The organism is Arthrobacter sp. QXT-31 (assembly GCF_001969265.1).
GTDB lineage: Bacteria > Actinomycetota > Actinomycetes > Actinomycetales > Micrococcaceae > Arthrobacter.
On sequence record NZ_CP019304.1, the window covers coordinates 4611841 to 4668274 of the forward strand.

General features: G+C 65.9%; 52 protein-coding genes and 1 tRNA gene (2 of these 53 running past the window's edge). 30 read left to right on the plus strand and 23 right to left on the minus strand.

Features of this window, described 5'->3' with window-relative positions; all coding sequences use genetic code 11:
- Positions 1 to 634, minus strand: the 5' portion of a protein-coding gene (locus BWQ92_RS21075; RefSeq protein ID WP_172804320.1) for an HAD family hydrolase. Its footprint begins 95 nt before the window's first position; only the first 634 of its 729 coding nucleotides appear in the window; it begins with the start codon at positions 632 to 634; the stop codon falls past the left edge of the window.
- Between the two features lie 164 nt (positions 635 to 798).
- On the opposite strand from BWQ92_RS21075, the gene BWQ92_RS21080 reads away from it, so the two are divergent.
- Positions 799 to 1704 carry a PAC2 family protein gene (locus tag BWQ92_RS21080; RefSeq protein ID WP_003802259.1) on the plus strand — a complete coding sequence of 302 codons (906 nt, stop codon included), beginning with the start codon at positions 799 to 801 and terminating at the stop codon, positions 1702 to 1704.
- Positions 1705 to 1786: 82 nt separating this feature from the next.
- Here the strand turns inward: BWQ92_RS21080 and mshC are convergent, their stop codons facing one another.
- Positions 1787 to 3070, minus strand: a complete 1284-nt coding sequence (gene mshC, locus BWQ92_RS21085; RefSeq protein ID WP_076802945.1) for a cysteine--1-D-myo-inosityl 2-amino-2-deoxy-alpha-D-glucopyranoside ligase — start codon at positions 3068 to 3070, stop codon at positions 1787 to 1789.
- Positions 3071 to 3085: 15 nt separating this feature from the next.
- Entirely contained in the window at positions 3086 to 3919 is an 834-nt protein-coding gene (locus BWQ92_RS21090) for an undecaprenyl-diphosphate phosphatase (RefSeq protein WP_076802947.1), read from the minus strand.
- Positions 3920 to 3970: 51 nt separating this feature from the next.
- Here BWQ92_RS21090 and BWQ92_RS21095 point away from each other — a divergent pair, with 51 nt between their 5' ends.
- Complete coding sequence (locus BWQ92_RS21095) at positions 3971 to 4909, plus strand: aldo/keto reductase (RefSeq protein WP_076802949.1); 939 nt, start codon at positions 3971 to 3973, stop codon at positions 4907 to 4909.
- A gap of 5 nt (positions 4910 to 4914) precedes the next feature.
- Here the strand turns inward: BWQ92_RS21095 and BWQ92_RS21100 are convergent, their stop codons facing one another.
- Positions 4915 to 5178, minus strand: a complete 264-nt coding sequence (locus BWQ92_RS21100) for a hypothetical protein (protein ID WP_076802951.1) — start codon at positions 5176 to 5178, stop codon at positions 4915 to 4917.
- A gap of 39 nt (positions 5179 to 5217) precedes the next feature.
- Between BWQ92_RS21100 and BWQ92_RS21105 the strand changes: the two genes are divergently transcribed.
- Positions 5218 to 5451 carry a DUF5703 family protein gene (locus BWQ92_RS21105; RefSeq protein WP_003802269.1) on the plus strand — a complete coding sequence of 78 codons (234 nt, stop codon included), beginning with the start codon at positions 5218 to 5220 and terminating at the stop codon, positions 5449 to 5451.
- Positions 5452 to 5511: 60 nt separating this feature from the next.
- On the opposite strand, the gene BWQ92_RS21110 is transcribed toward BWQ92_RS21105, so the two are convergent.
- Together BWQ92_RS21110 and BWQ92_RS21115 are read right to left on the minus strand one after the other, a co-directional pair.
- Complete coding sequence (locus BWQ92_RS21110; protein WP_076802953.1) at positions 5512 to 6690, minus strand: acyl-CoA dehydrogenase family protein; 1179 nt, start codon at positions 6688 to 6690, stop codon at positions 5512 to 5514.
- Between the two features lie 8 nt (positions 6691 to 6698).
- A complete protein-coding gene (locus tag BWQ92_RS21115) occupies positions 6699 to 8003 on the minus strand; it encodes a M20/M25/M40 family metallo-hydrolase (protein WP_076802954.1) in 1305 nt (434 codons plus the stop codon).
- Positions 8004 to 8197: 194 nt separating this feature from the next.
- Here BWQ92_RS21115 and BWQ92_RS21120 point away from each other — a divergent pair.
- The 5 genes from BWQ92_RS21120 to BWQ92_RS21140 all read left to right on the plus strand — a co-directional run bounded on the left by BWQ92_RS21120 (position 8198) and on the right by BWQ92_RS21140 (position 10731).
- A tRNA-Leu gene (locus BWQ92_RS21120) sits at positions 8198 to 8280 on the plus strand.
- Between the two features lie 198 nt (positions 8281 to 8478).
- Entirely contained in the window at positions 8479 to 8961 is a 483-nt protein-coding gene (locus BWQ92_RS24765; RefSeq protein WP_076802956.1) for a nitrilase-related carbon-nitrogen hydrolase, read from the plus strand.
- Between the two features lie 234 nt (positions 8962 to 9195).
- A complete protein-coding gene (locus BWQ92_RS21130) occupies positions 9196 to 9669 on the plus strand; it encodes a hypothetical protein (protein WP_157365221.1) in 474 nt (157 codons plus the stop codon).
- Between the two features lie 26 nt (positions 9670 to 9695).
- Positions 9696 to 9884 (plus strand): hypothetical protein, encoded by a 189-nt coding sequence (locus BWQ92_RS21135; protein WP_076802960.1) that lies wholly within the window; start codon positions 9696 to 9698, stop codon positions 9882 to 9884.
- Positions 9885 to 10014: 130 nt separating this feature from the next.
- The gene (locus tag BWQ92_RS21140; RefSeq protein ID WP_076802962.1) at positions 10015 to 10731 is read left to right on the plus strand and encodes a hypothetical protein; all 717 of its coding nucleotides are present in this window, start codon (positions 10015 to 10017) and stop codon (positions 10729 to 10731) included.
- A 63-nt stretch (positions 10732 to 10794) separates the two neighbouring features.
- Here the strand turns inward: BWQ92_RS21140 and BWQ92_RS21145 are convergent, their stop codons facing one another.
- From BWQ92_RS21145 to BWQ92_RS21160, 4 genes are all read right to left on the minus strand, one after another.
- Entirely contained in the window at positions 10795 to 11280 is a 486-nt protein-coding gene (locus BWQ92_RS21145) for a DUF3592 domain-containing protein (protein WP_076803879.1), read from the minus strand.
- Positions 11281 to 11350: 70 nt separating this feature from the next.
- The gene (locus BWQ92_RS21150) at positions 11351 to 11680 is read right to left on the minus strand and encodes a hypothetical protein (RefSeq protein ID WP_076802964.1); all 330 of its coding nucleotides are present in this window, start codon (positions 11678 to 11680) and stop codon (positions 11351 to 11353) included.
- Positions 11680 to 17742, minus strand: coding sequence for an Ig-like domain-containing protein (locus BWQ92_RS21155; protein ID WP_157365222.1), 6063 nt, complete (start codon positions 17740 to 17742; stop codon positions 11680 to 11682). Before BWQ92_RS21155 ends, BWQ92_RS21150 begins: the two co-directional genes overlap by 1 nt.
- A 98-nt stretch (positions 17743 to 17840) precedes the next feature.
- On the minus strand, positions 17841 to 18356 hold the full coding sequence (locus BWQ92_RS21160; protein WP_076802967.1) for an OsmC family protein: 516 nt from the start codon (positions 18354 to 18356) through the stop codon (positions 17841 to 17843).
- A gap of 154 nt (positions 18357 to 18510) precedes the next feature.
- Here BWQ92_RS21160 and BWQ92_RS21165 point away from each other — a divergent pair, with 154 nt between their 5' ends.
- Positions 18511 to 19629 (plus strand): aminotransferase class V-fold PLP-dependent enzyme, encoded by a 1119-nt coding sequence (locus BWQ92_RS21165; protein ID WP_076802969.1) that lies wholly within the window; start codon positions 18511 to 18513, stop codon positions 19627 to 19629.
- Here BWQ92_RS21165 and BWQ92_RS21170 read toward each other — a convergent pair.
- Complete coding sequence (locus BWQ92_RS21170) at positions 19613 to 20080, minus strand: SRPBCC family protein (RefSeq protein WP_076802971.1); 468 nt, start codon at positions 20078 to 20080, stop codon at positions 19613 to 19615. The two genes, BWQ92_RS21165 and BWQ92_RS21170, sit on opposite strands and share 17 nt — an antisense overlap.
- A 134-nt stretch (positions 20081 to 20214) precedes the next feature.
- Here BWQ92_RS21170 and BWQ92_RS21175 point away from each other — a divergent pair, with 134 nt between their 5' ends.
- The 4 genes from BWQ92_RS21175 (at position 20215) to BWQ92_RS21190 (ending at position 25197) form a co-directional block, all read left to right on the plus strand.
- Positions 20215 to 21117 (plus strand): LysR family transcriptional regulator, encoded by a 903-nt coding sequence (locus tag BWQ92_RS21175; protein WP_076802973.1) that lies wholly within the window; start codon positions 20215 to 20217, stop codon positions 21115 to 21117.
- 161 nt (positions 21118 to 21278) lie between these two features.
- Positions 21279 to 22376: a tartrate dehydrogenase gene (locus tag BWQ92_RS21180; protein ID WP_076802975.1), complete on the plus strand. Its 1098-nt coding sequence runs from the start codon at positions 21279 to 21281 to the stop codon at positions 22374 to 22376.
- Between the two features lie 162 nt (positions 22377 to 22538).
- A complete protein-coding gene (dctA, locus tag BWQ92_RS21185) occupies positions 22539 to 24035 on the plus strand; it encodes a C4-dicarboxylate transporter DctA (RefSeq protein WP_076802977.1) in 1497 nt (498 codons plus the stop codon).
- Between the two features lies 1 nt (position 24036).
- Positions 24037 to 25197: a glycerate kinase gene (locus BWQ92_RS21190; RefSeq protein WP_172804322.1), complete on the plus strand. Its 1161-nt coding sequence runs from the start codon at positions 24037 to 24039 to the stop codon at positions 25195 to 25197.
- A gap of 52 nt (positions 25198 to 25249) precedes the next feature.
- Here the strand turns inward: BWQ92_RS21190 and BWQ92_RS21195 are convergent, their stop codons facing one another.
- Positions 25250 to 25441 (minus strand): hypothetical protein, encoded by a 192-nt coding sequence (locus BWQ92_RS21195; protein ID WP_076802978.1) that lies wholly within the window; start codon positions 25439 to 25441, stop codon positions 25250 to 25252.
- A gap of 63 nt (positions 25442 to 25504) precedes the next feature.
- Positions 25505 to 25969, minus strand: a complete 465-nt coding sequence (locus tag BWQ92_RS21200; RefSeq protein WP_076802980.1) for a GatB/YqeY domain-containing protein — start codon at positions 25967 to 25969, stop codon at positions 25505 to 25507.
- A 158-nt stretch (positions 25970 to 26127) separates the two neighbouring features.
- Here BWQ92_RS21200 and BWQ92_RS23685 point away from each other — a divergent pair, with 158 nt between their 5' ends.
- From BWQ92_RS23685 to BWQ92_RS21215, 4 genes are all read left to right on the plus strand, one after another.
- A complete protein-coding gene (locus tag BWQ92_RS23685) occupies positions 26128 to 26286 on the plus strand; it encodes a hypothetical protein (RefSeq protein ID WP_157365223.1) in 159 nt (52 codons plus the stop codon).
- Positions 26287 to 26326: 40 nt separating this feature from the next.
- On the plus strand, positions 26327 to 27091 hold the full coding sequence (locus tag BWQ92_RS21205) for a M50 family metallopeptidase (protein WP_076802982.1): 765 nt from the start codon (positions 26327 to 26329) through the stop codon (positions 27089 to 27091).
- A gap of 9 nt (positions 27092 to 27100) precedes the next feature.
- Positions 27101 to 28252, plus strand: coding sequence for a glutathione S-transferase family protein (locus BWQ92_RS21210; protein WP_236783020.1), 1152 nt, complete (start codon positions 27101 to 27103; stop codon positions 28250 to 28252).
- A 91-nt stretch (positions 28253 to 28343) separates the two neighbouring features.
- Positions 28344 to 29390, plus strand: coding sequence for an FUSC family protein (locus BWQ92_RS21215; protein ID WP_076803882.1), 1047 nt, complete (start codon positions 28344 to 28346; stop codon positions 29388 to 29390).
- Between the two features lie 3 nt (positions 29391 to 29393).
- Here the strand turns inward: BWQ92_RS21215 and BWQ92_RS21220 are convergent, their stop codons facing one another.
- From BWQ92_RS21220 to BWQ92_RS21230, 3 genes are read right to left on the minus strand one after another with little or no spacing between them, the layout of a single operon-like run.
- Positions 29394 to 30305 (minus strand): MaoC family dehydratase, encoded by a 912-nt coding sequence (locus tag BWQ92_RS21220; RefSeq protein ID WP_076802984.1) that lies wholly within the window; start codon positions 30303 to 30305, stop codon positions 29394 to 29396.
- Positions 30302 to 31636 (minus strand): 3-oxoacyl-ACP reductase, encoded by a 1335-nt coding sequence (locus tag BWQ92_RS21225; protein ID WP_076802986.1) that lies wholly within the window; start codon positions 31634 to 31636, stop codon positions 30302 to 30304. Before BWQ92_RS21225 ends, BWQ92_RS21220 begins: the two co-directional genes overlap by 4 nt.
- Positions 31629 to 32981 carry an acetyl-CoA C-acetyltransferase gene (locus BWQ92_RS21230; RefSeq protein ID WP_076802988.1) on the minus strand — a complete coding sequence of 451 codons (1353 nt, stop codon included), beginning with the start codon at positions 32979 to 32981 and terminating at the stop codon, positions 31629 to 31631. The genes BWQ92_RS21225 and BWQ92_RS21230 overlap by 8 nt, the downstream gene beginning before the upstream one ends.
- Positions 32982 to 33090: 109 nt before the next feature.
- On the opposite strand from BWQ92_RS21230, the gene BWQ92_RS21235 reads away from it, so the two are divergent.
- Positions 33091 to 33729 (plus strand): TetR/AcrR family transcriptional regulator, encoded by a 639-nt coding sequence (locus BWQ92_RS21235; RefSeq protein ID WP_172411861.1) that lies wholly within the window; start codon positions 33091 to 33093, stop codon positions 33727 to 33729.
- A 51-nt stretch (positions 33730 to 33780) separates the two neighbouring features.
- The gene (locus tag BWQ92_RS21240; RefSeq protein ID WP_076802990.1) at positions 33781 to 35877 is read left to right on the plus strand and encodes an acyl-CoA dehydrogenase family protein; all 2097 of its coding nucleotides are present in this window, start codon (positions 33781 to 33783) and stop codon (positions 35875 to 35877) included.
- Between the two features lie 70 nt (positions 35878 to 35947).
- On the opposite strand, the gene glgA is transcribed toward BWQ92_RS21240, so the two are convergent.
- The gene (gene glgA / locus BWQ92_RS21245; protein WP_076802992.1) at positions 35948 to 37144 is read right to left on the minus strand and encodes a glycogen synthase; all 1197 of its coding nucleotides are present in this window, start codon (positions 37142 to 37144) and stop codon (positions 35948 to 35950) included.
- A 99-nt stretch (positions 37145 to 37243) separates the two neighbouring features.
- Between glgA and glgC the strand changes: the two genes are divergently transcribed.
- The 4 genes from glgC to BWQ92_RS21265 all read left to right on the plus strand — a co-directional run bounded on the left by glgC (position 37244) and on the right by BWQ92_RS21265 (position 41378).
- Complete coding sequence (gene glgC, locus BWQ92_RS21250) at positions 37244 to 38659, plus strand: glucose-1-phosphate adenylyltransferase (RefSeq protein ID WP_076802994.1); 1416 nt, start codon at positions 37244 to 37246, stop codon at positions 38657 to 38659.
- Positions 38660 to 38767: 108 nt separating this feature from the next.
- Complete coding sequence (locus BWQ92_RS21255) at positions 38768 to 40219, plus strand: SDR family NAD(P)-dependent oxidoreductase (RefSeq protein ID WP_076802996.1); 1452 nt, start codon at positions 38768 to 38770, stop codon at positions 40217 to 40219.
- A gap of 87 nt (positions 40220 to 40306) precedes the next feature.
- Positions 40307 to 40798: a pyridoxamine 5'-phosphate oxidase family protein gene (locus BWQ92_RS21260; protein ID WP_076802998.1), complete on the plus strand. Its 492-nt coding sequence runs from the start codon at positions 40307 to 40309 to the stop codon at positions 40796 to 40798.
- A gap of 97 nt (positions 40799 to 40895) precedes the next feature.
- The gene (locus BWQ92_RS21265) at positions 40896 to 41378 is read left to right on the plus strand and encodes a pyridoxamine 5'-phosphate oxidase family protein (RefSeq protein ID WP_076803000.1); all 483 of its coding nucleotides are present in this window, start codon (positions 40896 to 40898) and stop codon (positions 41376 to 41378) included.
- Between the two features lie 35 nt (positions 41379 to 41413).
- On the opposite strand, the gene BWQ92_RS21270 is transcribed toward BWQ92_RS21265, so the two are convergent.
- Genes BWQ92_RS21270 through BWQ92_RS21280 form a run of 3 tightly spaced genes read right to left on the minus strand, consistent with a single transcriptional unit; the run spans position 41414 to position 44776 of the window.
- On the minus strand, positions 41414 to 42265 hold the full coding sequence (locus tag BWQ92_RS21270) for a transglutaminase family protein (RefSeq protein ID WP_076803002.1): 852 nt from the start codon (positions 42263 to 42265) through the stop codon (positions 41414 to 41416).
- Positions 42262 to 43188 (minus strand): alpha-E domain-containing protein, encoded by a 927-nt coding sequence (locus BWQ92_RS21275; protein WP_076803004.1) that lies wholly within the window; start codon positions 43186 to 43188, stop codon positions 42262 to 42264. Before BWQ92_RS21275 ends, BWQ92_RS21270 begins: the two co-directional genes overlap by 4 nt.
- Complete coding sequence (locus BWQ92_RS21280) at positions 43181 to 44776, minus strand: circularly permuted type 2 ATP-grasp protein (protein WP_076803006.1); 1596 nt, start codon at positions 44774 to 44776, stop codon at positions 43181 to 43183. The genes BWQ92_RS21275 and BWQ92_RS21280 overlap by 8 nt, the downstream gene beginning before the upstream one ends.
- A 160-nt stretch (positions 44777 to 44936) precedes the next feature.
- Here BWQ92_RS21280 and BWQ92_RS21285 point away from each other — a divergent pair, with 160 nt between their 5' ends.
- Both BWQ92_RS21285 and pepN read left to right on the plus strand, forming a co-directional pair.
- Positions 44937 to 45959 (plus strand): YeiH family protein, encoded by a 1023-nt coding sequence (locus BWQ92_RS21285; RefSeq protein WP_076803884.1) that lies wholly within the window; start codon positions 44937 to 44939, stop codon positions 45957 to 45959.
- A 54-nt stretch (positions 45960 to 46013) separates the two neighbouring features.
- Positions 46014 to 48659 (plus strand): aminopeptidase N, encoded by a 2646-nt coding sequence (pepN, locus tag BWQ92_RS21290; protein ID WP_076803885.1) that lies wholly within the window; start codon positions 46014 to 46016, stop codon positions 48657 to 48659.
- A gap of 62 nt (positions 48660 to 48721) precedes the next feature.
- Here pepN and BWQ92_RS21295 read toward each other — a convergent pair whose 3' ends face one another.
- Positions 48722 to 49816 (minus strand): lipoate--protein ligase family protein, encoded by a 1095-nt coding sequence (locus BWQ92_RS21295; RefSeq protein ID WP_076803008.1) that lies wholly within the window; start codon positions 49814 to 49816, stop codon positions 48722 to 48724.
- A gap of 82 nt (positions 49817 to 49898) precedes the next feature.
- Positions 49899 to 50156, minus strand: coding sequence for a type B 50S ribosomal protein L31 (locus tag BWQ92_RS21300; protein ID WP_076803010.1), 258 nt, complete (start codon positions 50154 to 50156; stop codon positions 49899 to 49901).
- 413 nt (positions 50157 to 50569) lie between these two features.
- On the opposite strand from BWQ92_RS21300, the gene BWQ92_RS21305 reads away from it, so the two are divergent.
- The 5 genes from BWQ92_RS21305 (at position 50570) to BWQ92_RS21325 (ending at position 56075) form a co-directional block, all read left to right on the plus strand.
- The gene (locus tag BWQ92_RS21305; protein ID WP_236783021.1) at positions 50570 to 51064 is read left to right on the plus strand and encodes a haloacid dehalogenase type II; all 495 of its coding nucleotides are present in this window, start codon (positions 50570 to 50572) and stop codon (positions 51062 to 51064) included.
- Positions 51065 to 51299: 235 nt separating this feature from the next.
- The gene (locus BWQ92_RS21310; RefSeq protein WP_076803012.1) at positions 51300 to 52439 is read left to right on the plus strand and encodes a phosphotransferase; all 1140 of its coding nucleotides are present in this window, start codon (positions 51300 to 51302) and stop codon (positions 52437 to 52439) included.
- A gap of 29 nt (positions 52440 to 52468) precedes the next feature.
- Positions 52469 to 53824, plus strand: coding sequence for an aspartate aminotransferase family protein (locus BWQ92_RS21315; protein WP_076803014.1), 1356 nt, complete (start codon positions 52469 to 52471; stop codon positions 53822 to 53824).
- Between the two features lie 86 nt (positions 53825 to 53910).
- Positions 53911 to 54840, plus strand: coding sequence for an ABC transporter substrate-binding protein (locus BWQ92_RS21320; protein WP_076803016.1), 930 nt, complete (start codon positions 53911 to 53913; stop codon positions 54838 to 54840).
- An 83-nt stretch (positions 54841 to 54923) separates the two neighbouring features.
- Positions 54924 to 56075 carry an ROK family protein gene (locus BWQ92_RS21325; RefSeq protein WP_076803018.1) on the plus strand — a complete coding sequence of 384 codons (1152 nt, stop codon included), beginning with the start codon at positions 54924 to 54926 and terminating at the stop codon, positions 56073 to 56075.
- Between the two features lie 27 nt (positions 56076 to 56102).
- Here BWQ92_RS21325 and BWQ92_RS21330 read toward each other — a convergent pair whose 3' ends face one another.
- On the minus strand, positions 56103 to 56434 hold the final stretch of the coding sequence (locus BWQ92_RS21330; protein ID WP_076803020.1) for a TrmH family RNA methyltransferase. Its footprint extends 538 nt past the window's final position; the window shows 332 of its 870 coding nt (coding positions 539-870); its start codon lies beyond the right edge, outside the window; its stop codon occupies positions 56103 to 56105.

Sequence of the window (56434 nt, forward strand, 5' to 3'; positions counted from 1 at the left end):
AATCCCAGATGGCCCTGCGCGGATCGTCCGGCAGCGGCACGAGGTGCGGAACGGCCACGGTCACCGCGCCCGATGCCACGGCCGCGGCAACGCCCGGTGCCGAGTCCTCCAGCGCCACGCAGTGGTCGGCGGTGAGCCCGGGTTCCTGCTGTTTCAGCAGTTCCATGGCCTTGAGGTACGCCTCCGGGTGCGGCTTGCCCTTGGTTACGGTGTCGCCGGTAACGATGAACTCAAAGTAGGGACGGGGAAGGCTCGCCACAATCTCGCGGGCCAGTGGTGCCTCTGACATGGTCACAAGGGCACAACGGACGCCCGCGCTGAAAAGTTCGTCCAGCAGTTCCCGGGCGCCCGGACGCCACGGCACGTTCTCCCGGACGCGGCTGATGACCTGGGCAGTGAGGGTATCGATGATTTCGCGGATCTCCAGGCGCACGCCCGCGCGCTGGAGGATTCCGGCGGAATGGACAAGTGACTGCCCCACGAGCTGCATGGCCTGTTCGTGCGACCACGTCCCGCCGTAGGCCTCGACAAGCTTGTGTTCGGCTTCGATCCAGTACGGTTCCGTGTCGACGATGGTGCCGTCCATGTCCCATAAAACGGCTTTGAGCAAGGGCTGAGCGGCGGCAGATTCCATGCTTTCCACTCTACCGGGCCGCCCGGCGGTGCCCTTCCGCACGTCCCCGGCGTACGCCGTCGGCGAATATCCGCTCCCCCGCATGGCGGCGATGAAGGGTTTTGTTCGGAACTGCGGCGGTTCGCACTATGCAACAGCAACGCTTGTGGACGTAGGGTGAAGGGATGAACAGCTTCGACGGAGACACCAACGAACCGGGCACCGCGCCTGAGACGGAGCAGCTGCTGCAGCCTGTTCCGGAGGGCCAGCGTATAACTGTGATGCTGGCTGCGTTCGAGGGCTGGAATGACGCGGGGGAAGCCGCCAGTGATGCGCTCCGTTACCTCAATAAACTGTGGGGCGGGAAGAAGGTCGCGTCCATAGACGCCGACGAGTATTACGACTTCCAGTTCACCCGGCCCACGGTCCGCCGCACGGCATCCGGCGAACGCAAGATCAAGTGGCCGTCCACGCGGATCTACAAGGCCAGTGCTCCCGGCACCAACGTGGATGTGATTTTCATCCAGGGAACCGAGCCGTCCTACAAGTGGCGTGCCTATACGGCGGAACTGCTGGTCCACGCCGAGGCGCTGCACGTCGACTACGTGGTCCTGGTGGGCGCCCTGCTCGCGGATGTGCCGCATAGCCGCCCCATCCCCGTCAGCACGTCCACCGACGATGGTGCGCTGCGGGAGCGGCTGAACCTTGAAGCCTCGCAGTATGAAGGTCCCGTGGGGATCGTGGGCGTGCTGTCCGAGGTATCCCTGCTCGCCGGCATCCCCACCGTTTCGCTATGGGCGGCCGTGCCGCACTACGTGGCCCAGGCCCCGTCGCCCAAGGCGCAGCTGGCGCTCCTGCACCGGATCGAGGAACTGCTCCAGGTTCCACTGGACACGCACGAACTGGCCGAGGAGGCCGAGGCATGGGAGCGCGGCGTCAACGAACTGGCCACCGAGGATCCCGAAATCGCCGCCTATGTCAGGCAGCTGGAGGAAGCGAAAGACACGGCGGACCTGCCAGAGGCCAGCGGTGAATCCATTGCCCGCGAGTTTGAGCGCTACCTGAAGCGGCGCGGCAAGGACAAGCCTTAGCCGTTAGCGCCGCCGTTTCAACGGTTCCCTGCCCGCGCGACGTTGCGGAATGTCGTGCGGGCAGGAAACCGTCTGCGGGGTGTTAAAGTTCGACGCCGAGAAGTGCGTTGACTGCGTCGCGCACCAGGGTTCGGTCTGCTTCGGAGGTGGTGCTGCCGGCTGTGCCGCTAAGCGCGTCCTCAGCCCACCTGTCGACGGCGGCCAGCGCCGCGGGTGCGTCCAGATCGTCGGCCAGGGCCTCCCGCATCTGTGAAACCAGTTCCGTAGCCGTTCCAGCGGGTGCCGCGGCGAGGGCGGAACGCCACCGTTCGAGGCGCGCCTTGGCCTGCTCGAAGCCTTCGGCGGTCCATGACCAGTCGGAGCGGTAGTGGTGCGCCAGGATGGCCAGGCGGATGGCGGCCGGCTCTTCGCCGGCAGCGCGCAACTGGGAGACCAGAACCAGGTTGCCCTTGGACTTGGACATCTTTTCGCCGTCCAGTCCCACCATGCCGGCGTGGGCGAAGTGTTCGGCAAGCGGAACGCCGGAGAGCGAGTAGGCGTGTCCGGCACCCATCTCGTGGTGCGGGAAGACCAGGTCCGAGCCCCCGCCCTGCACGGTGAAGGGGGCGGGCAGGTACTTCTGGGCGATGACCGTGCACTCGATGTGCCAGCCGGGGCGGCCCTCCCCCAGCTCGCCGCCGGGCCAGCTGGGCTCACCGTCACGCGCCACGCGCCACAGCAGCGGGTCGAGGGCCTGGCGCTTGCCTGCCCGGCCGGGGTCGCCGCCCCGTTCGGCAAACAGTTCCAGCATCTCGGCTTCCGGCAGCCCGGAGATCGCTCCCAAGGTCCAGGCGTCGACGCCGACGGCGTGCTTGCCGGCGGCTTCGACGTCGTAATAAACGTCTCCGTCCGGCTCGCCTGCGGTGCCGTTGACCCGGTACGCCAGCCCCTGGTGGAGGAGCCGTTCAATCGCGGGCACGATCAGCGGCATGGCTTCGACGGCGCCCACGTAGTGGTCGGGGGCGATGACGTTGAGGGCTTCCATGTCGGTGCGGAAAAGTTCGATTTGGCTTTCTGCCAGCTCCCGCCAGTCAACGCCCGTGGCCTCGGCGCGCTCCAGCAGCGGGTCATCGACGTCGGTGACGTTCTGGACGTACGCAACCTTCTGGCCGCCGTCGCGCCAGGCACGGTTCAGCAGGTCGAACGCGACATAGCTGGCGGCATGGCCCATATGGGTCGCGTCATACGGGGTGATCCCGCAGACATACATCGACTTGTTGCCGTCGGCGTTGAGGGCTACGGCGCGGTCTTCGGTGGTGTCAAACAGCCGGAGCGCGGGCATTTCCCCGGGCAGGACAGGCACGGGGCGGGAGATCCAGGACTTCACAGACCAAGCCTAGTGCTAGGCGCTGATGACATTGAAACCGAGTAGCAGGTACAGGGCAAGGCCCAGGAAGATGCGGTACCAGACGAACAGCCGGTAGCTGCGCGTCGAGATGAACTTCAGGAACCAGCCGATGATGACGTATCCGATGACGAACGCGATGGCCGTTGCCAGGGCCGTCTCCCCCAGGCCGTAGGGGCCGCTGACCCCGTCCTTGGTTGCCACTTTGAACAGCTGGTAGAGGCCGCTGCCGAAGACTGCGGGGATGGCCAGCAGAAAGGAGTAGCGGGCGGCGGCCTCGCGGGTGTAGCCCATGAGGAGCCCGGCGGTGATGGTGCCGCCGGAGCGTGAAACACCCGGAATCAGTGCCATGGCCTGGGCGAAGCCGTAGAGAATGCCGTGCTTGTAGGTGAGCCTGGAAAGGTCCCGGTCCTGTTTGCCGACGGCGTCGGCCACGGCGAGGATCAGGCCGAAGACGATAAGCATCGTGGCCACGATCCACAGGCTGCGGAGGACGGATTCGATCTGGTCCTGGAACAGCAGGCCCAGGACGATGATGGGCAGGCTGCCCAGGATCACCAGCCAGCCCATGCGGGCGTCCGGGTCCTCGCGCGGGACCCGTCCGGTCAGTGAGCCGAACCAGGCCTTCACGATCCGGACGATGTCGCGCCAGAAGTAGACAATGACGGCGGTCTCCGTGCCGAGCTGCGTGATGGCAGTAAAGGCAGCACCGGGGTCCGCCGCATTAGGCAGGAAGGAGCCCACAATCCGGAGGTGGGCGCTTGATGAAATAGGTAGGAATTCGGTCAGTCCCTGCACAAGACCCAGCAGGGCCGCTTCAATCCAGTTCACGCTAACGACCCTACGTCATGGTGGGGGTGGTTTCCCCGTAAGCTAGCTGCTATGCAGCAGCGTTACATTGGCAACAGCGGCCTACGCGCCTCCTCCCTCTCCCTTGGCACCATGTCCTGGTCCCGCGAAACGGACGAGCAGGATGCCTCGGAGCTGCTGCGCACCTTCGTGGACGCCGGCGGGACCCTCGTGGACACCGCGGCCTCGTACGCTGACGGCCAGGCGGAAGCCATGCTCGGGTCGATGCTGGGCGACGTCGTCTCCCGCACGGAAGTGGTCATCTCCACTAAAGCCGGGGTGACGCCGTCGGACGGGCGGCAGCGCGTGGACGCATCACGGAACGCCATGCTGTCCGGCCTCGATGCAAGCCTCGCCCGGCTCGGCACCGACTACGTGGACCTCTGGCTCGCCCAGGCGTGGGACCCCAACGTGCCGCTCGAGGAGACGTTGTCCGCCCTTGACTTCGCAGTCCGCAGTGGACGGGCCCGCTATGCGGGAATCGCCAACTACAACGGCTGGCAGACCGCCAAAGCCGCCGCACTCGCCGGGTTTCCCCTCGTGGCCAACCAGTCCGAGTATTCGCTGCTGCGCCGCAGGCCGGAGGCCGAGCTGGTGCCGGCCATCGAAGACGCCGGCCTCGGGCTCATGGCGTGGGCGCCGCTGGGCCGCGGCGTCCTCACCGGCAAGTACCGCGGCCATGTGCCCTCCGATTCCCGGGCAGCCGGCACGCGGCTGGCCACGTACGTGGAGGCCTACCTTGAGCAGCCCTCGTCGCAGGTGGTGGAAGCTGTTGCCATGGCGGCCCGCGGACTCGGGCGGTCTTCCCTCGATGTCGCGCTGAGCTGGCTGCTGTCGCGGCATGGTGTGGCGACGGCCATCGTGGGCGCGCGCACTCCCGTCCAGCTGAAGGAAATCCTGGACGCCCAGCTCACGCCGCTGCCGGCTGAGATTGCCCGCGCCCTCGAGGATGTCTCCAGCACGCAGGTCTAGCCAAGCTACTCCTCGACGATCTCCAGATCCTCGTCGTCCGCTTCTTCGTCCTCGTCTTCGTCTTCTTCGTCATCGAAAACCTGGAGCGGCGTCACTTCGTTGTAGGCCTCATAGAGGGCGTCCTCATAGACTTCGAAGGCATCGGCCACTGCAAAAAATGCCGACTCCACTGAGGGGTCACCATCCCCGCGGCGGGCTGAGGCGGCTGCAAGGTGTTCTTCCAAGGCGGCGGTCAAGGACTGAAGCGCGACACGCGGATCGATGCTCATGCCTTCACGTTAGCGGGAAAAGGACGAAAATGGAGAGCAATGAAGGAACATTTTCTGACCAGCTCAGTCCTGCGGGAACGGGATTATGCACGGCAATACGAGTACCTCGTATTGACCGTTGGCCCTGACGATTCCCTGCCCGAAGCCCGGCGCCGGCTCGTGGAGCACTCCGAGTACGGCAAGTGGGAACTCGAGCGCAGCAGGCTGTATGTGGGCGGCGGCAGGCGCTTCTGGCTTCGCCGCCGCGTCACCCAGGTGCAGCGCACAGTCTAGGCCGCTCCGGCCCGGCGGGCGCGCACCGTGATGGTGTGCGCCCGCATCCCCGCTGTCCGGCTAATGCCCGGTTGAGCCCCGGTCTTCGAGCGGCCCCAGCCAGGCGTTGGCCACGGTGTTGTGCGCCGACTCGTCGTCCGAGGGGTGGAACATCCCGGCCAGGACGTCTCGGTACAGGCGCTCGAGCTCGGATCCCCTGAAGTAGCTGGAGCCGCCGGAGATCCGGATGGCGAGGTCCACCACCGTCCGGGCGGTTTCAGTCGCCCGCAGCTTGACGCCCACGAGCTTGGGAAACCACTGGCTGCCGTGGTCCGCCAAAGTGTCCACGTCCCTGGCCACCAGCGAAAGCTGGGGGTACAGGGCATCCATGGCAAGGGCAGCCTCGGCCACCTTCCAGCGGATATCCGGGTCCTGGGCGAGGCTCCGGCCCCCGTTCTTGAACGATGTCCGGCGCTTGGCGGCTTCCACGGCGAGCACGAGGGCGCGTTCCCCGATGCCGGCGTAGACGGCGGCCAGCAGGGTCTCAAAACACGCGAAGATCGCGAAGATCAGCGGATCCGCGTTGGGCCCCACCGGCAGCTTCCGGAAGATGCGTTCCCGCGGAACATTGGCGCCTTCCAGGACAGTGGTGTTCGACTGGCTGGCGCGCATGCCCAGGGTGTTCCAGTCCTCCAGGGTCCGGTAGCCGGCAGTGTCCCGCCGGATGAAGCCGTGCACCAGCTCGCCTTCACCGTCGCGTGCGGCAGCGTCCTTGCCGAAAATGCCCAGGCGGGTCCACGCCGGGGAAAGGCTCGTGAAGATCTTGGTGCCCTTGAATGAGTAGCTGCCGTCAGGCAGGGGGGTTGCCTCCGTCAGTGAGTCGAAAAGAACGGAGTCGTTTCCGGCCTCTGAGTTGCCGAACGCGAAGATCTCCCCCGCGGCCGCCTCCTGCAGCACGTAGTCCAGGGACGTGTCGCCGCGGTCTGCCAGGACGCGCGCCACCCCTGTCCAGACCAGATGCATGTTGACGGCCAGCGCGGTGGCCGGGGCCGCCGTCGCCAACCGCCGCTGACAGCGGACCGCGGCTTCCAGGCCAAGGCCCGCCCCGCCGTCGGACTCCGGCACGAAAAGCAACAGGTACCCGGCGGCGGAAAGTTCCTCAAGATCCTCGGTGAAAAAGCTGTTTTGCTCGTCGTACTCCGCAGCCCTCCCCCTGAGCCGCTCGAGCAGGCTGTCGGGCAGCAGCTGTTCGGGATCCACGGTGGGCCTCAGTAGTTGGTGAGCAGCGTGTTCAGGACGCGTGCGCCGAACTTCAGAGACTCCGCCGGGACCCGCTCATCCACGCCATGGAACATGCCGGTGAAGTCCAGGTCGTCCGGCAGCTGCAGGGGTGCGAAGCCGTAGCCGGTGATGCCGAGCTTGCTGAGGGCCTTATTGTCGGTTCCCCCGGACAGCGTGTACGGCAGGACCTTCGCGCCGGGGTCCTCCGCGTGCAGGGCATCAATCATGGAGTCCACGAGGTTGCCGGAGAAGGGCACCTCGAGGGAGACATCCTGGTGGACGTAGCTGACGTCCACGCCGCTGCCGGCCAGCTCCCGGACGATCTCCAGGACGTGCTCCTGCTGGCCGGGAAGGGTGCGGCAGTCCACGAGCGCCTCGGCGGATTCGGGAATGACGTTGTGCTTGTAGCCGCCCCTGAGGAGTGTCGGGTTGGAGGTGTTCTGCAGCGTGGCCCCGACGAAGCGGGACACCGTGCCCAGTTCCTTCAGGAGCCGCTCCGGATTGTCGGGGTCGAATTCGACGCCGGTCAGTTCTGTCACGCCGTCGAGGAACTGGCGGGTGGTGTCGGTCAGCTCGATGGGCCACTCGTACTCACCGATCCGGGTCACTGCGGCCGCGAGCCGGGTGATGGCGTTGTCGGTGCTGATCTGGGACCCGTGGCCGGCGCGGCCGTGGGCTACCAGCCGCAGCCAGGAGATGCCTTTCTCTGCGGTCTGGAGCAGGTAGGTGCGCTGGCCGCCGATGGTGGCAGAGAAACCGCCCACCTCGGAGATGGCCTCTGTGGCCCCATCGAAGAGTTCGGGCCGGTGCTTGACCGCGTACTGGGAGCCGTGGACTCCGCCGGCCTCTTCGTCTGCGAAGAAGGCAAAGATGATGTCCCGCTTGGGCTTGCGTCCGGTGCGGGCAAAGTCGCGCAGGACGGACAGGATCATGGCGTCCATGTCCTTCATGTCCACGGCGCCGCGGCCCCAGATCAACCCGTCCTTGAGTTCAGCGCCGAAGGGGTCCACGGACCACTGCTCGCGCAGGGCGGGAACCACGTCGAGGTGGCCATGGACCACCAGGGCGCTTGCCGAGGGGTCCTCCCCTGCCATCCGGGTGACGACGCTGGCCCGGCCTGGCCCAGACTCGAATATCTCGGCGTCCAGCCCCACCTCACTGATCAGGCCTGCTGTGTATTCGGCCGCCGCACGTTCTCCGGGACCCGAGCCGTCACCGTAGTTGGATGAATCGATGCGGATGAGCTCCTGGCAGATGGTGACGACTTCATCCTCTGGCCGAACGTGAGACATTGATCACTCCTTGATGCAGGGAAAACGCGGAATCATGCGGGTTTAGGTGGCTTTTGGCTGCCTGAACGTCCAGGTTCAGCCTACCCAGTCGACTCGATTCCATGTTTGCCGAAAGTTCGTGTTAGAGTTTTTCTCGCTGCTTCGGAGAGCGACGAACTGCTGAAAGGCGGAGAGAGACCTTCGAAATACCACCTGCGCGGGTGGCGGAATGGCAGACGCGCTAGCTTGAGGTGCTAGTCCTCGAAAGGGGGTGGGGGTTCAAGTCCCCCTCCGCGCACAAAGGGAGAACCCCGGGAATCCACTGGATTCCCGGGGTTTTGTCGTTTCTGCAGCCACGCTTCTGCGGCGCAGCGTCGGGGACCAGCCAGCCGTCTGTCGGAATGTGGCCCTGCGCGGGCATCTCCGGACTGTTATGGATCTGGAGCGGGCTGGCGGAGGAAAAGAAAGAACGCTTCCGTTACGTATTGCGTCCTGCATGCTCGGGGTGAACGAACGGGAATCGAACAAGCCCGGAAGTCTCTACAACACCATGGTCCTGCTGGGTCCTGACGGCATGCTCTGGAAGCATCGCAAGTTGATGCCCACGATGCATGAACGCCTCTTCCAATGGAATTGGTCACGGACAGGACCTGAAGGTCACCGAGACCTCCGTGGGCAAGGTTGGCGGCCTCATTGCTGGGAGAACCGCATGCCTCTCGCCCGGTACGCTCTGTATCGCCAAGGCGTGCAGATTTGGGCAGCCCCTACTGCCGATGACTCTGAGGGCTGGATTTCCACGATGGGCCTCATCGCTATCGAGTCCGGCGCCTTTGTGGTCTCGGTGCCGCCATACATCCCCCGCTCGGCGTTTCCCGATGACTTCCCCGTTCAGTTGCCAGGTGACGCTCAGGTGTTCGGGCGAGGTGGAGTTGCAATCTTCGAGCCACTTGACGGCCGTGCCATAGCAGGCCCGCTTTAGGACCAGGAAGGGATCGTCGCCGCGGATATTGACTTGGGCCGCACGCTCACGGCGAAGTGATACTTCGACGTGGTGGGTCATTACGGCCGTGAAGATGTCCTCTACCCGCATGCCCCGACCCTGCACCCCTGAAGCGGCAGCGGCCGCCGTTGACGGCGGAACTCGGCACCCCATAGGCTTCGGCCAGAGGTGCCGGGATGAGGTGCCCTAAAACAGGATTCGGGGGGAATCACCATGTTTGGTAAATCAACGCGCGTGGCAACGGCAGGATTGGGAGCAGCGGCGCTCCTGGTGGCGGCCGGTGCATTACCGGCCAACGCGGCCAGCACCGAAGGCAGGCAAACATTCACGTACGACAACTGCTTCATAGATGACGAGATGGGCCTGGTGTCCTGCTTCGAAGGCAGCCAGCGGAGCATCGAAGTTCGGACGCCGTCTGGCGTGGTCATCATCCAGGGCGAGAGCGAGTTCTCCGACACGACAACCCACCGCGGTGAGACCACCACGTCGACGGGGGCCCACAAGTTCGTCAGTGTCTTTGCCTCATATATAGACGGACTCTTCTTCGAGGCGAACGTCATCAAACTTGATGGGACAAGCACCACAACTTTCTCTGATGGAACCACGTGCATCTTCGAGACGGACTTCGTCTCCGGAACCGAAGATCTCAGGTATGACCACGGCACGTTGACCTGCACAGCGCCCTGATTGCCGCAGAGGGCCTGGGCAAGGTCTTGCACCAGGCTCAGGCCCTCGAACCTTACTCCCGCGGGGATCAGTGGCCGGACAGCTTCGCCGAGGCCCCCCGAACAGCAGACATCGCCTCCACGGCCGCCCTGTCCCGCGGCTGGAACTATACCCGCTACGTCGCCCGGATGGCGCAGGACCTGCGCACCAAGCACACAGAGCCGGCCGGAGCGTAACGAAACCGGCGGTCAGCTTCACGCTGGGCGCTGTACCGCACAATGGTGACGGGCAGGCCACGGTGGCCGTCCCGCCGGAAGTGCATCAGATGAACAACCAGCACTTCCGGACTACATCTATGGGGAAATCATGAGCAATCAATACCACCTAGCCGACGGCTCGCCACGCTACGGGCACCGGACCGAGGCATCACCTGCCGGCATTGCATCGCCGGCTACCGTCCGCGTCGAAGAAGCCGCAGAAGGCGCCGCTCGCCTGGGTCTGGACGACATGGCCGCCGCCATCGACCGCCGCCTGGGCAGTGCCTGGGCCGACACCCAGGCCCCGGCCCTGGCCGCCCTGCGGCAGGACAACCCGGAGGAGCTGGCGGCCGCCCGCGAGCTCGTCAAGCTTCACCTGGGCTCCCAGCGGCAGTGGCGGCTGAAGGCCCAGGCAGTCCGGGATCAGCAGCTGGCCGGCCTGGTAGCCCGGCGCAAGGCATCCGGCAGCGCCCGAGAAATCCTGGCCCTGCGCCTCGGGCTCCTGCTGGTACTGATCGCCCCACCGGCGTACATCGTGGCCACCGACCAGGAGAACTACGCGAAGCTCCTGATCGTCGGGATCATCTGCCTCGTGGCGGCCCTGGCCGGCGGGCATTTCCTGACGATCCGCGCCCGCGTCCCGGTGATGCCGGTCATCCGCGGGCCCTGGCTGAACGAACTGCGAGAGGACATTGTCAACGCGACCCTGGTGGCCATCCTGCAGAACAAGGGCGTCGCTCTGGACGCCCGGACTGTTGCGGCAGGCCGGTGCGGCTGGGAAAGCATCCAGGCAGCATCAAAGGCTGTGGCGGCACTCCACGGATAGCCGGTCCCAGAACATGAAGAAGCCCCGGCACGTTTTCATCGTGCCGGGGCTTCTCGTTGCCACTCAGGCGGTGCGCTGTTTCCGGCGCCTCCGGAACTGTTTGATGATGAGGATCACGCCCAGTGGGATGGTGAATACCAGCGTGAACAGAGCACCGATACCGCCGACGGAGACGCCGTCGCTTTCGTAGCCCACCACGACTGCCTTTCCAGGATTCGAATCGCTGTAGATCACGGTGACGTCGTCCCCGACCCTGGGGTGCTGCTCGTGATCCACATTTGCAAAGGTGCGGCGGATGACGCCGTCAGCCGACATATATTCCACCGTGATGTCCCGGTTCGACGCCTTCCGGACGTCGTCGAAGTCAACGATGGTGCCGGTGACCTGGGTCCCCGTGCGCGCGAGATCCTCATCCGAGTCGGTCATCGAGGATCCGATCCCGATCATCACGGGTCCGGTCAGGAGCAACAGCGCGACGAACGCGAAGCCTCCAAGGCTGGTCCAGAAGGTCTGAAATTTTCGGGGTACGGCGGTATCCGGGGAAGTCACGACGTCCATTCTTCCTGACCACGGGTGAGAGACCGGCCAGCGGGCCGGCCTCCCCCGGCTGTCACTCCGTTCAGAGCGGGCCATAGCTTGCGTTACCGTAGGATGCGCGCCAAGAGGCGAGGTCGTCTTCTACAGCCCTGCGGAGATCAGGGGTCGCACGGATGCGTTGCCGGAAGGACTGCCGCGCCCGGCCCATCACCACCGATGGGACCAGGATGCAGGCCACCAGGAGCGCCACTGTGAACAGGTAAATGCAGATCACGCCCGCGAGACTAGCGGCGCCCCGGGCACTGATTCCTGGCAAGGCCGGGGCCAATATCCCGCCCAGGATCGCGGCCAGCGCTGAAACCATCATGATGCCGCCACGGACCGAGGCGGGGAAGGGAACTGGTGTTGTCATCAGCAGGCCGGTACGCCCGAATCCACTGGCCCGTCCGTGGGGCGGATCCACAGGTCGTTGATCACCTTGTACCAGACGTTGCTGGTGGTCCCGGTGGGGCGGCCGGTCGCTCCGTCGTAGATGGTGTATGAGGCGCCGGTGGTCACGCACTGGACCTGCACCCTCGTGCCCTGCGCCACGAACGTTCCGCCGCCCGCGGCACAGTTAGCCGCCGTGTCCGGGGCGGAGGTGCTGTTCGTCGGCCATTCGCAGGTACCGGGACTCGCTGTGCCGTTGTCCACCACGAGATACTTCGCCGGGGCTGTCCTGCCGCTTGCCGAAACGGCTGTCCGCTGGCCCAGGTCATCCACCACCGTCACGGTGATGGAGATGGTCTGGTCGTACCCGTTGCCGGTGGTGACGGATCCTCCGCCGGCTCCCAGCGTGCCCGACTTCCCGTCCGATGACTGGTACTCGAGTGCCACCACGGGACGTCCGTTGTTGACGACAGCGCCGACGTCGAACCTCACTGTCGTGGTGACTGTCACCGGGTTGACGCTCGTGGCATGCGGTTTGCCGTAGGGTGCCACGGGGTTGGAATTGGTGACCGGCCCTTCATAGGTGGCACCATCCATGCTGTTCACGGCCCGCACCCCGATGGTGTAGTTGCCGTTGTTGGGCACGCCGGTCCGGATAACCTTGTCGGCCGGCACCGCCGTGAAGCCGCCTCCATTGACCTGGTACTGGTAGCTGGGGGTCGCCCCGTTGCCAGCGGCCTCACCAAAGGAAAGCTGCACCGCGTTGTCGAGCGGATCAGCGCGGACGCCGGGGACAGCTCCAGGGGTGCCGAAGGCACGGCGGGGGTCCGACGGCGGACTTGCCGCTGAAGTGCCGGCCTTGTTTTTGGCCACCACGGTGAAGGTGTAGTCCGTCGCGGAGTTGCCGACGGTCACGGGCACGCTCAGCTGGCTGCCGGAGACCGTGGTGCTCGCCACCGTGGATCCTCCCTGCATGGCGTTGACGGTGTACGTGTCAATCGAAGCACCGTTGTTCGCTGCCGCAGCCCACGACACCAGCATGATCGAATCCGCCCCGCCGGAGGTGGAACGCGTGGTGGCGGGTTTGCCGGGAGCCCCCGGGATGCCGGCAGGGATCATGCTGGCCGAATATGCGCTCCATTCTGAGGGGTCAGGCGCCTTGTTGGAGGCCTGGATCCGCACCTGGTAGGGGGTGCCGTTCTGCAGTCCCGTCCACCGGTAGGAAGTTCCCGTAACCCGGCTTGCCCGTGCGTTACCTCCCGGGGGTGCCGGTGAGATCTCCAGGTTGTAGCTCTCCACCGGCGAGCCCGGGCTCCTCGGCGCTACCCAGTTAACTGTGAGCGACTTGTCTCCGAAAACCAGCGTGGGTGCCGCCGGGGTGTCCGGTTTTGCATCCGGGCGTGCAGGTGCGGAAGCAGGTGATGGTGCCGAATCGCCCACCTCGTTGGTGGCAACCACGGTGAAGGTGTATTCCACGTTGTTGGTCAGGCCCGTCAGAGTGCAGGTGGTGGCGGGGCACTGCTGCGAGAATCCTCCGCTGCCGCTGACCTTGTAACCGGTGATCGCTGCTCCGTTGTTGGCGGGAGGGGACCAGTTGAGGACCACGGTGCGGTCGCGTACCTCTCCGACGGTCGGCGTGGACGGCGCATCCGGTTTGTCCTTGACCGTGAGCCGGATCCGGCCGTCGATTTCGCGCTCGGCGTCCTGGGTCTTGTCCTGGACCCGGTAGCGGACCACCATGGTGCCCACGAAATCCCCGGCGGGGGACACCGTGACCGTGTCACCTTCCACTGCCGCGGTGCCCGTCCCGGTTTCGACGGCGGCGCTGAGGACTTTCAGCGGTGTTTCCGGGAACGGGTTGACGTCATTGTCCAGCACCTGCACCCGCTGGGACTGGCCGGCGCGGGCGCTGGCGATGACGTCGTCGTTCGCTGCCGCCAGCGGACGGTTCGACGCGACCACGCGGACGTCCACGGCCCCCTTAACCGGTGCGCTGCGCCCGTCCGTGACGGTGACGGGCACGGTAATCCTGCTTCCCTTGGCCGCGCCGTCGACGGTGGCTTTGAAGACGCTGCCGTCCAGGGCGGCCCTGATCCCGGCGGGGATTTTTCCCTGCAGGGCAAAGGTGAGCCTGTCCTGGTCTGCTTCGTCCACGTCCGAAGCCACCTGGCGCAGGTCCAGCGTGGCTTCCTCGCCCACCGCAGCGTCGAGGCTGCCCGACGGGAACGTTGGAGGATGGTTCCGGGCAGGGTCGGGCAGGACGGTGATGCCGATCGTCAGTACCGCCTTACGCCCGTCGGGGTCGTCCGCGCTTGCGCCGTCCGTCACTTCCAGGGAAACTGCCGCCGGACCGGAGTAGTCGTCGGCAGACGTGAACACAATGGTGGCCGCATCCTTCACCAGCGGCGCTCCGTTGGAAGCTACCGCCTGGACCTTGGAATCCTGGGTGATCCGGGGGCTCTTGCCGGGACGGACCACCACGAGGTCCTGCAGGTTCATAGTGAGTTGCTGGCCGCTGACAACTTCCAGCGGCGCCGTGCTTTTCAGCGCGGGTGCCTGCCCGTCCAGGCCTGGTACCAGGATGAAGGCCGTTGAGCTGAGCTTGTCCATGTCCGTTACGGTGTACGCGACGATCTGGGGCTGGCTTTCCAGCCGCACGGTGACCTTTCCGGGAGCAGAGACGCTGGCGGTGGGTGCTGCCTGCGGGAAGGTGATCTTCAGCTCGGCGGCCACTCCGTCCGGGTCTTCGTCGTTTTTCAGCACGGGAACTTCGACCACCGTCTTACCCAGAGTTTCGGCAAAGGTCACGCGGTCGTCCCGGGCGATGGGGGCCAGGGTGGCGGCATCGCTGCGTACGTGGACTTTCAGGGTTCCGACGGCGGTGCCACCGCGGCGGTCGCTGATTTCGTAGCGGACAATCGCCGTGGCGGTTGGTCCGGAAGGCGTTGGCGCGGTGAGCTGCACCCGCCCGTCGATGACAGAGGCCTTCAACTCCGGTGCAGCTTCCAGCCGGTTGGCGGCGAGGGTGACATTGTCGCCGTCGGGATCGGAATCATTGGCCAGCACGTCCACTGACACGTGGCGGCCGGGGAGGACCGTGATGCTGTCCTCAACAGCCACAGGGCTCTGGTTGGACCCAGGGGCGGGTGCAACACCCACGCTCACCCGCGCTGTGGACCGCGCTCCGAAACGGTCCTCCACCACGTAAGAGAACGTGTCCTGTCCGGACGCGTTCGCCGGAGCCGTGTACTCCACATAGTGGGCTCCCACCACCGCAGTTCCCTTGCGGGGTGCCTGCTCCAGCCCCACCAGGGTGACGGAGTCGCCGTCGGGATCGATGCCGTCCAGGGGAATGACGATTCTCGTCGTGTTGCCGGCGACGACCCTGCCGGTGACGTGCTGCGGAAGCGGCCTCGAGTTCGCGCCCGCTGCCCGGATGTGGATGGTCACCTGCGCGGAGTCTTCCTGGCCGTCAGGGCCGGACACAGCGTAGATTGCGTGCACGGTTCCGCCGGCGTTCCCCGCCTTGAACCGCAGCACGTCCCCGGAGACGGCCAGGAAGCCCTGGGCGGAGTCGATTCCCTGCACCAGGACCGGCTTGAGCTTCAGCTTGGCGCCGTTGGGGTGGGAGTCGTTGGCGAGGACGGCGATGGTGGCCACATCGTTGGCGCGGACGGTGATTTCATCCGGGGCTGCGACGGGCGGGACCAGTTTGGCGGGCGCCGGAATGGGCAGGATGGTCACCTCGCCCGTTGAGCTGGCCACGCCGTTGGACACGGTGTAGGTCAGGCTGGTGGGCGCCGTCAGCCCGCGGACATCCGTGATGCGCAGGATCTGATGATTCACCACAGCGACGGCCACCGCTGAGTTCCGGGGAAGACCAACGGACTGGATGACGAGGACGCCTCCGGCCGGATCCGAGTCGTTGGCGAGCGCGTCCACGAGCACTTCGCCGCCGGCGGGAAGCAGCGCGACATCAGCGACGGCCACCGGTCCCCCGCTTCCGGCGGCGGCGGCTTTGACGTCCATCCGCACCAGCCCCTCGGAGCTGTGCGGCCCGTTGGTCACCAGATACGTGGCGTAATACGTGCCGGGATTGGCTGCACGGAAGGTGAACGTCCCGGTCCGGTAGTCGGGGGTGATCTCCTGCCCCGGGGGGCCTGCCACGCGTGTGAGCCGCAGCCCTTCCCCGGTGGGGTCGCTGTCGTTCTTCAGGGGAGAAACCAGGATGTCCTGGCCGGCGGTTCCCGCAACGTGGTCCGCGTTGGCTTTCGGCGGAAGGTCGCCCTTGGCCCGTACTTCCACCACCACGGTGCCCTCGACCTGGTCCCGTCCGTCAGAGACGATGATCGCTACGTCTTTTTTCCCAAGGGCGGATCCCACATCCTGGAACGTCAACAGGCCGTCCGCCCGGGTCCGCACCTGGTCGCCTTCCCGGGTAGAGCGGGCGCCCAGCAGCAGCAGGTCGTCGCCGTCGGGATCTCTCCAGTCCGTGAGGACGTTCTGGGAGATGCTCTTGCCCTGTTCCAGGATGATCGTGGGCACGCGCCTTTGTTTCGGCGGCTCGTTGCTGGCAGCATCCTTCACCGTCAGGCTGACCGTGGCTCCGGCCGTGCCGCCGCGGCCGTCACTGGCCTGGTACTGGAACCGCGACGTTCCGGTCGCATCTGCCGGCACTTTCACCTGCAGGCCGGTGCCGTTGTAGACCGACTGCACGGTTCCGGCGGCGGGGTTGTCGCCCTGGAGCTGGACGGTGAGGACGTCACCGTCCGGGTCCGAGTCGTTATCCAGGATGGGCAGGACGGTGGTCCTGCCGGGGCGCACGCCGAACTGGTCATCTACCGCCGAGGGCGGACGGTTCTCCTTCGTGCGGTCCGGGAGGGTGTCCACCGGGTTGTCATCGGCAGCTGGGTCGTCCTGGTCCTCGGTCTTGTCCGGCGGAGGAATGATCTCATCCCAGTTGGCTACGAGCCTCATGTTCTCGGTGACCAGCCAGACGTTGCCGGACGTGACGTCATTGAGGACCACGATGTCGCGGTTCACGCGGAAGACCAGCTGGGACCGGGCGCTTACGCCGGGAATGTCGGCGCGGCTGTTGTCTGCGGGGTTTGTGCATTCGCGCAGGTACTTGCCTTGCCCTGACCATGCGGCATAAACGCAGCCGTTGACGTGGACCGGAGTGGCGGGGGTTCCGGTCGTTCCAGCGTCTACAACCGTCGCGGCGGAGCCGTCCAGTGGCTGCCTGATGAGGCCCTTCTCGGTGGCGGCGGCGACAAAGTCTGAGGCGGGGCCGCTTTGCTGCAGCTGCGCCCCTGCCGCGTCCGGCACCTGCGTCACCCGGCCTCCGGGAAGATGAAGGGATCCGCCTTCGGCGTCGAACACGACCGGCTTGTCCCCGACGGCGGCCACCTGGAGGTTTTCTTTGTTGCGGATCTGTGCGTACTGGACGCTGTCGCGGGAGTCCACTCCCCCGGTCGCATCCACACGCAGGGTGGTCACCTCCCCGCGTGCCGGATCCGCTGCGTGCACGACGTCGTCAACTCCTACCGTTGCGACGATCCCCTGGGCGTCGCTGACGGCGGGTTCCTGTGAAGCGAAGTCGATGGAGCCGAGCATGCTGCTCTCGGTCACCCAGAGACTGCCCGACGCCGGATCAGCCACGGCGACGGCCTTTTCCCCGAAAGCCGGGACGGCGGCTCCCGGCAACTGCTGGGGAGGTTCAAGGGTGACGGTGGAGACCCTGACCCTGCCCAGGGATGCATTGCCGCGGTCCGCGACGAGCACACTGCTGCTGTGCTGGAGGATGTCGAAGTCAGAACTGGCGGCCATGAGGCCACCGTCCAGAGTTTTCGACTGGAAGTTCAGGTGGCCTACCAGGTTCAGCTCGGAATTGGTTACCCACACGCCGCCGTCGTTGAGGTCGACGTGCGTTTCCTTAAACCCTGGGTGGATAGCCGCTGCCGCAACCAGCAGTCCTACTGCCGAAAACGTGGTTGCCGACGCCAGCGCCCGTTGTTTTGCATGCGTCCATAAACGAAGCGGCATCCGTCCCCCAGTTTCGCGATTAGCCCGAAGCTAATATACGCGGGCTGGCGGGCAGTCCAGACCAACGTTGGAGTGACCGCGGGCTTTGCTTCCGGAATTCAGCCGGCCTGGATAATCAGCTCAACCGGCACTGAGCGGCGGATCGCGTCGTCGACGGGTGAGTGTTCGTCCGCCCAGCGAACCATGTCCTCAAGAACCGCCGCGTCGGTATCGTCCGCGGCAAGGTGGACGGCCGTCCGCAGGCGCAGGGGGCCCGCGGGAACGCCGTCCGTGAGGGCAAGGAGGCCGCGCTCATCGGACTCGCTGTCGACTTCGACCACGAGGCGTGAAAGTGCTATTCCCTGCTCTGCAGCCCGCATGGCGATGAGCGAGGCGAGGCAGGAAGCGGCTGCCGAGCGCAGCAACCAGCCGGGAGTAGGACCAGCACCCTTGCCGCCGACCCCGGCGCCCATATCGGTGACCAGGGACCAGCCGTGTGGCCCTTCCACCCGTACGGACAGTCCGTCTCCCAACACCGCGGTGGCCCTCGAATCGCGGGAGCGAGCCTTGTCCGGCTGCTCGGTAAGGTATTCCCGCGACGTCGTGATGGCTCGGGCGATCTCTGACTGCGCCATGGTGGCTCCCGCTTTCCGGTGTGCTCCTTGCAGGGCGCCAACACTACCGCTCGTCACCGGCACTGGAAAGAAGGCAACCGCGGTGACTGGCCGCGGCGGTGAACGGATAATAATCCGCAGGGGGCGGCCATCGTGTGAAAGGCGGCGGGAGCAAATGAACCTCTCTGACATCAGCGGGCTTTTCCCCGGGCTCAAAGACACCATCTACCTCAACACCGCCACCACCTGCGTCGGCTGCACCCCTGCCAGGGAAGCGTATGAGCGGGCAGCCGAACGCTGGTCGACGGGGCGCTTCGACTGGATGGAAGCAGAGCAGGCGGGCGAGGAGGCCCGCCGCATGTTCGCAGAGATCATCGGGGCCAATGCGGCGGACATTGCCATCGTCCCCGCCGTCAGCACCGCCGCAGGGATCGTGGCCGCCAACCTGCCGCCCGCCAAAAGGGGCGAGAACATCGTGGTGGCAGAAAACGAATTCGCGTCCAACTACTACCCCTGGCTCCTGCTCAGGGAACGGGGTTACGACGTGCGCACTGTCGCTGCGGAAGAGGATATCGTGCCGGCTGAGGCCCTCGCCAGGGCAGCCGACGGCGGAACGCGCCTGATCGCGGTAAGCGCGGTTCACCCCGTCACCGGGTTCCGTGCCGACCTGGCCTCGATCAGCCGTATTGCAGCCGGCTCAGGCGCCTGGTTCTTTGTTGACGCCTGCCAGGCGGCCGGCGCGGTCCCCCTTGACGTAGTGCGCGACAGCGTGGACTTCCTGGCCACCGCCAGCCATAAATTCCTGCTCGGGTCGCGGGGCATGGGCTACCTCTACGTCCGGCCCGGGCTCATCGATCGCCTCCAACCGGTCCTGGCAGGGTGGAAGGCTGCCCGCGAGCCGTTCGAGAGCTTCCTGGGCCCGGCCATGGAACTGTCCTCTACCGCGTCAAAGCTGGATGCGTCCCTGGCGTGGTTTCCGGCCCTCGCTGACCGGGCCGCGCTCGCTGTCATCCACGGATTGGGCATCGGCGCGATCCTCGAGCGCAACGCACAACTTGCCCGCCATCTGCAGAGCGCACTTGAGGCCGAGGGCGTCAGCTACCGGTTCTTCCCTGAGAAGCACCGCTCCACCATCATCTCGGTTCCGGTCAGCGATGCGGATGCCGTCATGGCCCGGTTGCGGCGGGCGAACGTGGTGGTGTCCGTCCGTGCTGGCCGGATCCGGCTGGCACCACATTTTTACAACCGCGAGGAAGAACTGCTCCGGGCCGCGGAACTCATCGCGGGCCGGTGAGCGGAGTGCGGATTCCCGTCAGGTGCCGGTTGCGGGTTTCGATAAGCCCTTGGAGATAGCGCGCCAGGAAGAGTTTCTCCGCCACTCGTCCCAGGATTCCGAACGGCGCGGCAAAATCAATGCGGTCCACCATCACGGTTCCGGCCGGTTCCTCGCTGAACTCGTGGACGTGCCTGAAGCGAAGGAACGGCCCCCGGACCTGCTCATCAACGAAGTAGTGCGGTGCCTGCATCTCGGTAATCCGGCTGGTCATGCTTATCGGCAGCCCGAAGTGCCAGGCGCGCCAGGTCACCTCCTCGCCCAAAGAGATGAGCCCGGAGGTGACGCCTGCAACGGCTTTCTCCCGGGAACGGGCCATCGAGTCCCTGTGCGCGTCGATGCTCCGGGACAGGTCAAACAGCTCCGTCACGCCCAGGGTTGTCCGTGAGGTGCATTCGAAGGTGACGGCCATGGTCCGAGTATGCCAGCGGATCAACCGAAGGCACTGATAGGCGTACGCTATCAGTGCCCCGGAGACCAGACCCCCTGAAGCCTTGCAGGACCGTGCCCGGGGCGACGAGGAACCGTACCGGTAAAGGAGCCAGCGTGGACACGCGGAAGCTGAAGTATTTTCTGGCCGTGGTGGACCACGACGGATTCAACCGCGCCGCGGAACACCTCCTTATTGCACAGCCGTCCCTGTCCCAGACCATTGCCAGCCTGGAGAAGGACCTGGGCGTGCCCCTGTTCCACCGCATCGGCCGGCGGGCCGTCCTCAGCGAAGCGGGGAAGGAACTCGTGGGCCCGGCCCGCCTGGTCATGCGGGACCTGGACGCCGCCCAGTCCGCAGTGCAGGCACTGCGCGGCGTCCGGAGCGGCCGGCTGGACATCACCACCATGCCCTCCCCCGGCATCGAACCTCTCACCTCGATGATTGCCGCCTACACCGGTTTGCATCCGGAGGTCCGCCTCAACGTCAGCGCGGCCTTCACGCCTGAGGAGGTCATTGAATCCGTGCGCACGGGCAGCACCGAGATCGGCCTGGCTGGATCATCCAGCCCCATCCGGGTTCCGGGGGTCAACGTCCTGGATCTTGAACGCCAGCCGCTGATCCTCATCATCAACCCGCGGGCGGACACGTTCCCTGCGGGTGCCACCCTCCAGCGTGAGGATCTGGGCGGCCACCGGCTGATCGCCAGCCAGCGCGGATCCCTGATGCGCTGGCTCGTGGATGATGCCCTGGCCCACGGCGTCGAAGTCGAAATCGTCGTCGAAGTCGCGCACCGGACTTCCATCCTGCCCCTGGTGCTGGCTGGGGTCGGGCATGCGGTCATGCCTTCCTCCTGGGCTCCGACCGCCCACAAGGCCGGACTCCGCACGGCGCAGATCGAACCGGTCTCCCACCTGGATGTGGCCATCCTGAGCAGGAAGGAGGGCCTGACACCGGCTGCGAGCGCGTTCCTGAAGGTTGCGGAACGGCATGCCTCGCAGGAGGCGGGCATTGCCTGACCGCGTTCGCCCACGCCTCTCATAGGCTGAGCCTATTTACCGGATTGAATCTTGGTCTTGGACGCATGAACCGGCTGTGGCCTCTACTTGAAGAGGAAGAAAACAGTGTGATCGCGATAACAGGAACGCACTGCCAGAACACTCAACGAGGAGACAGTCACATGACCGCCACCCAGAAATTCAGCATCGCATCCATCCCCGCAGACGGCGTGGGCAAGGAAGTCGTCGCAGCAGGCCGCCGCGTCCTGGACGCGCTCGCCGAGAACTCCAACGGCAAGTTCGCCTTCGACTGGACCGAGTTCCCCTGGGGCTGCGGATACTACGAGAAGACCGGCCAGATGATGGACCCCAAGGGACTGGACGCCCTCAAGGACTTTGACGCCATCTACTTCGGCGCCGTCGGCTGGGAGAACGTGCCGGACCACGTGAGCCTGTGGGGCTTGCGCCTGAACATCACGCAGAACTTCGACCAGTGGGCCAACATCCGCCCGGTCAAGTTCCTGCCCGGCGTACAGTCTCCGCTCCGCAAGGCAGACAACACCGAGCTCGACTGGATCGTGGTCCGCGAAAACAGCGAAGGCGAGTACGCGGGCCTGGGCGGCCGCAACCTCAGCGGCCGCGGCCCGGGCAACGAGGTGGCCCTGCAGACGGCGCTGTTCACCGAAAAGGGCTGCGAGCGCATCATGCGGTTCGCCTTCGACCTCGCCCGCACCCGCACCGTCAAGAAGGTCTCCTCGGTCACGAAGTCCAACGCCCAGCAGTACGGCATGGTCCTCTGGGACGAAGTCTTCAACCGCGTCGCCCTGGACTACCCGGACGTCCAGACCGAAAGTGTCCTGGTGGACGCCATGAGCGCCAAGTTCATCCTCAAGCCCGAGGAGCTCTCCGTGGTGGTGGCCTCCAACCTGAACGCCGACATCCTCTCCGACCTCGGCTCCGCCCTGGCCGGCAGCCTCGGCCTGGCCGCCAGCGCCAACCTGAACCCGGAGCGCCGCTTCCCGTCCATGTTCGAACCGGTGCACGGCTCCGCCCCGGACATCGCCGGCAAGGGCATCAGCAACCCGATCGGTGCCATCGCCAGCGCAGCCCTCATGCTGGACCACTTCGGCCTGCACGAGGAAGCCCGCCGCGTCGAGGCCGCGATCGAAGCAGCCACCGGCTCCGGCCACCTGACCCGCGACGTCGGAGGCGACTCCAACACCGAAGACGTCACCGGGGCGATTATCGAGGCACTCACCCTCGCGCCTGCCGCCGTCTAGTTCCAACTTTTCCGCGGAGGCCCCTTCCTAAGCGGCGTCCCCAAGGCCCCGACGCGAGCTTGCGAGCGTTGGGAAGGGACCTCCGCGGGCGGCCTGACCGCCGCCGTCGAACATCCACCCATCAGACTTGATCCAAAGAAATTCCACAATGAGGTAGGAATCATGGAACACATCACCACCGGCCACGCGGCGCCGGCACCCAAGACGCGCTGGTACCGGCAACTGTACTTCTGGGTCCTGACGGCCATCGTTGTCGGCATCCTCGTTGGCTGGCTGACCCCGAGTGTGGGCATCGCCATGGAGCCCATCGGCACCACCTTCGTCGATGCGATGAAGATGCTAATCGGCCCCATCGTCTTCCTCACCATCGTCGGCGGGATCGCCAGCGTCGCCGACCTGAAAAAGGTGGGGATGACGGGCCTGAAGGCCCTCACCTACTTCCAGATCGGCACCATCTGCGCCATGGTCTTCGGCCTGGTGGCCATCAACCTGTTCCGCCTCGGCGACGGGGTCAACGCCGATGCCAGCAAGATCGAGACCTCCGAATCCGCTGCCAAGCTGATTGACGCCGGCCAGCACCAGGAATGGTGGGAATTCCTGACCCACATCATCCCGGAAAGCATGGTGGCACCTTTCGTTGAGGGCAACATCCTGCAGATCATCTTCATCGCCGTGGTCTTCGGCATCGCCCTGAACGCCATGGGCAAGGTCGGCGCCCCCGTGCTCGAGGGCGTGCAGCGCCTCACCGGGGTGATGTTCAAGATCCTGAGCTTCATCATGAAAGCCGCCCCGGTGGGTGCCTTCGGCGCCATGGCCTACGCCGTGGGCAAGTTCGGTGTCTCCTCGCTGACCAGCATGGGCGGACTGATCGCCCTGTTCTACATCACCTCGATCCTGTTCGTCGTCGTGGTCCTCGGTTCGATCATGGCCTTCCTGAAGCTGAACATCTTCAAGATGATCCGCCACCTCAAAGAGGAATACATGCTCATCCTGGGCACCTCCACCGCGGAACCGGCGCTGCCGGGCCTGATGCGCAAGCTCGAGCACGCCGGCGTCAAGAAGGAAACCGTGGGCCTGGTCGTCCCCACGGGGTACAGCTTCAACCTCGACGGCGCCGCCATCTACCTCTCCCTCGCCGCCCTCTACATCGCCCAGGCCACCAACACCGACCTGAGCATCGGCCAGCAGCTGGGCCTGCTCGCCGTCATGCTCCTGACCTCCAAGGGCGCAGCAGGCGTCGCCGGCGGCGGCTTCATCGCCCTCACCGCCACGCTCACCACACTGGGCACCATCCCGGCCGCCGGCATCATGCTGATCTTCGGCATCGACAAGTTCATGTCCGAATGCCGCGCCATCGTCAACTTCACCGGCAACGCCGTGGCCACGCTGTTCATCGCCTGGTGGGACCGCACCCTCGACGCCGACCGCGTCCGCCGGGTCTTCAACGGCGAAACCGTCGAACCGATGCCCACCGAGGACCCGGTCCACCTGGACGAAGTCACCGACATCGACGACGACCTCACCGAATACGGCCACCACGGCCCCAAGCACCCCGCCGCGGAAGAGGACCCAGGGCAGGACCCGGCACCCCGGCACGCCGCCGACGCCATACCCTCCACGCCTTCTGACCGCCGCCCCGCCTACTCGGAATCCGTCTGACATGAACAACACCACCGCCCCGAAAACCGTGCGGACCCTGATCGCGCCCGACAAGTTCAAAGGCAGCCTCACCGCCGCTGAAGTTGCCAACGCCCTGGCCGCCGGGCTTCGTTCAGCACCCGACTTGTCCGGGGGTGCCGGAGCGGTGCACTGCGAGCTCCTTCCCCTCGCGGACGGAGGTGACGGCAGCGTCGACGCCGCCGTCGCCTCCGGCTTCACCCGCCACACCGTCACCGTCACCGGCCCCTCAGGCCGGCCGGTCCAGGCGGGCATAGCGTTCGACGGCGTGACGGCAGTTGTGGAGGTAGCGAACACCTGCGGGCTGGCACTTCTCCCGCAAGGCCGGCTGGAACCGCTGGATGCATCGAGCTGTGGATTCGGCGAAGCGGTTCTGTTCGCGCTCAGCCTGACCCCGGCCAAGGTAGTCCTGGCCCTCGGCGGCAGTTCCAGCACGGACGGCGGAATGGGCATGCTCGGCGCACTGGGTTACCGCTTCCTGGACGCGGCGGGCGGAGAGCTCTCCGGCAGCGGGCGGGACCTCGCAAAGATCCGCTCGGTCCGGCATTCGCCCCTTCCGGAACTCGCCGGCGTCGAGCTCGTGGCCGCCAGCGATGTCCGCAACCCCCTGACCGGACCGGATGGTGCCGCCGCGGTGTTCGGTCCCCAAAAGGGCGCAGGTCCCTGGGAAGCCGCGGACCTGGACAGCGGCCTGAAGAACCTGATCGCCATGATGGAGGACTCCGGAGTGGCCAATGCCAGGGGCTTTGCGCGACACGAGGGAGCGGGCAGCGCGGGCGGCATCGGCTACGCCTGCCTGCTGCTCGGAGCGAAACAGGTCTCCGGCGCCGACTACTTCCTGGACCTGCTGGACTTCGATCACCGCAAGGACAGCTGCGACGTCGTCATCACCGGCGAAGGCAGCATCGATGAACAGACCCTGGCCGGCAAACTTCCGGCGGCCGTCGCCAGGAGGTCCGCTGGCCGGCCGATTATCGCGGTGGCCGGGAGGTCCCTGCTCCCCAGGGAACGCTGGTCCGAGATGGACCTGGCCCGGATCTATGCCCTGGCAGATTACACGGACCGGGACTCGTCCAGGGACCCCGGGTTGTCCGCCGCACTGCTCCGGGAAATCGGCCGGGACATAGCAACCGGCTTCCAGTAGCGACAAGGACATGAAGAAAGGCTCCGCACCGGCGGGGCCTTTCTTCATGTGCTTACGCGTTCTCCCGGATGCGGTCTTTCTCAGCGGCTTCCTGCAGCCGGGCGAGGTAGGCCCACATCCTGGATTCCTCTGCCTGCACCTGGGGATCAGGGGTCCCGGCCGGCTTTGATTCCGGGCGTCCCTTGGCTTTCCGGGCCGCTTCTTTCCTGTAATTCCGCCATCCCTCACACGATGAATAGCACATCACCGACCTCCTAACAGTGGGTGTACCTCAATCGTCCTCCCATTGCCGGTGGCTGTCGATCAGTCAGGCGAGCCGCTGACGGACGATGTCACTCACTGCCTTGCCGTCGAAGCGGCCTGCCACCCGCGCGGTCACCGGCTTCATCACGGCGCCCATGTGCCGCACCGACAATTCCGTGCCCTCCGCCCGCAGGCCCGCGATGACGTCGTCGACGATGCTTTCCACCTCGGCGGCGGTGAGAGCCTTCGGCAGGTATGCCTCAATGACCTCCGCCTCGGCGATCTCCGTAGCTGCCCGTTCCGTTTCGCCCGCTTCCGTATAGATGCGGGCGGTGTCGCGCCGCTTTGCCGCCTCCTTCTGCAGCAGTGCCGTCACCTGCGCGTCGTCCAGTTCGACAGGTGACTTCCCGGACTTTTCCCGGGTCTCGATCTCGCCCAGGACGCTGCGCACGGTGCCCAGGGCCACCTTGTTGTGCTCTTTCAGGTGTGCAACGACGTCGCCATGCAGGCGTTCCTTCAGCGTTGTCATGGTGTCCTTCTCTCGCAAGGGGTGCACTTCCATCGTGGACCAGCCAGAGCGGTACTGCCTAGGTTCCGGCACTGACTAGTGCCGCGTACCGTCCGGGATCACTGTGTTGCCGCGTGTCCTTCTCCACTGCACGCGGAGTTCGCACATATGTTCTATGTATGGAAGAGGAACATCCGGGTGAACTTGCCGGGCAGATGTCAATCAATGAGCTCCTTGTCGCGATGGGCGAAGCCCCCGTGGAAAGCATGCTGGATCTGGTGGTTCCGGACGACGCGTCAGCCCTGACGGAGGATCCGCCGCCACTGCCAGGGCTGTGATCCGCATGCAAAGGGATGTGCCCCTGTAGCCTTGATTCCTATGGCTTATCTGCAAGTCCCCGGCCCGTCGCTGCCCGAACAATGGTGGGACCGGGTGGCTGCCGGATTCACCCAGACCGCTGTTCCCTCGGTTTCCGTCACCGAGCTCCTGGCCGTGGTGCTCATCGCGGCCGTACTGTCCGTTCCCCGCGCTACGTGGCGCTATTTCGGCCTGCTGGCCACGGTGACCCATGAACTGGGACACGCCTTCGCTGCCCTGACGAGCGGCCAGCGGCTGGGCGGCATCCGGCTGCAGCTGAATCACGGCGGCACCACCACGTCCTACACCCGGGGCCGCGCCGCCGCGGTGTGGTCCGGCTTCTGGGGCTATCCTGTTCCCGGTGTGACCGGCGCCGCACTGGTATGGGCCGGCTTCAGCGGCTGGGGGCCGGCCGCCATGTCCGCCGGGCTGCTGGTCCTGCTGGCATCGCTGATCTTCATCCGCAACGTGGCCGGCGTGCTGATCCTCCTGGCGGCAGTGTTGGGAGTCGCGGCGATGATCATCAATGTGCCCGCCGCGTTCACCGGCCATGTGGCCATCATCCTGGGCCTTGCGCTCCTGGTTGCTGCCGTCCGGGACCTGTTCAAACTCACCAACGTCCACCTCCGCCGCCGCGACCAGCTCCGCTCCTCGGACGCCTACATCCTCTACCGCGCCACAGCCGTGCCGTCCGGCGTCTGGATCGCGCTGTTCTCCCTGGTGGTCGCGGCCTGCTGGATAGTTGCCTGGCAGCCCATGTCGCAGGTCTTCGGCGCGGCAACATAGTGTGGATCCATGAGTGAGAAGACAAGCACAGTCGAAGCACACAGCAGGGGACGCCATGCCGGGGAACCGAGCAGCACGGAACTGCACGCCGCGGAACCGCGCAGCAAGGACCAAGCAGGCGCGGATCCACACAGCACAAAAGGCGCCTACGTCACCGGCGGCGAGTTCACCCGGGACACCAACTACATCGAGGACCGCATCACCCGGGACGGTACGCCCGGGCCAAACGGTGAACCGGGCTGGCCGGTTGAAGCGGGCCGCTACCGGCTGATAGCCGCGCGGGCGTGCCCCTGGGCCAACCGCACCATCATCGTCCGCCGCCTCCTGGGACTCGAGGACGTCATCAGCCTCGGCCAGCCCGGCCCCACCCACGATGCCAGGTCCTGGACCTTTGACCTGGATCCGGACGGGAAGGACCCGGTACTTGGCATCGAGCGGCTGCAGGACGCCTACTTCAGCCGATTCCCTGACTACCCCCGCGGCATCACGGTTCCTGCAGTGGTGGACGTCGCCAGCGGTGCAGTGGTGACCAACAACTATCCCCAGATCACGCTGGACTTCTCCACGGAATGGACCGAATTTCACCGGCCGGGCGCGCCGAAGCTCTACCCGGAGCACCTGCGCGAGGAAATCGACACCGTCAACAAGCGCGTCTTCACCGAGGTCAACAACGGTGTCTACAGGTGCGGCTTCGCCGGGTCGCAGGAGGCCTACGATGCTGCATATGCGCGGCTCTGGAACGCCATGGACTGGCTCGAGGAACGGCTCACCGGCCAAAGGTACCTGGTGGGTGACACCATCACTGAAGCCGATGTCCGGCTCTTCACCACGCTGGCGCGCTTCGACGCCGTGTACCACGGCCATTTCAAGTGCAACCGGAACAAGCTCAGCGAAATGCCTGCCCTGTGGGCCTACGCACGGGACCTGTTCCAGACGCCCGGCTTCGGGGACACCATTGACTTCGTGCAGATCAAGCAGCACTACTACATCGTTCACGAGGACATTAACCCCACACAGATCGTCCCGGCGGGCCCGGACCTGTCAGGCTGGCTCACCGCGCACGGGCGGGAGTCCCTGGGCGGCAGCCCCTTCGGTGAGGGAACTCCGCCGGGGCCGGTGAAGGCCGGCGAGGAAGTGGCTGCCGGGCACGGGGCCGCCTAACCCGGCCATGACTGATAACAAGGCCGACATGGCTGAAGAAAAGACCGCACGCGGTTCCTGGCCGCGGAGGTTCTGGCGGTCCTGGTCAGCCATGGTTGCCCGCGCCCTCGCCGCGCCGCGCCTGCAGCTGGCCGCCAAGGCAGGGCTGGCGGCCGGCATCGCTTTCTGGGTGGCGCCCCTCATGCCCGGAGCGGCCGCCCAGTATGCGTACTACGCGCCGCTCGGCGCGCTGGTGGTCATGTACGAGAACGTATCGGGCTCGATGCGGCAGGGAGTCCAGACCCTGGTGGGGCTGGGAGCGGGCATCGGCCTGGCTTTCCTGCTCTTCAGCTTCGGCGCCACGCCGGTGTCAGTGGCTCTGGTGATGGCGCTGGGAGTGCTCCTGGCCGGACTTCCGCGCCTGGGCGCGGGCCGGGACTGGATTCCGACGGCGGCACTCCTGGTGCTGCTGGTAGGCAGGCAGAACCCGGACGATTTCTCCTTTGGCTACCTGCTGCAGATGGGCGTGGGCGTGGTGGTCGGCGTCGCCGTCAACCTGCTGGTGTTTCCGCCCCTGCACTTCAACGCCGCCGCACTGAGCCTCGCGGAGCTGCGGCTTTCGCTGGCACGCCAGCTGCAGGACATGGGGGCGGCGATGCATGAAAAATGGCCGCCCGAACACGAGGACTGGTCGCGCCGCTCCGAGGATCTGGCCCGGTCCGCGCGTTCGGTCCGGGCGGCTGTGGAGAAGGCGGACGCCAGCAGGGCTGCCAACCCGCGGCGCCGGTTCCACCCGCGGGATGTGGACCGGGACTACCGGACCGTCCGGGAACTGGAGCAGATCACCTTCCATATCCAGGACATGACGGAGGTGCTTGCCGACGTCATCTGGAACGAGGACATGCCCTTCACCATCCCGCTCCCCTACAGTGAACCCTTGGCGGAGGCCCTTTTTGCCGTGGGCGAGGTGCTCCGCTCGGAAGAGGAGGACGACGCCGAGAGGCAGGCCGAGCTGTATCAGGCAGCCCGCACTGCGGTCGCCTCCCTCGAGGACCGCACGGCCTCTGAAGAGGCAGAGTCGGGCGCGCCGAGTGCCGCAGGATCAATCCTGCTCAGCCTGCACCGCATCCTCCGCGTCGCGCACCCCAGCGGCAAGTAGCGCCTACAGCGCCGCCACCGTCCCGCCGAAGTGCTTGCGGCCGGACCGCGGATTCCAGGCAACGTAATCGGACCGCAGCCGGCCGCCGTCACCGGACTCCGCCGTCGAAATGTCCAGTGCCACCCGTGCGGGCAGGAAGACCGGGGCCTCAAACCCCACCTCCCAGCGGAAGCTGTCGCCCTTGACCGAGCCCACATCCGCCAGTGCCCTCGACGCCAGGTACATGCCGTGGGCAATGGACCGGCGCAGGCCCAGGGCCTTGGCGGACAACACGCTCAGGTGGATCGGGTTGAAGTCCCCTGACACGGCGGCGTACGCGCGGCCGGCGTCGACTCCAAGCTGCCAGAGCGCGGTGGGGTCCGGCGCCGAGAAGCCCTGGGGAGCGGCCGGTGCCGAGGCCTTGTCGATGCCCGGCAGGAACACCCCCTTGGCAAGATAGGTGGACACGCCGCACCAGCATGCTGCGTCTTCACCTGCGGCGCGGACCTCCACCGCGATATCCACCTGGGTTCCCGCGCGATGCGCCCGGAGGGCCTCGGCTCTGGCGACTATGTCCAGCGGTTCGGTGAAAGTGACCGGCCTCCGGTACTCAACCACGTTCCGCAGATGGAGCATCCCGAGCAGCGGCAGCGGAAAGTCGTCGCGGCTCATGACGCTCATGGCCACCGGGAACGCCAGCGCATGGATGAACCCGGCCGGCAACACGTCGCTGGCGGTCTCAGCCAACAGGTGCTGGTATGCCGTGAGGTTTTCGACGTTGGGACGGACTTCCCGGACTTCGTGGCTGACGGCAGGCAGTACGGCGGTGGTGTGCGCGCCCAGGATCCTGCGCCGGGCGGCTATGGCCGCCGCGTTTACATAGAGCTTCGAGAGCGATGGCATCTCCCCCAGGATGAGGGGCTGGGTGCCGGTCATGCCCCCACCAGGTTTTGTCCGCATACCCTGAGCACCTCTCCGGAAATGCCGCCGGCCGAATCGCCCGCGAGGAAGGAAATGGCCTCGGCAACATCGCCCGGCTGCCCGCCCTGCTGCAGCGAATTCAGCCTCCGGGCAATCTCCCGGGTGGCGAAGGGAATCCGTGCCGTCATCTCTGTCTCAATGAAACCGGGTGCCACGGCATTGATCGAACCGCCATACAGCGCCAGCAGCGGCGCGGTGGCCCGGACCATGCCCATGACCCCGCCCTTGGACGCTGCATAGTTCGTTTGCCCGCGGTTGCCGGCTATGCCGCTCGTGGAGGCCACCGAGACGATGCGCGGTGCGGAACGGAAGTGCTCGGACGCCAGGAGCGCCTCATTGATTCGCAGCTGGGCTGCGATGTTCACCTCAATTACCGAACCCCACCGGGACTGGTCCATGTTGACGAGAAGCTTGTCCCGGGTGATGCCGGCGTTGTGCACCACGATGTCGAGGCGGCCATGGCGGTGCACCGCGTGGTCGATGATCCGCTGCCCGGCATCATCGCGCGTGATATCCAGCTGCAGCGCGGTGCCGCGGACCTCGTTGGCGACTTCGGCCAGGTGGTCCCCGGCCGCGGGAACGTCCACCGCCACAATGGTGGCGCCGTCACGGTGCAGTGTCCGGGCAATGGCCGCGCCGATCCCACGGGCCGCACCGGTCACCACCGCGACTTTCCCGGCGTGCGGTGCCTCGGCGTCGTCGGGCAGGCTGCCTCCGCCGGAACTGATCCGGACGAACTGGCCGTCCACGAACGCCGACCGGGCGGAAAGGAAGAAGCGCAGCGCACCCAGCGTCGAGGGCGCTGTGGGACTGACCTCTTCCCCCAGGAGGATGCCGTTGCCGGTGGCTCCGGCACGCAGTTCCTTGGCGAGGGAGCGCAGCAGCCCGTCGACGCCTTGCCGGGCGGCGGCCGTGGCCGGGGTGCCGCCGGGCGCGCGCGAGACGGTCACCACCCGGCCGCCGGGGGCAAGGTCGCGAAGCGACGGTGCGATGGCCAGGACGGGCTGCTCCAGGTCGCCGGGCGCCGTGAGGGTGTCGAGGACCAGTACGATTGCGCCCAGCTTTTCCCTGGGAACAGCGTGGCGGCGGACATCGAGGCCCCACGAAAGCAGCGCAGTCGCGATCCCGTCGGCACCGGCTCCGGAGCCACCCACCAGGACGGGTCCTTCGATCAGGGGCTGGCCAGGCCGGTAGCGCCGGAGGTCAGCCGGCTGCGGCAGGCCGAGCTTGCGGGCCAGATCGCGTCCGAGGCCATGGTTAACCAGTCGTGCGTAGGTGTCAGTCATGGATGTCCCCCGGGGTGGTTCCTTCCGTGTACGCCTCGAGCAGCGCAACGACGCCCTGCCCGCCGGCAGCGCAGATGGACACGAGACCCAGTGCGGGACGGCCTCCCGCCGTGCCTTTCTCATGCAGCATTTTGGCGAGAGTGGCCACGATGCGTCCGCCCGTGGCAGCGAACGGGTGCCCGGCCGCCAGGGATGATCCGTTGACGTTCAGCCGGGACCGGTCGACCTCGCCGAAGGCACCGTCCAGGCCGAGGCGCTCGCGGCCGAACTTCTCGTCCTCCCAGGCGGCGAGTGTGCTCAATACCGTCCCGGCAAAGGCTTCGTGGATTTCGAAGAAGTCGACGTCATCCAGGGTCAGGCCGTTGCGTGCCAGGAGGCGCGGGACGGCGAACACCGGGGCCATGAGCAGCCCGTCCTTGCCGTGGACGAAGTCCACGGCGGCCGCCTCGCCGTCCAGAATGGTAGCGAGCTTGGGCAGATCGTGCCCGTCGGCCCATTCCTCCGAGGCGAGCAGCACCGTGGAGGCGCCGTCCGTCAGCGGGGTGGAGTTGCCGGCCGTCATGGTGGCTTCCGAGCCGAGGTTCCGGCCGAAGACGGGCTTGAGGGACGCCAGCTTTTCCAGGCTGGTGTCTGGCCGAAGGTTTGAGTCCCGGGTGAGCCCGCGGTACGGCGTCAGGAGGTCATCGAAGAATCCGGCCTCATAGGCTGCTGCGAGGTACCGGTGGCTGTTAAGGGCGAGCTCGTCCTGCGCCTCGCGGGAAATGTTCCACTGGGCGGTGGTCAGGGCCTGGTGTTCACCCATCGACAGGCCGGTCCGGGGCTCGCCGGTGTTCGGCGCATCCGGGGCAAGGTCCTTGGGGCGCAGCCGTGCCAGGATCTGCAGGCGCTGCGGCAGTGTCTTGGCGCGGTTGAGGTCCAGGAGCACCTCGCGGAGACCCTCACTGACGGCGATCGGAGCGTCGGAGGCGGAGTCCACCCCGCCCGCGATGGCGGAGTCCAGCTGGCCGAGTTTAATCTTGTTGGCCAGGCCCAGCACCGTTTCCAAGCCCGTGGCGCAGGCCTGCTGCAGGTCATAGGCGGGAGTTTCCGGCGATAACGCCGAGCCCAGGACTGCCTCGCGCGTCAGGTTGAAGTCCCGGGAGTGCTTCAGGACAGCGCCTGCGGCCACTTCGCCGATGCGCTCCTCCTGCAGGCCAAAGCGGGCGATCAGCCCGTCCAATGCTGCGGTGAGCATGTCCTGGTTGGACGACTTGGCGTAGGCGCCGCCGGTCCGGGCGAACGGGATCCTGTTGCCGCCGACCACCACGGCTTTCCGCACGGTTTGGGGCTGTCCATCCACGGGCATGAGCTATCTCCTTCGATCCGGCTGGTTATCGATACCCAGCGTACCTGATACGCTGGGTACCGTGAACTTGATTCCTCCTGCCGCGTCCCCGGGCTCCTCCCCAGAACCTGTGGACGGCCGCGCCTCGCGGTGGCAGGGGCACCGGGAAGAACGCCGGCGGGAGCTGATCAAGGCCGCCCGGCGGGCAGTTCATGCACTGGGCAGCGACGCGTCCATGGAGGACATCGCGGCGGCGGCCGGAACGTCGAAGTCAGTGTTCTACCGGTACTTCGGCGACAAGGCCGGCCTGCAGCAGGCGGTGGGGGAAGTGGTGCTGGGACAGATGCAGCAGCGCATCAGGGAAGCGGCCCAAAGCGCGCAGACGCCCCGGGAGGGCCTGCTCGCCATGGTCTCGGCCTACCTCCAGATGGCCGAAACCAGCCCCAACGTCTACACGTTCGTGACCCGGTACTCGGCTGTGGAGTCCGACGGCGGCCCCACCTCAATCACGACGGGCGGCGCCCTGGGGCACTTCTTTGACGCCATCGCGGACATGATCGCCACCCCCATGCGGCACCACCTCGGCGAAGGCAAGGAGGCGGTCATCGGCTACTGGCCGAATGCCGCCATCGGCCTGGTCCGCAACGCCGGCGAGCAGTGGCTGGCCAGTCCGGACTCCCCCGCCAAGCCGGACCAGGAAACCATGGCCCGGCAGATCACCGACTGGCTGTGCGTCGGCATTGCGCCGGAACTCAAGGACGCCCAATAGCACCGAACCTGCCAGAGCCAACGATGGACCGGCACCAACGAAGGGATCGACATGACTGAAGTAGCGGACCGCCCGGCGGGCACCACCACCCCTGCATCGGCGTCCCGGGCGGCAGGCCCATTGCCCGCCGTCGACCTGCCCGCCGTCGACGTCGCGGCCCTCGGTGAGCTGCTCCTGGGCAACTGGGCCGACGTCCGCCGGCAGGCGCGTGACATCGCGGCACGCGAGGAGCTCCACAAGACGGAAGGGCTTCCCCACACGGAGCACCGGGAACGTACCTTCGGGCAGCTGAAGCTCCTTGTGGACAGCGGCGCCGTCCACCGCGCTTTCCCGGCCAGGTTCGGCGGCTCCGACGATCATGGCGGCAACATCGCCGGCTTTGAGGAACTGGTCACCGCGGACCCGTCCCTGCAGATCAAGGCCGGTGTGCAGTGGGGCCTGTTCGGTTCCGCCGTGATGCACCTCGGCACGGAGGAGCACCACGAGAAGTGGCTGCCGGGCATCATGAACATGGATATCCCGGGCTGCTTTGCCATGACCGAGACGGGACACGGTTCCGACGTCGCCAGCATCGCCACCACGGCAACCTATGATCCGGACGCGCAGGAGTTCGTGATCCATACCCCCTTCCGCGCCGCGTGGAAGGACTACATCGGCAATGCCGCCATTGACGGCCTCAGCGCCGTGGTGTTCGCCCAGCTGGTCACGCGCGGGGTGAACCACGGCGTGCACGCGTTCTACGTGGACCTGCGTGATCCCGCCACCAAGGCATTTCTGCCGGGGATAGGCGGCGAGGACGACGGCGTGAAGGGCGGGCTCAACGGCATTGACAACGGCCGGCTGCACTTTGACCATGTCCGGGTCCCCCGCACCAACCTGCTTAACCGCTACGGCGACGTCGACGCCGAGGGCAACTACACCTCGCCCATCGCGAGCCCCGGACGCCGTTTCTTCACCATGCTCGGCACGCTCGTACAGGGCCGGGTGAGCCTGGACGGCGCTGCCGTAGCCGCATCGAAGCTCGCGCTCAAGACGGCCATCACGTACGCAACCGAACGCCGGCAGTTCAACGCCTCGTCCCCCGTCGAGGAGGAGGTGCTGCTGGACTACCAGAGGCACCAGCGCCGGCTCTTCACCCGGCTGGCCACCACCTACGCGGCCGGCTTTGCCCACGAACAGCTGCTGGAAAAGCTGGACGACGTCTTCTCCGGCACCCACGACTCCGACGAGGACCGCCAGGACCTGGAAACCCTGGCCGCTGCATTGAAGCCGCTGAGCACGTGGCACGCACTGGACACCCTGCAGGAATGCCGCGAAGCCTGCGGCGGCGCCGGGTTCCTGATCGAGAACCGCTTCGCCTCGCTGCGCGCCGACCTCGACGTCTATGTGACCTTCGAGGGCGACAACACCGTGCTGCTGCAGCTCGTGGCCAAGCGGCTGCTGGCCGACTACGCCAAGGAGTTCCGCAGCGCCAAGTTCGGAGTGCTGGCACGGTACGTGGTCAACCAGGCCGCGGGGACGGCCGTCCACCGCACGGGCCTGCGCCAGGTGGCCCAGTTCGTGGCCGACAACGGCTCCGTCCAGAAGGCCGCCATTGCGCTCCGCGACGAGGAAAGCCAGCGCGCACTGCTCACCGACCGCGTTCAAACCATGGTTGCCGACGCCGCCTCCGCCCTCAGGGGAGCCGGCCGGCTGCCGCAGCGCGAGGCATCCGCCCTGTTCAACCAGCATCAGGACGAACTCATCGATGCAGCCCGGGCACACGCCGAACTCCTGCAGTGGGAGGCCTTCACCGAGGCCCTGGGCAAGGTTGCGGATCCGGGCACCAGAACAGTGCTCACCTGGCTCCGCGACCTGTTCGGGCTGTCCCTGATCGAGAACAACCTCTCGTGGTACCTGATGAATGGCAGGCTCTCGATGCAGCGGGCCCGGACGGTGGGTGGCTACATCAACCGGCTGCTGGTCAAACTCCGCCCGCATGCCCTCGACCTTGTGGACGCCTTCGGCTATGGCCCCGCCCACCTGCGCGCCGCCATCGCCACCGGCGCCGAGAAGGTCCGGCAGAACGAGGCACGCGAGTACTACCGGGTGCAGCGGGCCAGCGGAACGGCGCCCGTACCGGAGAAGTCACTCCGGCAGCAGCTCTAACTGAATTTAACGTCCGACGGCGGGGCCCTCCCAAGGAGGGTCCCGCCGTCGGGCGTTTATTCAGGTGATGCTAGTTGAGGACTGAACGGTAGACGTCAAGCGTGGTCTGGGTGATCGACTCCCAGGAGAAGTGCTCCTCGGCGCGCTTGCGGCCGGCCTGGCCCATGGCACGGGCCCGTGCCGGGTCCGACACCACCTCCGTCAGGGCCGCAGCGAACTCGCTGACGAACTTCTCCGGATCCAGCGGAGTGCCGGTCCCGTCGGTCACCTGTTCGAGCTCCACCAGCAGGCCGGTCTCGCCGTGGTTGACCACCTCGGGGATGCCGCCGGTGGCGCTGGCCACTACGGCGGCGCCGCAGGCCATTGCCTCGAGGTTCACGATCCCGAGCGGTTCGTAGATGGAGGGGCAGGCGAAAACGGTGGCGTGGCTGAGGACCTGGATCAGCTCATTGCGGGGAAGCATGCGCTCGATCAGCACCACGCCACTGCGCTGGCTCTGGAGCTCCTCGATCAGCCGGGCGGTCTCTGCTGCGAGTTCGGGGGTGTCCGCCGCGCCAAGGCAGAGGACCAGCTGGACGTCCGCGGGAAGCTTGGCGGCCGCCCGCAGCAGGTACGGGACACCCTTCTGCCGGGTGTTGCGGCCGACGAACACGACGCTGGGGCGGGCGGGGTCGATGCCGAGGGCGCGGATGGCGTCGTCGTTCTCATCGCGGTTCCACAGGCTCACGTCGATGCCGTTGTGCACCACCTTGACCTTGGCCGGGTCAACCTCGGGATAGCTGCGCAGGATGTCCTGGCGCATGCCCTCGGACACGGCGATGATGGCGGCCGCGGCTTCATATGCGGTTTTCTCCACCCATGAGGACAGGGCGTAGCCGCCGCCCAGCTGCTCAGCCTTCCACGGCCGCAGCGGTTCCAGGCTGTGGGCGCTGAGCACGTGCGGGATTCCGTGCAGCAAGGATGCCAGGTGGCCGGCCATGTTGGCGTACCACGTGTGCGAATGCACCAGATCCGCTCCGGCAACGTCAGGGACGATGCGCAGGTCCACGCCGAGGGTCTGCACGGCGGCGTTCGCTGCCCCCAGGTCCTCGGGCACCGAGTAGGAGGTCACGGCCGCGCCATGGTAGTCGGCATCGCGGGGCGCACCAAAGGCACGCACCTGCAGGTCGACATGCTTGGCCAGGACCCTGCTCAGCTCGGCAACGTGGACGCCCGCGCCGCCGTAGATTTCGGGCGGAAACTCTTTAGTCACAATGTCTATTCGCACGTTACCCAAGGTAGTCGTTACGGTTGAACTGTTCTAGTGTGAAGAAAGTCCGGACAAACCGGATTTTTTGGGGAGATACGAAGGCGTACAGGAGCGATCATGCCGTCAACAAAGAAAGTCCTCGCCATTGTCCTCGCAGGGGGCGAGGGAAACCGACTGATGCCGCTGACGGCAGACAGGGCCAAACCTGCTGTGCCCTTCGCCGGCAGTTACCGGCTCATCGATTTCGCGCTGTCCAACCTCGTGAACTCCCGCTACCTTCAGATCGTGGTCCTGACGCAGTACAAGTCGCACAGCCTTGACCGCCACATTTCCGAGACTTGGCGCATGTCCACCCAGCTCGGCAACTACGTCGCTTCCGTTCCGGCCCAGCAGCGTGTGGGCAAGAGCTGGTTCCTGGGCAGCGCCAACGCCATCTACCAGTCCCTGAACCTGATCCACGACGCCAACCCGGACATCGTCGTCGTGGTGGGCGCGGACCACGTGTACCGCATGGACTTCTTCCAGATGGTCGAACAGCACGTCAAGAGCGGCGCCAAGGCCACTGTGGCCGCCGTGCGCCAGCCCCTCAATATGGCCAACCAGTTCGGCGTCATCGAGGTGGACCCCGAAGACCCGCAGAAGATTGCCGCGTTCGTGGAGAAGCCTGCGTCCACTCCCGGCCTGGCCGCGGACCCCACCCAGTTCCTGGCCTCCATGGGCAACTACGTCTTCGACGCCGACGCCCTGGTGGATGCGCTCCACGTGGACGCCGAACGCCTCGACACCAAGCACGACATGGGCGGGGACATCATCCCCTACTTCGTCAACCAGGGACAGGCCGGCGTCTACGACTTCACCCTCAACGACATCCCCGGCTCCACCGAGCGGGACCGGACGTACTGGCGCGACGTGGGGACCATCGATTCCTTCTACGAAGCGCACATGGACCTGATCTCGCCGCTGCCGGTGTTCAACCTGTACAACTCCGAATGGCCGATCTACACCCGCCAGAGCATTTCCCCGCCCGCCAAGTTCGTCCGCGGTGACAACAACACGGTGGGAACCGCCCTGGATTCCATCGTCGCCAGCGGTGTGGTCATCTCCGGCGGCGTCGTGGAGGGCTCGGTGCTCTCCAACGATGTCTACGTCGGCACCGCCAGCCGGGTCATCGACTCAGTACTGATGGACAAGGTGCACATCGGCGAAGGTGCAGTGGTGCGCCGGGCCATTATCGACAAGAACGTCAAGGTCCCCGCCGGTGCCGCCATTGGCCTGGATCCGGACTTGGACCGGGCACGTGGCTTCAAGGTGACGGAATCAGGCATCACGGTGCTCTCCAAGTATCAGGCCGTTCCCGAGCCGGACGAAGCCGAACGTGCACTGTCCGCGGCGAACCTGCACCTGGTGCCCGAGGGGATCAAGGCCGCCACCGAACACTTCCCGGATGCCCGCAGCTCCGTGGAGCAGGTGGGCAAGGTTCATGCCGCGGCCGTCGGTGCGGACTCCCCGTCCCAGCATTCCGTCGGTTCCTGACCCGGGTTCCATCGCATACCGGTTCCGGCAGCTGCGGGTTCCGCCAGCTGCCGGCTCCGCTGACTTCCGAGGCAGGCCTGACGCTCCACAGGCTGTAAAATCAGACCAATGAGCTCCGCCGATCTGACGCCTGAAGAGATTCAGGCCTGCCTCAAGGTTTTGAACACCATCCACGTCTATGACGAGGAGCACCCCGACTACGTCTCGGTGCGCCGCGCCACCGGAAAGATGTTCAAAGCGGTCAAGCGGCACCGCCGCGTCACCAAGCGCGACCAGATCGCCGAAGCCGACCGCGCCGTCATTGCCCTCACCGCCACCGCCGCACCAGACCGGATCGACGACGAGACGCGCGGCAACAAACTCGCCCCTTCCGCGACGGGAAACATCGCCGGACACCTCATCAGGTCCCGGCCCTGCTACATCTGCAAGCAGCACTACACCCAGGTGGACGCCTTCTACCACCAGCTGTGCCCCGAATGCGCTGCGTTCAGCCATTCCAAGCGCGATGCCCGCACCGACCTCACCGGCCGGCGTGCGCTCCTGACCGGCGGCCGCGCCAAGATCGGCATGTACATTGCCCTGCGGCTGCTGCGCGACGGCGCGCACACCACCATCACTACGCGGTTCCCCAAGGATGCCGCGCGCCGGTTCGCCGCCATGGAGGACAGCGGGGAATGGCTGCACCGGCTGAAGATTGTCGGCATCGACCTCCGCGACCCCTCCCAGGTCATGGCCCTCACCGACGACCTCAACGCCGCCGGGCCGCTGGACATCATCATCAACAACGCCGCCCAGACAGTGCGCCGCTCCGGCAATGCCTACAAGCCGCTGGTGGATGCCGAGGATGAGCCGCTCCCCGCAGCCCTGCAGGCAGCAAACGGGGGCCCGGAGCTGGTCACCTTTGGCCACGCCCACGACAAGCACCCGCTCGCCATCGCCAGCAGCGTCACGGAGCACCCGGTCCTGGCCGGGGACGCTGTCACGTCCCTCGCCCTGTCCACCGGCTCGGCGTCTCTGGAGCGCATCGCGGCCGGCACAGCCATCGACGCAGGCGGACTGGTCCCGGACCTCGCCACCATCAACAGCTGGACGCAGGTGGTGGACGAGGTGGACCCGCTGGAGATGCTCGAGGTGCAGCTGTGCAACGTCACCGCGCCGTTCCTGCTGGTCAGCCGGCTGCGCGACGCCATGAAACGGTCCACCGCGCGGCGCAAGTACATCGTCAACGTCTCCGCCATGGAGGGCCAGTTCTCACGGGCCTACAAGGGACCCGGACACCCGCACACCAACATGGCCAAGGCTGCGCTGAACATGATGACCCGGACCAGTGCGCAGGAAATGCTGGAGACGGACGGTATCCTCATGACGGCCGTCGACACCGGCTGGATCACCGACGAACGCCCGCACTACACCAAGGTCCGGCTCATGGAGGAAGGCTTCCATGCGCCCCTGGACCTGGTGGACGGCGCTGCGCGGGTCTACGACCCCATCGTCATGGGCGAAAACGGCGAAGACCAGTACGGGGTGTTCCTGAAGGACTACAAGCCCAGCCCCTGGTAGCGGCCCCAGCGGCACCCCGCGGCCGTTCTGTACCTCGCCGCGTGTCATGGACTCCCGGCTGCCCCCATGGTTTCGTAGCATGGGTCCATGACTAGCGCATCACAGGACAGGGCATCAGAGGACAGCGCACCGCAGGATGGAAAACTCGGCTTCGACGAGTGCTGGGATCTGCTGGCCGCTTCGGTGGTCGGCAGGCTCGCCATTATCGTGGACGGGCATCCGGAGATTTTTCCCGTCAACTTCGTCATCGAACGCCGCAGAATCATGTTCCGCACCGCGGGCGGGACCAAGCTGTGGGAAACCGCCAGGGAATCCGCGGCTGCGTTCGAGATTGACGGCTACGATGCGGGCACGCAGGAGGCGTGGAGCGTGACGGCACGCGGCACCACCTCCGTCGTGGACAGCGACGTTGAGCAGGCCGCGGCGGACGCACTGGGCCTGGAACCGTGGGAGCCCGGCGAGAAGTCCCACTATGTCCGCCTGACACCCCAAGTGCTGACGGGCCGCCGCTTCAAGGTTGCTGCCCCGCACATCTGGAGCACCAGGCTGGAGGACCAGCGCAGGGCGTCGTTCGAGTAGCGGGCTGCCGCGGCCGCTTGCGGGCTTGCCTGGAGATTCAGCTCGGCAGATTCTTCACTCTTTGAAGCCCGCAGCATGCCAGCGTAGGCTCTGGTCCATGACGAACGTGCAGCCCACTGACGCTTCCCAACATTCCGTCGAGCACCTCGACTCCGGCCAGTGCTGGGCCCTGCTCCGGCAGGTCTCCGTGGGCCGGCTGGCCGTGTGGGTCGATGACCACCCGGACATCTTCCCGCTCAACTACACCGTTGACCACGGCACCCTGGTGTTCCGCACCGGGGAAGGCACCAAGCTCGGCGGCGCCCTCGGGGAAGCGCCGGTGGCACTGGAGGCCGACGGCGTTGACGCCGATTCCGGAATGGCCTGGAGCGTGGTGGTCAAGGGCAAGGCGGCAGCCCTCAAGGACACCGAGGAGATCCTGGATTCCGCGTCCCTGTTCCTGTTCCCGTGGCAGGCAGGGCAGAAGGACCACTTCGTTCGCATCACGCCGGACTCGGTCACTGGCAGGCGATTCAAGGTCACCCCGCCGCTCACCTGGTGGACCCAGCTCAGCGGCGCGGTGAAGTCCTCGCCGGAGTAACCCCAGGCCCGACAGCACCAAGCCTGGCAGCGCAGCTAGGCCAGGCGGGTGATCTCCACGCTCACGCTCAGGTTGGACCCGCCGCCGCCGGACAGGATGCCCTTCAGCGGCGGTACGTCCCGGTAGTCGCGGCCACGGGCCACCGTCACATGGAAGTCGCCCGCCGGCTTGTGGTTGGTCGGGTCCCAGCTGCGCCACTCGCCGTCCCACCATTCCAACCACGCGTGGGACTGGCCGGCCACCGTCTCGCCGATGTCCGCCGTCGAACGCGGATGCAGGTAGCCCGAGACATACCGGGCCGGGATGCCGCAGCTGCGCAGGGCGCCAATGGCGAGGTGGGCCAGGTCCTGGCACACGCCCTGGCGCTGGGTCCAGGCTTCCTCGGCGTTGGTGGTCACGCCCGTGGTGCCCTTCATGTAGGTCATTTCGCCGCGCATCCAGGCGAAGATCGCCATTGCCGCCTCGTGCGGATTCTTGCCCTTGACCACGCCGGGGAGAAGGCCAAGGACTTCCTCCCCAGGGCCGGTCAGCTGTGACTGCGGCACCCAGTCGCTGAACTGGTTGAGTGTCTCCGGGGAGGCGAGGTCGTCCCAGCCCACAATGTCGGCCTCGGAGGGAACCCGAACCACCCGGTGGACCTCCACCGTGGTGGTGGAAAGCACTTCCAGGCTTTCGTGCGGCACCTGCATGTCGAACGCGGTGACCTTGGTGCCCCAGTAGTCCCGGTAGTTGCTGACGGCCGCCTGTGACGGCGTGACCTTCATGGAGGACTCCAGCACCACCTGCTGGGGGTCCGTCAGGGGGGTCATGCGGGCCTCGTTGTAGGAGAGCGTGACGCGCCGCTTGTACTTGTAGCCGGTCCGGTGGACGATGCTCAGCCGGGTCATGAAACTTCTCCCACCCAGGCCAGTTCATCCGCCTGATTGAAGTACTTACGGGAAATGGCGTCCGACGCCTGCGCAACGGCTTTCTGCACGCGCTCCATGTGCTCCGGCAGTTCGGACATGAGGTCGTCGGTGCGGTGGAACTCCAGGAAGGTGCGCGCCTGGCCCACGATCCGGCGGGCGTCGTTGATGAAGCCGACGCGCTGCGCCGTGGGGTCCAGCTTGGCCAGGCAATCGTCCGCGTCGCGCAGGGCGTAGACGATGGAGCGCGGAAAGAGCCGGTCCAGCAGGAGGAACTCGGCCGCGTGCTGGTCGCCGAAGGCGGCACGCCGGGTCCGCAGGAAGGATTCGTAGGCGCCGGCGCAGCGGAGCATGTTCACCCAGGACATGCCTGCGGAGAGGACATCACGGGTGGAGAGCATCCGGGCGGTCATGTCGGCCCGCTCCAGCGAACGGCCCAGCGCCAGGAAGAGCCAGCTGTCGTCGTGGCTGACCGTGGTGTCGGCCAGACCGCTGACCATGGCCGTGCGCTCAAGCACCCAATGGCAGAAGCGGTAGGTGCCCACCACGTCCTTGCGGTGCTGGTTCAGCCCGTAGTAGGTGGTGTTCAGGCTTTCCCACAGGCCGGACGAGACCGTCTCACGGGCGCGTCGGGCGTTCTCCCGGGCAGCACCGAGGGACCCCGCAATGGAGGTGGCGCTGTGCTTGTCATAGGCGAGGGCGTGGAGCAGTTCCTCCAGCCCGAAGTCCTCGCTCTGCGGGCGCGCGCCCATGACTCCCAGGAGTTCACGGGCCACGCTGCGCCGCTCCTCCGTGGGGAGGTGGTTCAGGCGCTCCAGGTGGACGTCGAGGATACGGGCCGTGCCGTCGGCCCGCTCAACATAGCGGCCGATCCAGAACAGCGACTCGGCAATTCGGCTAAGCATTCGCGGGTACCTCCTGCGCGTCAGAAATCTGCTGTTGCTGCTGTTCCGACTGCCGGTCGCGCCAGTTGCTCTCGACCGGCCACACGGAGACCCGCTCGCGGACGGTCACGGTCTGCCGCGGCACCCGTTCCACCGGCACCTGCGGGGAACCGGCCAGCACCCAGGTGTCCTTCGAACCGCCGCCCTGGCTGGAATTAACGATCAGCGACCCCTCCTTCAGGGCAACGCGGGTCAGCCCGCCGGGCAGCACCCAGACGTCGTCGCCGTCGTTGACCGCGAACGGCCGGAGGTCGACGTGCCGGGGGCCGAACTTGTCACCGCTGAGCGTGGGCACGGTGGAGAGCTGCAGCACAGGCTGGGCGATCCAGCCGCGGGGATCGGCGATGATGAGCTTGCGCAGCGCGTCCAGCTCGTCCTTGGACGCGTCCGGGCCGATCACCAGGCCCTTGCCGCCGGAGCCGTCCACGGGCTTGACCACGAGTTCGTCCAGCCGGTCCAGGACGTGCTCACGGGCCTCGCTCTCCTCCAGCCGGAAGGTGTCCACGTTGGCGATCACCGGTTCCTCGCCGAGGTAGTAGCGGATCAGGTCCGGAACGTAGCTGTAGACGAGCTTGTCGTCCGCCACGCCGTTGCCCACCGCGTTGGCGATGGTGACGCCGCCGGCGCGGGCGGCATTGACCAGTCCGGGGCAGCCGAGCATGGAGTCGGAGCGGAACTGCAGGGGGTCGAGGAAGTCGTCGTCGATCCGCTTATAGATGACGTCCACGCGCTGTTCGCCTGCAGTGGTGCGCATGTACACGCGGTTGCCGCGGCAGATGAGGTCGCGGCCCTCCACGAGCTCCACGCCCATGAGGCCCGCCAGCAGGGTGTGCTCGAAGTAGGCGCTGTTGAACACGCCGGGGGTCAGCACCACCACCGTGGGGTCATCCACGCCCGACGGCGCCGTCTTGCGCAGGGCGGACAGCAGCCGTCGCGGGTACTCCTCCACCGGCCGGATGGGCTGCTGGCCGAACGCTTCCGGCAGGCCCTTCGCCATGGCCCGGCGGTTCTCCAGCACGTAGCTCACACCCGACGGCACACGGACGTTGTCCTCCAGGACGCGGAACGTCCCCGCGGCATCCCGCACCACGTCGATGCCGGAGATGTGCACCCGCACCCCGCCGGCAGGTTCGAAGCCGTGCACGGCCCGGTGGAAGTGCGCGCTGGTGGTGATCAGCTGGCGCGGGATCACGCCGTCGGACACCACCGTCATCTTGTCGTAGACATCGTTCAGGAACGCCTCAAGGGCGCGGACCCGCTGCGCGACGCCGCGCTCCAGCACGTCCCATTCGCTGGCGGGAATGACGCGCGGGACGATGTCCAGCGGAAACGGCCGCTCCTCCCCCGCGAAGTCAAAGGTCACGCCCCGGTCCAGGAACGTCCTCGCCATCGAGTCCGCCCGCGCACTGACGTCCGCCAGGGACAGCTGCCGCAGGGCCCCCGCAACCTGGCCATACGACTGGCGTGCCTTTTGCCCGGGGGCAAACATCTCGTCGTAGGCGCCGGTGCGGCCGGCAGCCTCGGAGTAATCCTGGAATAGGTCAGACATGGGCAATAGCCAACCACCTTTTTGTTGCGAATTCATTTCCCGTTCCGCCCTGGCGTGTTGGCGGCGGGACTTCCGGTTGGTCTTTGGCGCCGGCGTCCGGCAAGGTTGGGAGGTGCCTGACTTCCGACTCCCGCCGCCGCTGCTGCCGCAGTTGCGCGGGATGACGCATCAGAACCTTACCCGGATTCTGCCCGGCCTGTTGACCGCCGTGGTGGCGCTGGCCTTCGCGTTCGCCATCCACGCCGCCGTTCCGGCACTTCCGGCCATGACGCTGGCCGTGGTGCTCGGCCTGCTGGCAGCCAACCTGCCCGGCACGGCGGTGTGGACTGCCGGCCGTGCGCGGCCGGGGCTGGACTTCGCCGGCAAGCACCTGATGCGCGCCGGCATCGTGCTGCTCGGGCTGAAAGTGAGCCTCGCGGACGTGCTGGGCCTGGGCTGGCTGGCCCTCCTGCTCATCGCGGCCGTGGTGGTGGCCAGCTTCGCCGGCACCTACGGAATCTCCCGGCTGTTCCGCCTTCCCGCCGACACAGCGCTGCTGGTGGCCACCGGGTTTTCGATCTGCGGCGCCTCGGCGATCGGTGCCATGGCCGCGGTACGGCGGATCAGCCACCGGGACACGGTCCTGCCCGTGGCGCTGGTGACACTCTGCGGGACGCTGGCCATCGGCGTGCTCCCGCTGCTGGTGCATCCGCTGCAGCTGGGCACCGAGGCCTTCGGCGCCTGGATCGGCGCCTCCGTCCACGACGTGGGGCAGGTGGTGGCCACAGCGCAAACCGCAGGCCCGGCGGCACTGGCCCTCGCCGTCGTCGTCAAACTCACCCGGGTGATCCTCCTGGCACCCATGGTGGCCATAGCGGGGGCAGAGCAGAGGCTCCGGCACCGCCGGGAGGCCGGCCGGACCGGCGGTCCCACCCCGGGGAGGCCTCCGATCATCCCGCTGTTCGTGGCCGGATTCGTGGCGATGGTGGCGCTCCGCTCCAGCGGCTGGCTCTCCGCCGGCTGGCTGGAGGCCGCTGCCGGCTTACAGGACGTGCTGCTGGGCGCTGCCCTCTTCGGGTTGGGGTCGGCGGTGCGGATCCGGACCCTGCTGCACACCGGGGCGCGGGCCGTGCTGGCTGCCCTTGCGGCGTGGCTGCTGATCGCAGTCCTCGGGCTGGCAGCCGCGCTGCTCATGGTCCAGTAGCACGCTGCATCCGGCAGCCCCATGATTCAGCAGCCCGCGTGATTCAATAGCTTGGTGCCGAACCAGAATCTCCAGCGCAGCGAAGCGGCAGAGCGGTCCGCCCTGATCACCACCCACAGCTACGACGTCTCGCTCGACGTCCGCGGCGCACCGGATCCGGACACGGCCGGCTACACCAGCCGCAGCACCATCGCGTTCTCGGCGGCGCAGCCCGGAGCATCCACCTTCCTGGACTTCATCGCCGGTGACGTGCACAGCGTGGTCCTGAACGGCGCGGAGCTGGCCGTCCCGGAGGTGGTGGACGGGGCACGGATCCGGCTGGACGACCTGCAGGCCGAGAACCGGGTGACGGTCACCGGAACCGCCCTCTACAGCAGCTCGGGCGAGGGCATGCACCGGTTCTTCGACCCGGCCGACGGCCAGTGCTACCTCTACACCCAGTACGAACCCGCCGATGCCCGCCGGGTCTTCGCGAACTTTGAACAGCCCGACCTCAAGGCCCGGTTCACGTTCTCCGTCATCGCACCGGCAGGCTGGGAAGTGGCCTCCAATGGCGCCGAGGCAGCGCGCCTGCCGCTGGCGGACGACGCCGGGGCGTGCCGCTGGGATTTCCAGCCCACCCTGCCCATGTCCACCTACATCACTTCGGTGCTGGCCGGTCCCTACTTCAAGGCCGAGGACCATTGGAGCAGGACGGACGACGGCGGAGCCCGCCTTGACGTGCCGCTGGCACTTTACTGCCGGGCCTCCATGGCGCCCTCGTTCGATGCCGCCGAACTGTTCAGGCTAACCAAGCAGGGGCTGGAATTCTTCAACGGGCTGTTCGACTATCCGTATCCCTGGGGCAAGTACGATCAGGCGTTCGTGCCCGAATATAACCTCGGGGCCATGGAAAACCCCGGCCTGGTCACCTTCACCGAGAACTATGTGTTCACGTCCCGCGCTGCGGATTCCCAGTACCAGGGCCGCGCCAACACGCTGCTGCACGAGATGGCGCACATGTGGTTCGGTGACCTTGTGACCATGCAGTGGTGGGACGACCTGTGGCTGAAGGAATCCTTCGCGGACTACATGGGCACGCTTGGCGTGGACCGGGCCACGGACTGGGACACCGCGTGGGTTAACTTCGCGAACAACCGCAAGGGCTGGGCCTACGTCCAGGACCAGCTGCCCACCACCCACCCGATCGTGGCGGACATCCCGGACCTCGAGGCGGCCAAGCAGAACTTCGACGGCATCACCTACGCCAAGGGCGCCTCCGTCCTGAAGCAGCTCGTGGCCTACGTCGGCTTCGACGCCTTTATCGCCGGCTCGCGGCAGTATTTCCGGGACCACGAGTACGGCAACACCACGCTGGCGGACCTGCTCGACGCCTTGAGCGCGGCGTCCGGCCGCGACCTCGCCACCTGGGCCAGGCAGTGGCTCCAGACCTCCGGGATCTCCACCCTTCACGCCGAGGTGGAGCCGGCTGCGGCCGCCGACGGGCAGGCCGTCCTGGAGCGCGTCACCCTGCTGCAGGATGCTGCCGATCCTGTCACCGGCCGCCAGGAGCCCCGGCCGCACCGGCTGCGCCTGGGCCTGTACAACTTCGACGGCACCGGCGCGCTGGTCCGGACCGATTCCGTGGAGACCGACCTGATCGGCAAAGCCCAGGACATCGGCGTCCTGTCCGGAAAGCCGCGGCCGGCCCTGCTGCTGGTCAATGACGACGATCTGAGCTACGCCAAGGTCCGCCTCGACCCCGTATCGGAGGCCACCGTCCGTTCCTCGCTGGACCGGATCAGCGACCCCATGGCCCGGGCGCTGTGCTGGTCCGCGCTGTGGAATTCGGCCCGGGACGGGATGGGACCGGCTTCGCAGTATGTGGACGCCGTTCTCCGGTTTGCCTCCGCCGAATCAGGAATCGGCGTCCTGCTGAACATCCTGGGCAACGCCACCACGGCCCTGGAGCAGTACGTTCCGGCCGGGGAACGGGATGCTCTCCGGAAGACCTTCGCCGAGGGTGTGGTGCGGGAACTCCATGCGGCCAAAGCCGGCTCGGACCAGCAGCTTGCCTGGGCCAGGACGCTCGCCACGGTCAGCCGGACCGAGGACAGCACGGCCGCGCTCCTGCGCGGCCTGCTGGACGGCAGTGAGCGGGTGCCGGGGCTGGCGGTGGACGCCGAGCTCCGCTGGAGCCTGTGGCACGCGCTGGCGGCCCGCGGCCTGGCCACGGAGCAGGAACTCGACGCCGAACTGGCAATGGACACCACAGCCTCCGGCCGGGCCGGGCATGCCACGGCGCTGGCCGCCCGGCCCGAGGCGGCGGTCAAGGCCGCGGCCTGGGATGCCGCGGTGCGCGGCAGGGAGCTGTCCAACCAGCTGCTCAGCGCCACCATCGCCGGATTCAACACGGCGCCGGAGGAACTGCTGGACCCGTTTGTAGAGCCCTACTTTGCGTGCCTGGAAAGCGTGTGGGCGGAGCGGAGCATCGAAATCGCCAGCCGGATTGTCCGCGGTCTCTACCCGGCGGTCCGGGACCTGGGCACAGCGGGAAATCCGGAGGACCATCCCGTGGTGGCGCGCACCGACCGCTGGCTCGCCGAGCACCCTGATGCCCCGCGTGCCCTGCGCCGGATCGTCATCGAACAGCGGAGCCACCTGCACCGGTCCCTGACGGCGCAGGCAGTGTCCGTGAAAACCGCATCGGTTGCTCCGTAGATGCCCTTTTGACCGCTCAGAACGGCACCTACGGAGCAGTCGATGGGAACGCTCGATCCGTTTCAGGGCACCCGGTGCAGCCACGCCTCCGTGCCGAACTTTGATGCGACGCGTTCACCGGCGGTCTGTAGCTCCTGGGCCGTGATCTCCGACGGCGTTGCGCCGTAGCGCTCGGCGAACACCTCCATCATGGCCGCCACGATTTCGGTCCGGGCCAGGCCGGTCTGGCGGCGCAGCGGATCCACGCGCTTCTTGGCGCTCGTGGTGCCCTTGTCCGAGAGCTTTTCCTTGCCGATCCGGAGCACGTCCACCATTTTGTCGGCATCGATGTCGTAGCTCATGGTCACGTGGTGCAGCATTCCACCGTTGGCCAGCCGCTTCTGGGCCGCGCCGCCGATCTTGCCCTGGCTGGTGGCGATGTCGTTGAGCGGAACGTAGAAGGCGTCGATGCCGAGCTTCTTCAGGGCGGCCATGACCCACGCGTCGAGGAATGCGTAGGAATCCGCAAAGCTGATGCCGTCCACGAGGGTCTGCGGCAGGTAGAGCGAGTACGTGATGCAGTTGCCCGCCTCCATGAACATCGCTCCCCCGCCGCTGATGCGGCGGACCACGGTGATGCCGTGCCGGGACACGCCGTCGGGATGCACCTCATTGCGGTAGGACTGGAAGCTGCCGATCACCACCGACGGTTCCTCCCAGTCCCAGAAGCGGATGGTGGGGTTCCGGCGGCCGGCGCCGACCTCCTCGGTGAGCACCTCGTCCAGCGCCACGTTCAGATGCGTGGGCAGCACTGTGGGAGGGATGATGTTCCAGTGATGGTCGGTCCAGGCGGTGGCTTTGGCCAATGCCCTCCGGACGGCGATGGCCACGGCGTCGGCCGAGAACCCGAACAGCACGGCGTCCTCCGGAAGGGCGGCTTCAACAGCGGCGGCCAGGTCGGCCGCCGTCGAACTCTCCTGCAGTCCCGTCAATGCCCCATTGATGGCCAGCAGTGCCTCATCCGGTTCGAGGAAGAAGTCGCCGCTCAGGGACACGTCTGCCAGGGCGCCGTCCGCGATGTCGACGTCCACCACCACGAGCTTGCCGCCCGGGACCTTGTACTCGCCGTGCAGCCGCGGGGCGGCGTCCTCGATTGCAGAACCTGGCGTGGCAGTCATGCCTTCCATCCTGCCCCACAAACGCGAAAAGCCCGCACCGTTGCCGGTGCGGGCTTTCCAAAGAACCTTGGGGAGAAGTGAATTACTTCTTGCCGCCGAAGCCCTTGAAGCGAGCGTTGAAGCGCTCGACGCGGCCAGCGGAGTCCATGATGCGCTGCTTGCCCGTGTAGAACGGGTGGGACTCGGAGGAGATTTCGACGTCGATGACCGGGTAGGTGTTGCCGTCTTCCCACTCGATGGTCTTCGAGGAAGACACGGTGGAGCGGGTCAGGAACTTCGTGCCGGAGGCCAGGTCGTTGAAAACAACAGCTTCGTACTTCGGGTGGATCTCAGACTTCATAATGGGACCTTTGTTCACGCAGCTGGATTTTGCCAGCTGCCAGGTATGAATGGGATGGCTTCCGCCGTGCCCCGGCCGGCCATAGGACGGCGAAAAACACAGTGGAACCAGCTATCAATCATAGCGGATGCTGGCGGAAACCAACGAACCGGCCCCTCCGGCGGGTGCAGCTTCCTCGTCCCGACTGCCGAATCTGCTTCGGTTCCTACATCCAACACCAAGAGCAGGAACACCCGGGCCTGGGAGGGTTTGCTCGCCGCAACAGCAGCGGAGGGAGTACAAGCCAAAGAAAATTGTTGACAATTGACTATCAGCGATTTAGATTCGTAGTGAATCAAAAACTGCTCCGTTAGACGGATGCAAACGGCTGACAACGGCCGAGCCACCAAACACCACTACGAAGGGACGAATCCATGGCAGAAACCAACTCCCGGCCGAAGTACATCTCTTTTGATATCTACGGCACACTGATCAACTGGGATACAGATTCCACTACCCGCCGGCTACTCGCAGGCCGTTTGCCTGATGAGCAATGGCCGGCATTCAAGAAGGTGTTCCGCGGGTACCGGTTCGACGAGGTGCTGGGCGACTACAAGCCCTACGAGCAGATCCTGCAAAATTCCTTTGACCGGGTTTGCAAGTACTTCGGCATTGGGCCGACCCCCGGTGCGGGCGCAGAGTTCGCTGACGCCGTACGCAGTTTTGGTGCCCACGAGGACGTGCCGGCTCCGCTGAAGCTCATGGGCGACAACTACAAGCTGGTGGCTCTGTCCAACGCGGACGACAGCTTCCTGGAAATCAGCATTCCCAAGCTCGGTGCAGACTTCCACGCCGGCTTTAGGAACCTCTGGGTGCTGGACCGTGGCTATGACCCCATTACCGGGGGGCTACGACTACAACACGGTTAAATCCCTGGACGAAATCAACAACCACCTCGGTCTCTGAGCCCGGTTCCTGAGGCGAAGCGTCTTTGACGATGTAAATGGCGATTTAGGTGACCGATGGCGAAACCTGGCCTCCCTCCCCCGCCCACGGCAGTAATGCTGTGGGCGGGGACACCCGCCTGTTCCGCATGCTCTTCCGGCCCCAACGCTTCACCTAACCAAGCCCGGTTTCCTGACTCTTCCCCTTTGAAAGGGTGACATGAGCACTACCCCTGACCTCACCACAATCCATACGGCGCCGCCCCATGCCAGCGGGTCCGCCGGCCCCGTCCAGGCGGCCTGGAATGCCAGTAGCGACTCTGCTTTTATCGACGCCGTCGCATCAGAGAGTGGACTGCTTGCGGAGCAGTTCCAACTCCCGGAGTCAACAGTCCTGGAACTCCTTGTAGAGTCCTACGGCCTGAAGGGGAAGCTCGTCCGGACTCCCACCGAGAAGGACGAAACTTTCCGCCTCAGGCACGGAGAAGAAACCTATCTGGTCAAGATCTCCCCACCGGACGAGGATCCGATGATCGTCCATCTTCAGACCGCCTGCATGGAGCATCTTGAACAGGCCGCCCCTGAACTGCCGGTCCAGCGCCTTGTGCGGAGCCTGGGCGGGAATCCCGAAGTCCACATCCCCGTGCTGCAAGGACCCCATGACCGGGTACTTCGGGTGATGCGCTTCATGCCCGGAATCTTGCTGGCCAACGAGGTACCGTCGGCTGTTCAGCTTCAGTTGGTTGGCTCAGGCCTTGCCCGGCTGGCCCTAGCACTGCAGGACTTCGAGCATCCTCGTGCCGACCGCCTGCTCCTCTGGGACCTCAAGCACTTCCACCGGATGCGGCCGCTTCTTGACCACGTCGACGAGAAGGAAAAACGTGACCTGGCCGAAGACATTTTCGATCAGTTCGACGAAAAGGTGGTTCCGCTTCTCAGCACCCTCACCACTCAAGTTGTCCACGGGGATTTCAGTCCGTTCAACGTCCTGATCGACCCGGACAGCCCGGACTACGTGAGCGGGATTATCGACTTCGGAGACGTCGTGCGGACTCCTGTGATCTTCGACCTCAGTGTCACCATGGCCAACCTGCTGGGAGCAGGCCCGTCCCGACCCTGGAAACCCGCACTGCATGTCGTGGACGGGTACCAGAGCATCCGTCCGCTGCCTGACCAGGAGTTGGAGGCCCTGATCGTCTCAGCGCAGGCACGTCTGCTCCTGCGGGCCCTGATCACGCAGTGGCGGGCAAGCCAATTGCCGCAAAGAAGTGATTATCTCCTGTCCCACTCCAAACCTGACTGGGACCGGCTCGCTTCCACAGCGGCCGCCCCTGCACCAAGACTGCCTTTCACATTCTGAACCAGATTCACAGCCTTCAAGGAGAAACCATGGACACTTCCCAAATCCGTAAGCCATCGCGTTCAATGGTCAATGGCTTTGATCCCAACCGCCTCGATGAACTCCCGGACCAGATGCAGAAGAACATCCGGCGCCGGGACCAGAGCCTGGGGCCCGGATACCGGCTTTTCTATGACACACCGCTGGAAGTCGTCCGTGGTAAGGGCGTGACGCTGTTTGACCGCGACGGAAATGACTATCTCGACGTCTACAACAACGTCCCCTCTGTCGGCCACGCCCACCCGCGTGTCATCGCGGCCGTCCACGAACAGATGCAGACGCTGAACACCAACACCCGCTACGTCCAGGAATCCATCCTCGATTACTCAGAGCAGCTGCTTTCCACGTTTCCCGCCGAGCTTGGCCATGTCATGTTCACCTGCACAGGTTCGGAAGCCAACGACCTCGCCATGCGCGTCGCCAAATACGCCACCGGAAACCAGGGCATCATCGTCACCTCCGGCGCGTACCACGGACTCACCACCGAAGTAGCGTCCTTCTCACCGTCCCTGGGCATCGGCGTGCCCCTGGGTGCGAACGTGCGGGTCATCGACGCCCCGGACTCCCTGCGATACCCATTGGATCAAGGGTCCCTGGAGGATCACCTGCGGAACCAGGTGCATGCGGCCGTCGCCGACCTTCACCGGCATGGCATCGGAGTGGCGGCCTTCATCGCCGACAGCATCTTCTCCTCCGACGGTGTCTTCGCCGGCCCAGCAGGCTTCCTGCGTCCCATCGTCGAGGAAATCCATGCTGTGGGCGGCCTGTACATCGCCGATGAAGTCCAGCCGGGCTTCGGCCGCACCGGTGAGGAATGGTGGGGCTTCCAGCGTCACGGAATCGTGCCGGACATCGTGACCATAGGTAAACCGATGGGTAACGGCATTCCCGTTGCGGCTGCCATCTTCAGGCCCGAACTGTTGCAGGAGTTCGGGAAAAACATCCGCTACTTCAACACCTTTGGCGGGAATTCAGTCGCGATTGCGGCGGCGCAGGCCGTCCTGGACGTGATCCGGGAGGAATCGCTCATGGAAAACGCCCTCAAGGTCGGCCGAAAGATCCTCACCGGACTCAAGGATCTCACTCAGGGTCTGGATCAGGTTGCAGAAGTCCGCGGCAGCGGCTTCTTTATCGGCGTCGACCTCGTCACGGACCAAGCCACACTCTCACCCGACGGCGAAGCCGCCGCTGGCATTGTGAACGCCCTTAGGCAGGACCGGATTCTCATCTCGGCATGCGGTGCCCAGGGCAATGTCCTGAAACTCCGCCCCCCAATGCCGTTCTCCAGCAATGATGCTGATCGTCTGCTCGAAGCAATGGGCCGTGCCTTCAAGACGCTGCGCTAGGCCCGAACGGGACGGGGGGAATCCTGCTAAACAAGCTCACTCATTCTGCGGATTACACCCGCTGAAACGATTGGAAGGATTGCACCATGAAGACCAGACACACGATCCACACCGCTGCTGCCGGACTCGCCGTCCTGCTGGCCCTTTCCGCGTGCGGCGGCGCGGCAACAGGCAGCCAGGCCACGGATATCCCGAAGACCCAGAACACTCGTGACATCTCAGAGGGTGTTCAACCGGATGAGGCCGCGGTGGCGCTGCTACCGGAGTCCTACAAGGCCAAGGGCGAACTGACCGTGGCGATGGATCTGAGCTCCCCGCCGATGACCTTCCTCGCTGAGGATAATGCAACCCCCATTGGCGTCAACCCGGACCTCGCGCGCCTTGTAGCCAAAAAGTTGGGGCTGAAGCTGAAGTTCGAGAACACGGCGTTCGACACGATCATTCCCGGAATTGACGGCGGCCGCTACGACTTCACGGCCACCACGATGTCCGCCACGGAAGAGCGGCTGAAGGTTCTGGATATGATCAACTACCTTAAGGGTGGTTCCGCCGTGGCTGTGGCCAAGGGCAACCCGCTCAATCTGGCCAATGATGCACTGTGTGGCAAAAATATCGGCGTGACCAAGGGGTCCTCGCAGCAACTGAAGCACCTGCCGAACGTCTCGAAATGGACCTGTGAGGAAAAGGGGAACCAAGCCATCAACGCCATCACGCTGCCCAACGTCCAGGAAGCCCTGACGCAACTGGACTCAAAGCGGATCGACGGCGTCTTTTACGACGCCAGTGCCCTGGCGTGGGCCAAGGAGCAGCAGCCGGGCCACTTCACGGTCCTGGAGCCGCGAATGGATACCCGCACGGACACTAACGTTGCGATGGGCCTGAAAAAGGGATCACCGTTGACACCGGCCCTCCAGAAAGCCATCCAGTCCGTTCTGGAAACCCCGGAATACAAGGAGTCGCTGGACTACTGGGGCTTGGGAGAATCAGCCATCACAGAAGCCAAGATCCGTCAGTAAGAAAACCACTAACCCCTATACAACGAATACCGGGCCGCCTCTCATATACCGGTTTTGGTCTGAACTCTCATTAAGGTTGTGCTATGAGCAGCATCCCCACGGCAGGTGACTACACTAAGGCTTCGGTCCTTGATGCGGTCCTTTCGGAGGCACCTTTGACGCGGAGCAGGCTGATCGAATTGACGCGTCTAAGCCAGGCGACAGTGTCCCGGAAGGTGGATGAGCTTCTTTTCGACGGTTTCCTCGTTGAGCAGGGAGTCGACGCAGTTGTGCGCCGCGGTCGACGCTCCACGTTTCTCGATATACCCGGCACGGCGGGACACATTGTGGGTATCTCTTTCGGAGCGCAAACCACCTGCGTCTTGGTAACGGACCTGCGAGGTCGCGAGATTAGGCATCTCATTGTTCCCAGCCACGAAGGGGGCGATGCTGAAACAACTGCCAGGTGGCTGGCGGAACTGATTGCGAAGACCAGTGATTCCGCAGAGGGACCATTGCGCCAAATCGTCGTCGGACTGCCCGGCCGTGTCCCGCATGGCGTGAGGAGGTCTGGGACACCGGAAACACGGAAGAGTTCTATTGATTCTTCTCTCCAGAATTGCCTGGAGGATCGACTGAACGCTCCCGTGAGCCTTGAGAGCGACGCCAGCGCGTCCCTCCGGGGGATCCTGAAGGATGATGCGGGCATAGGTAACGCTGCCTTGTTCATGCTCAGTACCGTGCTGACGTTCGCTAGTTGTACTGATCATGAGATCGTCCAGGGGCGTACGCCTACTTTCGGTGACCTCGGTGGTGTTCTCTACTCGGGCGTTGGCAATGAGTCCCTCGATGGGCTGTTGAGCACAAAGGGTCTCCTCCAGTTCTCCAAGGGGCGAGGGATGGAGCTGGAGCGCATCGAAGCGCTCTGGTCCCAGCCGCAGGAAGCGGCATCCCGTGCGGAGGTGATGGAGGCGTTTACGACGGCGCTCGTCACCGCTGTCGGTGCCGTTGCAGTTACGTTGGATCCGGAATCCGTGTACTTCGTGGGTCGCTTGAGTCCGCTGGTGGTTGAAGTCCTTCCCGAGGCGCGCAGGCGGCTCGAGCAAAACCTTCCCGTCGTTCCGGAGATCAGGGTCGCACCGCAAGTGCTCGGACTATCGGTGGCCAGTGGAGCAGCATATGCGGGACTGACCCTGGCACAGTCCCGGCTCCGGGAATCGGTGCTGGAGGCAAGCCGGGAGGGCCCTAGCCCGTAGCAGGCAAGAAGTACATAGTTCGACGCGTTACCTGGTCGCATAGAACGCCACGGCCGACGACGCAGCAACGTTCAACGAATCTACGCCGTTCATCATGGGGATTGTCACTCGTGCGTCGAGCAGTCGATCGGTCTCAGGCTTCAGCCCCTCGCCCTCCGTTCCGAAGACCAGGACCAGGTTCTCATGGTCCTGTGTCACCAGTTCGTCAAGAGTGATGGCTCCCTCCCCCAGAGACATGCCTGCCACGAAGTATCCCGCTTCCTTCAGCTGTTCGATAGTGGCCGGCCACGGGTCGACCCTCGTCCACGGAACTTGGAAAACGGTGCCCATGCTGACCCTGATCGAGCGGCGGTACAACG

Bases quoted from the DNA above. Each gene is read 5' to 3' on its own strand.
- BWQ92_RS21260 (WP_076802998.1), top strand. From the start codon at position 40,307: ATGACTAGCGCATCACAGGACAGGGCATCAGAGGACAGCGCACCGCAG.
- BWQ92_RS21275 (WP_076803004.1), bottom strand. From the start codon at position 43,188: ATGCTTAGCCGAATTGCCGAGTCGCTGTTCTGGATCGGCCGCTATGTT.
- BWQ92_RS21160 (WP_076802967.1), bottom strand. From the start codon at position 18,356: ATGGCGCAGTCAGAGATCGCCCGAGCCATCACGACGTCGCGGGAATAC.
- BWQ92_RS21105 (WP_003802269.1), top strand. From the start codon at position 5,218: ATGAAGGAACATTTTCTGACCAGCTCAGTCCTGCGGGAACGGGATTAT.
- BWQ92_RS21150 (WP_076802964.1), bottom strand. From the start codon at position 11,680: ATGACAACACCAGTTCCCTTCCCCGCCTCGGTCCGTGGCGGCATCATG.
- BWQ92_RS21165 (WP_076802969.1), top strand. From the start codon at position 18,511: ATGAACCTCTCTGACATCAGCGGGCTTTTCCCCGGGCTCAAAGACACC.
- BWQ92_RS21195 (WP_076802978.1), bottom strand. From the start codon at position 25,441: ATGTGCTATTCATCGTGTGAGGGATGGCGGAATTACAGGAAAGAAGCG.
- BWQ92_RS21200 (WP_076802980.1), bottom strand. From the start codon at position 25,969: ATGACAACGCTGAAGGAACGCCTGCATGGCGACGTCGTTGCACACCTG.
- BWQ92_RS21230 (WP_076802988.1), bottom strand. From the start codon at position 32,981: ATGCCCGTGGATGGACAGCCCCAAACCGTGCGGAAAGCCGTGGTGGTC.
- BWQ92_RS21080 (WP_003802259.1), top strand. From the start codon at position 799: ATGAACAGCTTCGACGGAGACACCAACGAACCGGGCACCGCGCCTGAG.
- BWQ92_RS21295 (WP_076803008.1), bottom strand. From the start codon at position 49,816: ATGACTGCCACGCCAGGTTCTGCAATCGAGGACGCCGCCCCGCGGCTG.
- BWQ92_RS21315 (WP_076803014.1), top strand. From the start codon at position 52,469: ATGGACACTTCCCAAATCCGTAAGCCATCGCGTTCAATGGTCAATGGC.
- glgC (WP_076802994.1), top strand. From the start codon at position 37,244: ATGCCGTCAACAAAGAAAGTCCTCGCCATTGTCCTCGCAGGGGGCGAG.
- BWQ92_RS21325 (WP_076803018.1), top strand. From the start codon at position 54,924: ATGAGCAGCATCCCCACGGCAGGTGACTACACTAAGGCTTCGGTCCTT.
- BWQ92_RS21205 (WP_076802982.1), top strand. From the start codon at position 26,327: ATGGCTTATCTGCAAGTCCCCGGCCCGTCGCTGCCCGAACAATGGTGG.
- BWQ92_RS21320 (WP_076803016.1), top strand. From the start codon at position 53,911: ATGAAGACCAGACACACGATCCACACCGCTGCTGCCGGACTCGCCGTC.
- BWQ92_RS21270 (WP_076803002.1), bottom strand. From the start codon at position 42,265: ATGACCCGGCTGAGCATCGTCCACCGGACCGGCTACAAGTACAAGCGG.
- BWQ92_RS24765 (WP_076802956.1), top strand. From the start codon at position 8,479: ATGCTCGGGGTGAACGAACGGGAATCGAACAAGCCCGGAAGTCTCTAC.
- BWQ92_RS23685 (WP_157365223.1), top strand. From the start codon at position 26,128: ATGGAAGAGGAACATCCGGGTGAACTTGCCGGGCAGATGTCAATCAAT.
- BWQ92_RS21130 (WP_157365221.1), top strand. From the start codon at position 9,196: ATGTTTGGTAAATCAACGCGCGTGGCAACGGCAGGATTGGGAGCAGCG.
- BWQ92_RS21225 (WP_076802986.1), bottom strand. From the start codon at position 31,636: ATGACTGACACCTACGCACGACTGGTTAACCATGGCCTCGGACGCGAT.
- BWQ92_RS21240 (WP_076802990.1), top strand. From the start codon at position 33,781: ATGACTGAAGTAGCGGACCGCCCGGCGGGCACCACCACCCCTGCATCG.
- BWQ92_RS21115 (WP_076802954.1), bottom strand. From the start codon at position 8,003: ATGTCTCACGTTCGGCCAGAGGATGAAGTCGTCACCATCTGCCAGGAG.
- BWQ92_RS21190 (WP_172804322.1), top strand. From the start codon at position 24,037: ATGAACAACACCACCGCCCCGAAAACCGTGCGGACCCTGATCGCGCCC.
- BWQ92_RS21300 (WP_076803010.1), bottom strand. From the start codon at position 50,156: ATGAAGTCTGAGATCCACCCGAAGTACGAAGCTGTTGTTTTCAACGAC.
- BWQ92_RS21210 (WP_236783020.1), top strand. From the start codon at position 27,101: ATGAGTGAGAAGACAAGCACAGTCGAAGCACACAGCAGGGGACGCCAT.
- BWQ92_RS21095 (WP_076802949.1), top strand. From the start codon at position 3,971: ATGCAGCAGCGTTACATTGGCAACAGCGGCCTACGCGCCTCCTCCCTC.
- BWQ92_RS21155 (WP_157365222.1), bottom strand. From the start codon at position 17,742: ATGCCGCTTCGTTTATGGACGCATGCAAAACAACGGGCGCTGGCGTCG.
- BWQ92_RS21180 (WP_076802975.1), top strand. From the start codon at position 21,279: ATGACCGCCACCCAGAAATTCAGCATCGCATCCATCCCCGCAGACGGC.
- dctA (WP_076802977.1), top strand. From the start codon at position 22,539: ATGGAACACATCACCACCGGCCACGCGGCGCCGGCACCCAAGACGCGC.
- BWQ92_RS21100 (WP_076802951.1), bottom strand. From the start codon at position 5,178: ATGAGCATCGATCCGCGTGTCGCGCTTCAGTCCTTGACCGCCGCCTTG.
- BWQ92_RS21170 (WP_076802971.1), bottom strand. From the start codon at position 20,080: ATGGCCGTCACCTTCGAATGCACCTCACGGACAACCCTGGGCGTGACG.
- BWQ92_RS21265 (WP_076803000.1), top strand. From the start codon at position 40,896: ATGACGAACGTGCAGCCCACTGACGCTTCCCAACATTCCGTCGAGCAC.
- BWQ92_RS21255 (WP_076802996.1), top strand. From the start codon at position 38,768: ATGAGCTCCGCCGATCTGACGCCTGAAGAGATTCAGGCCTGCCTCAAG.
- BWQ92_RS21280 (WP_076803006.1), bottom strand. From the start codon at position 44,776: ATGTCTGACCTATTCCAGGATTACTCCGAGGCTGCCGGCCGCACCGGC.
- BWQ92_RS21215 (WP_076803882.1), top strand. From the start codon at position 28,344: ATGGTTGCCCGCGCCCTCGCCGCGCCGCGCCTGCAGCTGGCCGCCAAG.
- BWQ92_RS21310 (WP_076803012.1), top strand. From the start codon at position 51,300: ATGAGCACTACCCCTGACCTCACCACAATCCATACGGCGCCGCCCCAT.
- BWQ92_RS21140 (WP_076802962.1), top strand. From the start codon at position 10,015: ATGAGCAATCAATACCACCTAGCCGACGGCTCGCCACGCTACGGGCAC.
- BWQ92_RS21220 (WP_076802984.1), bottom strand. From the start codon at position 30,305: ATGACCGGCACCCAGCCCCTCATCCTGGGGGAGATGCCATCGCTCTCG.
- BWQ92_RS21285 (WP_076803884.1), top strand. From the start codon at position 44,937: ATGACGCATCAGAACCTTACCCGGATTCTGCCCGGCCTGTTGACCGCC.
- BWQ92_RS21305 (WP_236783021.1), top strand. From the start codon at position 50,570: ATGGCAGAAACCAACTCCCGGCCGAAGTACATCTCTTTTGATATCTAC.